At 67.1% G+C, this 42,493-nt stretch carries 38 protein-coding genes and 3 pseudogenes; 23 read left to right on the plus strand and 18 right to left on the minus strand.

The genetic code is table 11. The features are described from left to right. Positions 1-139: 139 nt before the first annotated feature. Positions 140-949 carry an alpha/beta hydrolase gene (locus tag A5764_RS11610; protein ID WP_067113333.1) on the minus strand — a complete coding sequence of 270 codons (810 nt, stop codon included), beginning with the start codon at positions 947-949 and terminating at the stop codon, positions 140-142. Positions 950-1,229: 280 nt separating this feature from the next. Then, positions 1,230-2,189 carry a helix-turn-helix domain-containing protein gene (locus A5764_RS11615; RefSeq protein WP_067113436.1) on the minus strand — a complete coding sequence of 320 codons (960 nt, stop codon included), beginning with the start codon at positions 2,187-2,189 and terminating at the stop codon, positions 1,230-1,232. 410 nt (positions 2,190-2,599) lie between these two features. Between A5764_RS11615 and A5764_RS28860 the strand changes: the two are divergent. Both A5764_RS28860 and A5764_RS11620 read left to right on the plus strand, forming a co-directional pair. Continuing rightward, a pseudogene (locus A5764_RS28860) lies at positions 2,600-2,719 on the plus strand (glutamine ABC transporter ATP-binding protein); the annotation flags it as partial. 106 nt (positions 2,720-2,825) lie between these two features. Further along, on the plus strand, positions 2,826-3,719 hold the full coding sequence (locus A5764_RS11620; RefSeq protein WP_067113336.1) for a fructose bisphosphate aldolase: 894 nt from the start codon (positions 2,826-2,828) through the stop codon (positions 3,717-3,719). A 15-nt stretch (positions 3,720-3,734) separates the two neighbouring features. On the opposite strand, the gene A5764_RS11625 is transcribed toward A5764_RS11620, so the two are convergent. Both A5764_RS11625 and A5764_RS11630 read right to left on the minus strand, forming a co-directional pair. Continuing rightward, positions 3,735-5,087: an acetamidase/formamidase family protein gene (locus A5764_RS11625; RefSeq protein ID WP_067113339.1), complete on the minus strand. Its 1,353-nt coding sequence runs from the start codon at positions 5,085-5,087 to the stop codon at positions 3,735-3,737. A gap of 251 nt (positions 5,088-5,338) precedes the next feature. Then, complete coding sequence (locus tag A5764_RS11630; protein WP_067113342.1) at positions 5,339-5,926, minus strand: TetR/AcrR family transcriptional regulator; 588 nt, start codon at positions 5,924-5,926, stop codon at positions 5,339-5,341. A 117-nt stretch (positions 5,927-6,043) separates the two neighbouring features. Here A5764_RS11630 and A5764_RS11635 point away from each other — a divergent pair, with 117 nt between their 5' ends. The 3 genes from A5764_RS11635 to A5764_RS11645 are packed head-to-tail and all read left to right on the plus strand — an operon-like array spanning position 6,044 to position 9,917. Continuing rightward, entirely contained in the window at positions 6,044-8,269 is a 2,226-nt protein-coding gene (locus A5764_RS11635) for an acyl-CoA dehydrogenase (RefSeq protein ID WP_067113345.1), read from the plus strand. 8 nt (positions 8,270-8,277) lie between these two features. Then, positions 8,278-9,486, plus strand: a complete 1,209-nt coding sequence (locus tag A5764_RS11640) for a thiolase family protein (RefSeq protein ID WP_067113348.1) — start codon at positions 8,278-8,280, stop codon at positions 9,484-9,486. Positions 9,487-9,491: 5 nt separating this feature from the next. Beyond that, complete coding sequence (locus A5764_RS11645) at positions 9,492-9,917, plus strand: Zn-ribbon domain-containing OB-fold protein (protein ID WP_067113353.1); 426 nt, start codon at positions 9,492-9,494, stop codon at positions 9,915-9,917. Between the two features lie 11 nt (positions 9,918-9,928). On the opposite strand, the gene A5764_RS11650 is transcribed toward A5764_RS11645, so the two are convergent. Together A5764_RS11650 and A5764_RS11655 are read right to left on the minus strand one after the other, a co-directional pair. Then, on the minus strand, positions 9,929-11,113 hold the full coding sequence (locus tag A5764_RS11650; RefSeq protein WP_067113362.1) for a sulfotransferase: 1,185 nt from the start codon (positions 11,111-11,113) through the stop codon (positions 9,929-9,931). Continuing rightward, on the minus strand, positions 11,110-12,213 hold the full coding sequence (locus A5764_RS11655; protein ID WP_067113366.1) for a DUF1214 domain-containing protein: 1,104 nt from the start codon (positions 12,211-12,213) through the stop codon (positions 11,110-11,112). Before A5764_RS11655 ends, A5764_RS11650 begins: the two co-directional genes overlap by 4 nt. Before the next feature lie 269 nt (positions 12,214-12,482). On the opposite strand from A5764_RS11655, the pseudogene A5764_RS11660 reads away from it, so the two are divergent. The 6 genes and pseudogenes from A5764_RS11660 (at position 12,483) to A5764_RS11685 (ending at position 18,733) form a co-directional block, all read left to right on the plus strand. After that, positions 12,483-13,819: pseudogene (locus tag A5764_RS11660) on the plus strand (amidohydrolase family protein). 2 nt (positions 13,820-13,821) lie between these two features. Continuing rightward, entirely contained in the window at positions 13,822-16,170 is a 2,349-nt protein-coding gene (locus A5764_RS11665; protein WP_067113369.1) for a CoA transferase, read from the plus strand. A gap of 1 nt (position 16,171) precedes the next feature. After that, on the plus strand, positions 16,172-16,501 hold the full coding sequence (locus A5764_RS11670) for a hypothetical protein (protein WP_067113374.1): 330 nt from the start codon (positions 16,172-16,174) through the stop codon (positions 16,499-16,501). Then, complete coding sequence (locus A5764_RS11675; RefSeq protein ID WP_067113377.1) at positions 16,491-17,657, plus strand: thiolase family protein; 1,167 nt, start codon at positions 16,491-16,493, stop codon at positions 17,655-17,657. The genes A5764_RS11670 and A5764_RS11675 overlap by 11 nt, the downstream gene beginning before the upstream one ends. Next, the gene (locus A5764_RS11680) at positions 17,654-18,073 is read left to right on the plus strand and encodes a Zn-ribbon domain-containing OB-fold protein (RefSeq protein ID WP_067113380.1); all 420 of its coding nucleotides are present in this window, start codon (positions 17,654-17,656) and stop codon (positions 18,071-18,073) included. The genes A5764_RS11675 and A5764_RS11680 overlap by 4 nt, the downstream gene beginning before the upstream one ends. 6 nt (positions 18,074-18,079) lie before the next feature. Beyond that, positions 18,080-18,733, plus strand: coding sequence for a MarR family transcriptional regulator (locus tag A5764_RS11685; RefSeq protein ID WP_067113383.1), 654 nt, complete (start codon positions 18,080-18,082; stop codon positions 18,731-18,733). Here A5764_RS11685 and fadD1 read toward each other — a convergent pair. Further along, positions 18,672-20,315 (minus strand): fatty-acid--CoA ligase FadD1, encoded by a 1,644-nt coding sequence (gene fadD1 / locus A5764_RS11690; protein ID WP_067113386.1) that lies wholly within the window; start codon positions 20,313-20,315, stop codon positions 18,672-18,674. The two genes, A5764_RS11685 and fadD1, sit on opposite strands and share 62 nt — an antisense overlap. Next, positions 20,312-21,073 carry an SDR family NAD(P)-dependent oxidoreductase gene (locus A5764_RS11695; protein WP_156664632.1) on the minus strand — a complete coding sequence of 254 codons (762 nt, stop codon included), beginning with the start codon at positions 21,071-21,073 and terminating at the stop codon, positions 20,312-20,314. Before A5764_RS11695 ends, fadD1 begins: the two co-directional genes overlap by 4 nt. Before the next feature lie 147 nt (positions 21,074-21,220). Between A5764_RS11695 and A5764_RS11700 the strand changes: the two genes are divergently transcribed. Next, a complete protein-coding gene (locus tag A5764_RS11700) occupies positions 21,221-21,931 on the plus strand; it encodes an SDR family oxidoreductase (RefSeq protein ID WP_067113440.1) in 711 nt (236 codons plus the stop codon). Between the two features lie 130 nt (positions 21,932-22,061). Here the strand turns inward: A5764_RS11700 and A5764_RS11705 are convergent, their stop codons facing one another. Continuing rightward, the gene (locus tag A5764_RS11705; protein WP_067113391.1) at positions 22,062-22,892 is read right to left on the minus strand and encodes an alpha/beta fold hydrolase; all 831 of its coding nucleotides are present in this window, start codon (positions 22,890-22,892) and stop codon (positions 22,062-22,064) included. Positions 22,893-22,959: 67 nt separating this feature from the next. Here A5764_RS11705 and A5764_RS11710 point away from each other — a divergent pair, with 67 nt between their 5' ends. Continuing rightward, entirely contained in the window at positions 22,960-23,565 is a 606-nt protein-coding gene (locus tag A5764_RS11710) for a TetR/AcrR family transcriptional regulator (protein WP_067113392.1), read from the plus strand. 162 nt (positions 23,566-23,727) lie between these two features. Here the strand turns inward: A5764_RS11710 and A5764_RS11715 are convergent, their stop codons facing one another. Then, positions 23,728-24,669 carry a PHB depolymerase family esterase gene (locus A5764_RS11715; RefSeq protein ID WP_067113393.1) on the minus strand — a complete coding sequence of 314 codons (942 nt, stop codon included), beginning with the start codon at positions 24,667-24,669 and terminating at the stop codon, positions 23,728-23,730. Between the two features lie 75 nt (positions 24,670-24,744). Between A5764_RS11715 and A5764_RS11720 the strand changes: the two genes are divergently transcribed. Together A5764_RS11720 and A5764_RS11725 are read left to right on the plus strand one after the other, a co-directional pair. Then, positions 24,745-25,224, plus strand: a complete 480-nt coding sequence (locus A5764_RS11720; RefSeq protein ID WP_067113446.1) for a MarR family winged helix-turn-helix transcriptional regulator — start codon at positions 24,745-24,747, stop codon at positions 25,222-25,224. A 13-nt stretch (positions 25,225-25,237) separates the two neighbouring features. Further along, positions 25,238-25,507, plus strand: coding sequence for a DUF4242 domain-containing protein (locus A5764_RS11725; protein WP_067113394.1), 270 nt, complete (start codon positions 25,238-25,240; stop codon positions 25,505-25,507). 6 nt (positions 25,508-25,513) lie between these two features. Here the strand turns inward: A5764_RS11725 and A5764_RS11730 are convergent, their stop codons facing one another. Then, positions 25,514-28,423, minus strand: a complete 2,910-nt coding sequence (locus tag A5764_RS11730) for a helix-turn-helix transcriptional regulator (protein ID WP_067113396.1) — start codon at positions 28,421-28,423, stop codon at positions 25,514-25,516. Between the two features lie 158 nt (positions 28,424-28,581). Between A5764_RS11730 and A5764_RS11735 the strand changes: the two genes are divergently transcribed. Continuing rightward, positions 28,582-29,958, plus strand: a complete 1,377-nt coding sequence (locus A5764_RS11735) for an FAD-binding oxidoreductase (protein WP_067113399.1) — start codon at positions 28,582-28,584, stop codon at positions 29,956-29,958. Positions 29,959-29,994: 36 nt separating this feature from the next. After that, positions 29,995-30,255 (plus strand): ribosomal protein L7/L12, encoded by a 261-nt coding sequence (locus A5764_RS11740; protein WP_067113401.1) that lies wholly within the window; start codon positions 29,995-29,997, stop codon positions 30,253-30,255. A 6-nt stretch (positions 30,256-30,261) separates the two neighbouring features. On the opposite strand, the gene A5764_RS11745 is transcribed toward A5764_RS11740, so the two are convergent. The 5 genes from A5764_RS11745 to A5764_RS11765 all read right to left on the minus strand — a co-directional run bounded on the left by A5764_RS11745 (position 30,262) and on the right by A5764_RS11765 (position 36,220). Then, the gene (locus A5764_RS11745) at positions 30,262-31,074 is read right to left on the minus strand and encodes a polysaccharide deacetylase family protein (RefSeq protein WP_067113448.1); all 813 of its coding nucleotides are present in this window, start codon (positions 31,072-31,074) and stop codon (positions 30,262-30,264) included. A 245-nt stretch (positions 31,075-31,319) separates the two neighbouring features. Continuing rightward, positions 31,320-32,711 carry an alpha/beta hydrolase family protein gene (locus A5764_RS11750; protein ID WP_067113404.1) on the minus strand — a complete coding sequence of 464 codons (1,392 nt, stop codon included), beginning with the start codon at positions 32,709-32,711 and terminating at the stop codon, positions 31,320-31,322. Between the two features lie 81 nt (positions 32,712-32,792). Next, entirely contained in the window at positions 32,793-35,030 is a 2,238-nt protein-coding gene (locus tag A5764_RS11755) for a cation-translocating P-type ATPase (RefSeq protein WP_067113407.1), read from the minus strand. Between the two features lie 25 nt (positions 35,031-35,055). Then, positions 35,056-35,268, minus strand: a complete 213-nt coding sequence (locus A5764_RS11760) for a heavy-metal-associated domain-containing protein (protein ID WP_067113414.1) — start codon at positions 35,266-35,268, stop codon at positions 35,056-35,058. A 130-nt stretch (positions 35,269-35,398) separates the two neighbouring features. Continuing rightward, on the minus strand, positions 35,399-36,220 hold the full coding sequence (locus tag A5764_RS11765; RefSeq protein WP_067113417.1) for a mycofactocin-coupled SDR family oxidoreductase: 822 nt from the start codon (positions 36,218-36,220) through the stop codon (positions 35,399-35,401). Between the two features lie 119 nt (positions 36,221-36,339). Here A5764_RS11765 and A5764_RS11770 point away from each other — a divergent pair, with 119 nt between their 5' ends. The 3 genes from A5764_RS11770 to trpC all read left to right on the plus strand — a co-directional run bounded on the left by A5764_RS11770 (position 36,340) and on the right by trpC (position 39,692). Then, positions 36,340-36,813: an SRPBCC family protein gene (locus A5764_RS11770; RefSeq protein WP_067113450.1), complete on the plus strand. Its 474-nt coding sequence runs from the start codon at positions 36,340-36,342 to the stop codon at positions 36,811-36,813. Positions 36,814-36,956: 143 nt separating this feature from the next. Further along, positions 36,957-37,865, plus strand: a complete 909-nt coding sequence (locus tag A5764_RS11775) for a LysR family transcriptional regulator (RefSeq protein WP_067113420.1) — start codon at positions 36,957-36,959, stop codon at positions 37,863-37,865. 1,032 nt (positions 37,866-38,897) lie between these two features. Beyond that, complete coding sequence (trpC, locus tag A5764_RS11780; protein ID WP_067113424.1) at positions 38,898-39,692, plus strand: indole-3-glycerol phosphate synthase TrpC; 795 nt, start codon at positions 38,898-38,900, stop codon at positions 39,690-39,692. 77 nt (positions 39,693-39,769) lie between these two features. On the opposite strand, the gene A5764_RS11785 is transcribed toward trpC, so the two are convergent. Continuing rightward, complete coding sequence (locus A5764_RS11785; RefSeq protein ID WP_067113427.1) at positions 39,770-40,324, minus strand: pyridoxamine 5'-phosphate oxidase family protein; 555 nt, start codon at positions 40,322-40,324, stop codon at positions 39,770-39,772. 157 nt (positions 40,325-40,481) lie between these two features. Between A5764_RS11785 and A5764_RS11790 the strand changes: the two genes are divergently transcribed. Continuing rightward, a complete protein-coding gene (locus tag A5764_RS11790) occupies positions 40,482-41,090 on the plus strand; it encodes a TetR/AcrR family transcriptional regulator C-terminal domain-containing protein (RefSeq protein WP_082951654.1) in 609 nt (202 codons plus the stop codon). Positions 41,091-41,158: 68 nt separating this feature from the next. Further along, positions 41,159-41,650 carry a DUF417 family protein gene (locus A5764_RS11795; RefSeq protein ID WP_067113430.1) on the plus strand — a complete coding sequence of 164 codons (492 nt, stop codon included), beginning with the start codon at positions 41,159-41,161 and terminating at the stop codon, positions 41,648-41,650. Here A5764_RS11795 and A5764_RS11800 read toward each other — a convergent pair. Beyond that, the gene (locus tag A5764_RS11800) at positions 41,625-42,254 is read right to left on the minus strand and encodes a TetR/AcrR family transcriptional regulator (RefSeq protein ID WP_067113433.1); all 630 of its coding nucleotides are present in this window, start codon (positions 42,252-42,254) and stop codon (positions 41,625-41,627) included. The two genes, A5764_RS11795 and A5764_RS11800, sit on opposite strands and share 26 nt — an antisense overlap. 110 nt (positions 42,255-42,364) lie before the next feature. Here A5764_RS11800 and A5764_RS11805 point away from each other — a divergent pair. Next, a pseudogene (locus tag A5764_RS11805) lies at positions 42,365-42,493 on the plus strand (TetR/AcrR family transcriptional regulator); the annotation flags it as partial.

The raw sequence follows: 42,493 nt of genomic DNA on the forward strand, positions 1-42,493 counted from the left end.
AAACATCAGTATTTCCGGTCTGTTTGGGACGTGTTACAAAGCCGCGGCCGAGAAATGTTTGTCGCCGACTTCTTCGGTGGCATTCGCGGGTGCGGGCGGCATCCTCGTGGGTCCTGCCACCGTGCCGCGCCGCGTGCGATCAGAAGCCCTGGGCTGCCAACCATTCGAGTACGATTCCGGCGACCTCTTTCCAGCCATTATCGATGGTGAGCGAGTGACCGCGCCCCTCGAAAACGTGAAAGTCCGTCACTGCCGGGCTTTTTGAATACATGGCGACGACTTCCTTCGTGACTTTGAAGGGAACGACGTGGTCTTCGGTGCCTGACGTCAACAGCAGAGGGCCGCGGTCGGCCAGGTGGGTGTCGACCTTGGCCGCCGAGTGCCGTGAGAAGTTTGCTCCCGCATCCTCGAACAGGGGCTTACCGGGTCCGGGGATGGTCAACTCCTCGTGAAGGGCGTCGGACTCCTCTTCGGTGAGATTGTTACCGAAGGCATAGTGGAACTGCTTGGCTGTAAGAGACACCGCCCGGTGCCGGTTGGCGGGGTTGCCAAGGACGGGGAATGCCGATTTGATCTGCGCAAACGGCAGTGCCTTGACTCCCTTGATCGGCGCGGGGTCGATGGCAACGGCAGCTGCGATGAGGCCTTCGGCGAGCAACTCCTGGGCAAAGAGCCCGCCGAAGGAGTGCCCCACCACGATGGGCTTGATGCCGCCCCGCGCCTCGATCAGTCCCGCGTAGTGGTCGACGATCTGCTGGATACTGACGTCGTTCATTCCGTCCGGGTTCGCGCGTGTTTGTGCGACCGTCGCGAGGTCCCCTGGCCAGCCTGGTGCGGATACCGCGTAGCCATTGCTCTCGAAGAGCTCGAGCCACGGCTGCCAAGCAGTCGAGTGGATCCACAGACCGTGAATGAAGATGACTGGGTGCGGTTTTGCGGGTGATGTCATTAGTCGTGTCCTCGTGTGTGCTGGGAATGCTATTCAATCGGGCGCCAGCCACTGGCGAAGCGCTTGGAACAGACCCTAAGGCGGCCAGCGCACGCCAAAACCCTTCCCAGGCTGATCGTGCAGGTGGTGCACAAGTGTTGGCACTCGGTGAGGCACGTCGGCGCAACATGCCTGGTGACGCGAGATCAGAAAGTCTGCGACGCCAGCCGATTCACAGCGGACAGTACGCTATCTGGCAGGCTTCGTGGCCGACGCCGTCAACGAGGTGATGCCTGCTCAGTCAGCGGCCGGCCTGGCGGGCGAGTTCTCGCCATTCGCTCGGCGACACACCGAATTTGGTTCGGAACATTCGGGCAAAGCTGGAGGCATCGGTGAACCCCCACCGGCGGGAAATTGCCGAGATCGGATCCTTCAGGAATGGCAAGGCGAGGTCTCTGCGCACTCCCTCTAGTCGTCGCGTTCGGATCCAGTCCCCGAGCGAGATGCCTTCGGCGGCCAGTATTCGATACAGCTGCCGCTCCGATATGTGGTGTTCGGCGGCGATGCGCGCAGCATCGAGATCCGGTTCCCGCAAATGCATTTGGACGTACTCCATAATTCGGGCGACCAGCGTGGCCTGGAGCGACTCCTTTCCGAGATCGACGGCGTCGAGATGGGTAGTGATAACCGCCCGAAGCAAATCAATTCCCGGCTGACTGACCACTTCGCCGCCAGGCCGATCAAACGCTCCTGGCCGCGCGGCCAGTCGGCGGAAGTAAGCGACGGCGATGTCTGAGATCGGATGATCCGGACACAACGGAGTAGCGCTGATTTGCCGGATGACATCGACTGGCAACGCTATTCGATCCAAGGGTATTCGGAACTTGTGTTGGCAGATGCCGTTCGGATCGGCGAAGATGAATGGGGCCGTTGAGTCCCATACCGCGAGATCGCCTGGGCGCAGGCTTATTTCGCGGTTACGCTGGCTCAGGCCGCACGATCCCGTCAGCTGCAGGCCGAAGAAGAGACTCGGCTTCAGGTCGTCGCCCGGCAACGCCTTGTAATGAACCTTGACGGCGGTGGAGCTCACCGACCACACCGTGAGATCATTCAAGTCAGTGATCGCCACACTCCCTGCGGGCGGGCCGCGATCAGCCGGGTGCTCGATCTCGAGCGGTGCGAAAGTCCGCGAGGTGATGTCACGCAGCACCTCTTCACGATCGGCCGCCGGAAATCGCCTGGCGTCGAACTTGACCGTCACCGTGCTGCGCTCCAACCTGTCCTAACTGCGAACAATTCGCCCATTTTGCCATTAGCGGGAGCGGCAATCAGCAAAAGATCGCAACCAATTGACGCCCAACGCGCGGAATAACAGGCCTGCGGACGACCGGGCGGTTCACGGCACTCTTTTCCTGCTACCGGCGCCGTTGAGTACGCCGAAAGCGTGCCGGCGTCGTCCCGATGTCGGCGCGAAAGGCATGGGACGCGTGGGCACTTTACCGAGACGCGCGCGGTTCGGTAGGTGGGATCGAGTCGACCTCACCTACTACGTCCCGCAGGCCTCCCCAACAGGGACGTCCCGATGGTTCGCTTTATCGATCAGCACGGTGACATTCTCGAACACCACCGCGTCAGGTTCGGATACCCGGGTATACCGACAGAGGACCCCGGACGGTGCGTGCCCGGACCGACGCGACGGCGGTCGGGTATACGGCGCAGGGCTTCCGTGAGCGCCTGGGCGCGACGGGTATCAGCAACGTGATCGGACAGCGGGAGGTTGCCGTCGAGTGACCGCCCACCTGCCTGCTCGCGTCACGATCGGACGAATATGATCGGCACGATTCGAGCTTGATGGTGCGCCGTCACCGACAGTGCCACGAGGGAGTGGGGAAGTTCCATGCCGAACCAGCAGCAAGCCGACCGGATGACGTCGGGCAAGGGGTTCATCGCAGCGCTCGACCAGAGCGGCGGCTCGACGCCGAAGGCGCTGCGCCTGTATGGCATCGAGGATGACGCGTATTCCTCCGAGGAGGAGATGTTCGACCTCATCCACCAGATGCGCTCGCGGATCATCACCTCCCCGGCGTTCACCGGCGACCGGGTGCTGGCGGCGATCCTGTTCGAGCAGACGATGGACCGGGAGATCGCGGGCGCGCCGTCGACCACCTACCTGTGGGAGACCAAGGGTGTGGTGCCCATCCTCAAAATCGACAAGGGCCTGGCCGAGGCGTCCGATGACGTGCAGCTGATGAAGCCGATACCGGGCCTGGACGAGCTGCTGGAGCGGGCCGTGAGCAAAGGCGTGTTCGGCACGAAGGAGCGCTCGGTGATCGGTGGGGCCAACCCGAACGGCGTCGCCGCGGTGGTTGCCCAGCAGTTCGAGGTCGCCCATCAGGTGCTCTCGCACGGCCTGGTGCCGATCATCGAACCCGAGGTCACCATCTCGATCTCGGACAAGGCCGACGCCGAGGGCATCCTGCGCGACGAGATCACCAAACAGCTCGACAACGTGCCCGACGGTCAGCGCGTGATGCTCAAGCTGAGCCTGCCCACCGAGGTCAACTTCTACCGCCCCCTGATCGAGCACCCGAAGGTGATGCGGGTGGTCGCCCTGTCCGGCGGTTACTCCCGCGAGGAGGCCAACGAGCTGCTGGCGAAGAACACCGGGCTGATCGCCAGCTTCAGCCGCGCGCTGACCGAGGGGCTCACGGCCGACCAGTCCGACGAGCAGTTCAACGCCACGCTGGACAAGGCGATCCAGTCGATCTACGACGCGTCCGTCGCCGGCTGAGGCGGCGCGGGCAGATCAACTGAAGTGCGCCTTGGTGATTTGTCCGTGGACGCCGACGGTGCGGTCGACCACCTGGGAGACCGAGAAGTCGGCGGCGGCGGCCAGGTAGGCGTATGCGGTCGCGCGGTCCATGCCCTTGTCGAACTCTAGAAAATCGAGGGCGTTCACGACCGCCCGGCGCATGGCCACGTTGAGGTCATTGATCTGCCCGTTGACGCTGCCGTCGGGGTCGGACAGCCCGATCGGCACCCACAGGTCGGCATTCTCCGCGAACGGGTAGCGGTAGGCCACCGACGGGGCGTCACCGGATTTAGGTTTGCACACCGTCAGGCGAAACGTTCCGCGCAGCGAGCCTTCCAGCGCGGTCAAGGCGACCTCGCCGTTGCCCATCGCCAGGTGGGGGTCGCCGGCGTAGAACAGCGCCCCTTCGGCGAACACGGGCAGATACAAGGTGGACCCGACGCCGAGCAGCCTGATGTCGATGTTGCCCCCGCCCAAAGTCGGGGGGATCGAGTTGGAACTCGGTGCGGTCAGGGACGAGTCCTGGGAAAAGGCGACGCCCAGGATTCCCATGAACGGATTGAGCGGGAATCGCACTGCCGCACTGCGGTAACGCATGACCCCGAGGCCGTTCTCGACGGCGGCGAAGGTGGAGACGTTGCCGTATTTCGTCGGGTCCGGGCTGGGCCGCCCGTCTTGGCTTATCGGCGGCATGACCTCTTCGATGCTGATGCCCGCCGGCGCGCCGCCGTCGGCGGTCCTGGCCAGCGCGCCCTTGCCGTGCCGGTTCGACACGACGCCGTAAGGCACGCGCGGCATCGCCTCCAGCGTTTCGATCTTGAGTACGTCTCCTGGCTGTGCGCCCTCAACGAACACCGGTCCGGTGACGACATGGGGACCGTCTTTGTCGAAATCACGTGGCGTGCGGCGATATTCGGAGGCGATAGCCGCGGCGTCTTGGAGTACATCTGGTGGCGCCACGCCTTTTGATCCGAAGTATGCGACGGGATTGCGCCCCTGGTCCTCGAGGATGCCCTCATGCGAAACGGCGTCGACCGTGATCGTCTCGCCCGATTTCATTCGGAGCACCGGCGGGGCGTGGACGTTGGGGACGTATCCCCAGAGCACTTGGTCGGGAATCGACTGCAGGTAGTGGGTGCCGCGGATGGCGCCCTGGCCCGGCTGCAACACCTTGACATCGTTCCTGGTGCCATTTGCGGTGGAGGCCGACCCCACTTTGGCGCACCCGGCGGCGAAGCCGGCTACGCCGACACCGGCGCCGACCGCCGCGACCGCCCTGACGAAGTCGCGCCGGCCAACCCCGTCGACGATGGTGTCATATGCATTTCGTGCAAAGGCCTCATCCATTGGCGCTCTCCAGGATCGATGGGACGACGGCATGCAAGGGATCTTTGCAGGCCGTGCGAACCTGGATCTAATACCAATCTGTGATAAGGCCCATCGATATTGATGATGGCCTATGGCAACCCTTTTGGGCGCTCGAAGGCAGACAGAGGGCGACCCACGCCATTGTTTCAGACGAATTACGCCGGCGCTACGGGTGCCGAAATTACTTCAGCCGCAGCCTGTCTTTCACCTCGCTGAGAGGATGCGCGGCATCAGCGGCGTGGCGCGACGGCCTCGACGATGATGCGCGTTGTGTTTTCGGCCCGACGTCGCGAATACTGGTGCGCCCCAGAAAGTATCGGGTAGACGACGCCTCCGACGATGGCGTCCGCCGCCGACTCGGCGGCGGCGGAGTCGATGCCGTCGGCGAGCAGCCGGACCCGGACGGTCTCGTGCAGCGGCGCGCTGAACCCGGCGCGCAGCTTGATGGCGGTGTCCTCGTGCTCCATGCCGGCGACGGTCAAAATCCGCAGCATGGCCAGGCCGCGCCTGGTGGTCAGGCTCGCGACGAGTTTGTGGACCCACGCGACCAGGTCGGCCGACAAATCGTCGGTGTGCTCCACCGACGCGAGGATCTTGTCGGCGTCTTCGAGCATGACGTCGGCGACGAGCGCGGGACGGCTCGGCCACCACCGGTAGATGGTCTGTTTTCCGACACCGGCCCGGGCCGCGACCGCCTCGATCGTCAAGCCGTCAAATCCGCGCTCGAGCAGCAGTTCTCTCGTGGCGGTGACGATGGCCGTGCGCGACTTCTCGCTGCGGCGCCTGGGCGCGTTGTATTGAATGAGATCGGTTGGCACCTAGTGATCCTCGTCTCTCGGTCCCCGCGAAGCGCGACTTTACATCTCCTGACCTGCCCCGTAGTCTGCCACAAGACGAGACGGTTCGTCTTGTAAGGGAAAGGGTAGCTGTCTTCGATGTCGCTAGGACTGACCCCGGAGCAGCAGGACCTCAGTGACGCCGTCGGCAAGTTCGCCGAACGGCACGCGCCCATCGCAGCGACGCGCGACAGTTTCGATGCATTGGCGGACGGGCAGCTCCCACCGTGGTGGGATGCGCTGGTAGCCAATGGCTTTCACGCGGTGCATCTGCCCGAAGACCTCGGCGGTCAGGGTGGACGGCCGCTGGACGCGGCGTGCGTACTGGAATCGGCGGGCAAGACGCTGCTGCCCGGCCCGCTGCTGCCCACGGTGGCGACGGGAGCCATTGCGCTGCTGGCCGATCCGACGCCGGCGGCGGAATCGCTGCTGCGTCATCTCGCATCCGGCGCACCGGCGACCGTCGTCCTTCCCGATGGCGGTGACTTCCACGCCCGCGCCGACGGCCAGCGATGGGTGGTCACCGGCGCCTCGGACGTCACCGCGGGCGTGCGGGCGGCGCGGGTGATCCTGGTCGGGGCCCACACCGAGGGCGATGACGTCGTCTGGGTGTTGGTAGACACCGGGCGGCCCACGGCCACAGTGGAATCCGTATCCGGAACCGACCTCGTGGCCGACGTCGCGATTCTGCGACTCGACGAGTATTGCGCCGCCGAGTCCGACACGCTCATCGGCATCGACGCTGAGCGCGCGGCCTGTGTCGCCGTGGCGCTCGTCGCGAGCACGACGGCCGGCATTGTGCAGTGGTGTGTCGAGGCGGTCACGAGCCATCTGCGGATCCGCGAACAGTTCGGCAAGGTGATCGGCACATTCCAGGCGTTGCAGCACAGCGCGGCGATGCTGCTGGTCAACAGCGAGTTGGCCGCCGCGGCGGCCTGGGACGCCGTGCGCGCCGCCGATGAAACCCTCGACCAGCACCGACTCGCCGCGGCCGCGGCGGCGGTGATCGCGATCTCGCCGGCGCCCGACCTGGTGCTCGACGCGCTGACCATGTTCGGCGCCATCGGCTTCACCTGGGAACACGACGTGCACCTGTATTGGCGGCGGGCGACCAGCCTGGCCGCCTCCATCGGGCCGGCCAGCCGGTGGGCGCGGCGCGTGGGCCAACTGACCTGCACCCAACAACGCGACATGTCAGTCGATCTCGGCGACACCGAATCCGGCTTCCGCGCGTGGGTCGCGGAAACACTGGATTCGGCGCTGACCCTGCACAACGACCGACCGGGCCGGCAGGGCGACTACGAAAACTTCGCCACCGGACCGCAGCGCACCGCCATCGCCGACGCGGGACTGATCGCGCCGCACTGGCCGTCACCGTGGGGAATCGACGCAGGTCCACTGCGGCAGCTGATCATCGCCGAGGAATTCGACAAGCGGCCCGCGCTGGTTCGTCCGTCGCTGGGCATCGCGGAGTGGATCCTGCCCTCGGTGCTCCGCGCCGCGCCAAAGGACCTGCAGGAGCGCCTGATTCCGCCGACGCAGCGCGGCGAGCTGGCATGGTGCCAGCTGTTCAGCGAGCCGGGCGCCGGATCTGATCTCGCCGCGTTGGCCACCCGCGCCACCAAGGTCGACGGCGGCTGGGCGATCAACGGTCACAAGATCTGGACGTCGGCCGCGCACCGGGCCGACTATGGCGCGCTGTTGGCCCGCACCGACCCGAGTGCCGGCAAACACCGCGGCATCGGCTACTTCATCGTCGACATGCGTTCCCCCGGTATCGAGATCCAGCCGATCAAGACCGCGACCGGCGAGGCGCACTTCAACGAGGTCTTCCTCAACGACGTCGTCGTGCCCGATCACATGCTGCTGGGCGGGCCGACCGACGGCTGGAACCTCGCGATCGCCACCATGACCGAAGAGCGGTCGGCGATAAGCGGATACGTCAAGTTCGACCGGGCAGTCGCGCTGCGCCGGCTCGCGACCGAACCGGGGCCGGAACGCGACGACGCGCAGCGCGCCCTCGGCGAACTCGACGCGTACACCAACGCCATCAAGGCCCTCGGCGTGCGGGAGACCATCCGGCTGCTCGACGGCCAGGCATCCGGGCCGGCGTCCAGCATCGCCAAGGTGGCGATGAACGTGCTGTTGCGCCGCACATTCAAGACCACGCTGGAGCTGACCGGGCGGGCCGCGATGGTCGCCGACACCGATCCCCCGATCGTGGAGCCATACCTGCACCTGCCCGCCGAGCTACTCGGCGGCGGAACCAAAGAGATCCAGCTCAACATCATCGCCCAGATGATCCTCGGGCTGCCCCGAAAGTAGGACAACACATGGGTTTACGCGGAGAGGCCGCGATCGTCGGATACGTCGAGCTGGCACCCGAGCGGCTCAACAATGCCTCGCCCGCGCCGTTCATCCTGGAACAGTGGGCCGAACTCGCCGCGGCCGCGCTCGACGACGCGGGACTGACCGGCGAGGTCGTGAACGGCATCGTGGCCTCGCACCTCGCCGAGTCGGAGATCTTCGTACCCTCCACAATTGCCGAATACCTTGGGATGGGAGCCAGATTCGCCGAGTTGGTGGATCTCGGGGGCGCCAGCGCCGCGGCCATGGTCTGGCGAGCGGCCGCGGCGATCGAACTGGGCATCTGCGACGCCGTGCTGTGCGCGTTGCCCGCCCGGTACATCACACCGTCGTCGGCGAAGAAGCCCCGGCGCATGGTCGACGCGATGTTCTTCGGTTCGTCAAGCAACCAATACGGCTCTCCTCAAGCGGAATTCGAGATCCCCTATGGCAACCTGGGGCAGAACGGCCCCTACGGCCAGGTGGCCCAGCGCTATGCGGCGATCTACGGCTACGACGAGCGGGCCATGGCCAAGATCGTCGTCGACCAGCGGGTCAGCGCCAACCACACCGACGGCGCAATCTGGAAGGACAAGCCGCTCACCGTCGACGACGTGCTGGCCAGCCCGGTCATCGCCGACCCGCTGCACATGCTGGAGATCGTGATGCCGTGCGTGGGCGGGGCCGCCGTCGTCGTCGCCAACGCCGAGGTCGCCAAACGCGCGCGCCACCGTCCGGTGTGGATCACGGGATTCGGCGAACACGTGCCGTTCAAGACCCCGACCTACGCCGCGGATCTGCTGCACACCCCGATCGCGGAGGCCGCCGACACCGCCTTCGCCATGGCCCGTCTGAGCCGCGATCAGATGGATATGGTGTCGATCTACGACTGCTACACCATCACCGTGCTGCTCTCGCTGGAAGACGCCGGATTCTGCGAGAAGGGCAAGGGCATGGAATTCGTCGCCAACCACGACCTCACCTTCCGCGGCGACTTTCCGCTCAACACCGCTGGGGGCCAGCTGGGCTTCGGTCAAGCGGGGCTGGCGGGCGGCATGCACCACGTGTGCGACGCCACCCGCCAACTCATGGGCCGTGCCGGCGCGGCCCAGGTCGCCGACTGCAACCGCGCCTTCGTGTCCGGCAACGGCGGCATCCTGTCCGAGCAGACGACGCTGATCCTGCAGGGGGACTGACGCTCATGGCGACATTCGAACGGCCGATGCCGGTCAAAACCCCAACCACAGCGCCGTTTTGGGACGCGTTGGCCGAACACCGCATCGTCATCCAATACTCGCCGTCGTCGCAGAGCTACGTGTTCTATCCGCGGGTGCGCGCCCCGCGCACTTTGGCCGACGACCTGGAATGGCGCGAGATATCGGGCATGGGGACGCTGTACTCGTTCACCGTGGCCCGCCGGCCCGTCGGACCCCACTTCGCCGACGCGGTTCCGCAGCTGCTTGCCATCGTCGAATGGGACGAGGGCCCAAGGTTTTCCACCGAGATGGTCTTGCCCAACAACCCGGTCGATCCGGCCGATCTTCGCGTCGGCATGCGGGTTCGGCCGGTGTTCTGCGACTACCCCGAGCATGACGTCACGATGTTGCGTTACGAACCCGCCGACTAGCTCGACCGAGATCAGCGCAGCCGCTCGGTCGGCACCCCGTATCGGTCCTGGTAGGCGCTCACCCGCTCACGCACCTCGGCGGCGTCCAGGCCGGTGTCCGCCCAGGTGTAGCGGCCACCCCCGCCGTCACCGGGATGGGCTGCCAGGAAGTCGCGCATCCGCCGTTCGGTGTCGGGACGCAATTCGCGGCCCAACTCCTGATAGATGTCCTTGATCGTGGTCCACGGGTCCTTCATGAAGTCGGCGAACAGCACGTCGATCACCCGGCCGGCGGGGATCGCGCGGCTGTCGCGCAGCGCCATCTCGCGCTCGAGGCCGACGACGATCTCCTCGTAGGACTGGGCCGCGCACTCGGAGACGGTCGAGTCGTCGCTGCCCATCCGCCGAAGGTGGTGGGTCAGCGCGGCAATGGACGAGATGACATTGAGCGGATCGCGGTGCGTCTGCACGATCAACGCGTCGGGGTACTCGGCGAGCAAGTTGTCCAAGTGCCACAGGTGCGCGGGCGACTTCAGCAGCCACTGACCGGGCGCGCCAGACTGCAGGTGCTGCAGGAAGATTCGGTGGAACCGGTAGGCGCCGGCATGGTCCGCCTCGTACAGCAGCCAGCGGTAGTACGTCGGCAGGCGGTACTGCACCGAAAAGATCATGCTGGTGAACTCGCTGGCCGTGATCCGGACGCACTCCTGCCCGACGAGGGCTCCCATGGGGTGAAATGCGAGGAACCCGGGAATGATCTGCTCGGACATCTCGATGCCCGCCTGCGTGGCAGCGATGCGTGGATCGGTGTGGTAGGTCTCGGGCCGCGGCACCGGGCAGGGCGCGTCGACCTCCCACGTCAGCGGCGCGCGCAGCTCCGGATCCTGGGCGAGCAGGTCGAAGAGGATCGTGGTCCCGGTGCGGGGCTGACCGACGATGAAGATTGGCTGACGGACGGGTTCGGCGGCGATCTCCGGATGTTGCTTGCGCCAGGCGACCACGTCGAGCCGGTTCTTCAGGGCGCGCATGATGTCGAGGTAAGCGACCTCCACGCCGATGGCCGAGAGCCGGGCTTCGTTGATGAACCCGTCCGTGAGTTGCTGCAGGCCGAGGCGCCAGCCCTGGTAACCAGAAGCGTCGCCGAAGTCATCGCTTCCGGCTTCCTCGCAAGCCGCGGTGACCAGCCGTCCCGGGTCGAAGCGCTCCTGCAGCGTCATGCCGGGTCCTCCCGTTCGCGCAGCGCCACCACGACGTCGGGCGGGCTGGGATTGTCGAGCCAGCGCAGGACCACGAACCCGCGATGCCGGCCACCGGTATCGAGCCAATGGCCAAATCCGAAGTCCTCCTCGGAGATTGCGATGCGCACCCGCCCGTCGGCATCCGGCCGCACCGCACGATTGGTGACCGAGCTGTGGCGCCGGCGCGGCTCTAAGCACTCGTGCCAGATGCTTTCCAGTGTCACGTTCCAGTAGCGGGTGTCGGGTGGCTCGATGTCGAGCACCAGGGCCTGGCCGGCGGCCAGCGAAAAGGTGCCCAGCATGTACAGGTTGTCCGGGGTGGTGTCGGCCGCACCGAGATCGGCGGCCTCGGCGGTCAGCAGCGTGTTGGGCCTCGCCAACAGCTCGGGCTTGATAGTGCGGTGCAGCGTAACGAGTTTCATCAGTGTCCACGCCATCGCGCTGAACTGGTCGGCGAGTTCGGCATCGGTCAGCGGTGCCACCGGGTCGGGATCGAGGGCGTTGATGCGCATCGTGGCCGGCACTTCGGAGGCGGGATCGCCGATGTACTCCCGCACGACGACCGAGGAAGCGTCGTCGGGGATCTTGACCCACTGGGCACCGGCGAGATCGGACGGTTCGTCCGCGGAGAGCACGAGCGCGAATTCGCCGTCGCTCAGGGCCAGGTCGACGTCGCCGAGGTAGTTGGCCATCCGCCGCGGTGTCAGACCGGTGCCGGCGAGGATCTGAAAGCCGAGGTAAGCGGTGGAGCCGCGGGTGCCGGTGATCCGGTAGCGCCGGTCACCGCGGATCATCGCCAGGTAGTAGTTGCCGTCGGGGTTGGGTCCGCCGATCATCCTTGTGTCCGAACACATATCGAAGAACGACGGCCGATCCGGGTCGGCCTCGACGGACAGCTGCGAGCACAGCGACGACACGCGGGCGATGACCCGTAGCCCCTCGAGGAGCTCCCGCTCGGATTCGGCGTCCACGGTCACGATCTGGGTGACATCGGCCAACATCTGCTGGTAGAACTGCCACGCGGCACGCGCCTTCGGGGCGAGCTGGTCGGACTGCTCCGGCGCATTGGTTTCAGCCATGCCACATGCATAGACGATGCGCGGGCCTCCGGGCGCCGATTCGCCCCTTCTTCGCCGAACGCTAATACGACTAATAGTCCGTGTCATCCGACGGGGCGGTCCGAGCCGTTGACAGCTTGGCTTGCGGTCCTCTTGCGACCGATCGCTCACAAATATGCTTTGGCCATTGGATGTACGAGGTGCGGGGCGGCGCCGGGCCAAACCGCTCCCGGCGTTGACACTGTGACTCATACCATTGTCTACTAGTCAGTTGAGCGAGGGAGTGCGGCATGAACAAGGACGACCTGATCCTGATCAGCGTGGACGACCACATCGCCGAGCCCGCCGACATGTTCGACGCGCACGTGCCCGCCAAGTACAAGGACTTCGCGCCCAGGGTGGTGATCGAACCCGACGGCACACAGCAGTGGTACTACGGCGACGTCCGTGGGCGGAACATGGGACTCAATGCCGTCGCGGGCAAACCCCGCGAGATGTACAACATCGACGCCTCACGGTATGACGAGATGCGGCCGGGCTGCTTCAACGTCGACGAGCGGGTCCGCGACATGAACGCGGGCGGGCAGCTGGCGGGTTTGAACTTCCCGAACTTCACCGGCTTCTCGGGCCAGGTCCTCAATCAGGGCCCGACCGCGACGTCAACCTGGTGATGATCAAGGCCTACAACGACTGGCACGTCGACGAGTGGTGCGCGGCCTACCCGGGCCGGTTCATCCCGTGCGGCATCCTGCCGCTGTTCGACGTCGCCGAGGCGGCGAAGGAAGTCAAACGACTGGCCGACAAGGGCTGCCACGCGGTGACCTTCTCCGAAAATCCGGAAGCGTTGCAAATGCCCAGCATTCACACCAAGTACTGGTACCCGCTGTTCGAAGCCGTCTGCGAGAACAAGACGGTGCTGTGCACCCACGTCGGCTCGGCGTCGCGATCTCCGCAGGTGTCGACGGACGCCCCGCCCAGCGTGCAGATGACGGCATCGTCGATGATGAGCATGTTCACCTTCACCGAGCTGATCTGGGCCGAGTTCTGGGCCGACTTTCCGCAACTCAAGTTCTCGCTCACCGAAGGCGACGTCGGCTGGATTCCGTACTTCCTCTGGCGCGCCGAGCACGTCTACAACCGGCACTCGGGCTGGACGCTGGCGAAGTTCCCGCCCGGTTACAGCGGACCCAGCGACGTGTTCAAGCGCCACTTCTACACCTGCTTCATCAGCGACAAGGTCGGGGTGCGCAACATGGACTGGTTCAACGAGGACATGCTGTGTTGGGAGTCCGACTTCCCGCACTCCGACAGCAATTGGCCGTTCGCGCCCGAGGACGTCATGGAGACCATGGGCCACCTCGACGAATCGGTCATCAACAAGATCACCCACGAAAACGGGATGGCCGCATACTCGTTCGATCCGTTCCGGCACATCCCCAGGGAGCACGCCCGCGCGGGGTACCTGCGCTCGCAGGCCACCGACGTCGACGTCGTCACTCATGTCGGCCGCCGGGCCAGCCAGCGCGACCGCGACGCGTGGACCCGGATGACGCAGTTCGCTCTCCAGGCGCAGGTGACGGCCGAGGCCGTCGGTATCGCGGGACGCGCCACCACCCTGGGCAACTGAGCGTGACCGCCCGGACGCCATTCGCGGACTGGCGCGTGCTGGAGTTCTCGAACGGAATCGCGGCGGCCTACTGCGGCAAGATGTTCACCGACGCCGGCGCCGACGTCGTCAAAATCGAATCCCCGCAGGGAGATTCGATGCGGCGCTGGTCGGCCGGGGGACCGGCCGGGGCGCTGTTCGGCTACCTGGCGGCGGGCAAGAAGTCGGTGAACGACCCGGCGGAGACCACACCGCTGCTGGCCGGTGCGAACATCGTCCTCACCGACCTGACCGACGGCTGGAGCCTCGGCGACATCACGGCCCACACCGATCCCTCGGCGGTGGTCGCGGCGGTGACGCCGTTCGGTGCCACGGGTCCCTACGTAGATCAGCAGGTGGTCGCCAACGAGTTCATCCTGCAGGCGTTGTGCGGGTCGATCGCCGGCCGGGGATGGCCGGACGACGAGCCGGTCCAGGCGGGCGGGCGACTCGGCGAGTGGCTGGCCGGCAGCGTCGCCGCGGCGGTCGCCGCCGCGGCCGCGCGGCATGCCTTTCGGGCCGGTCGCGGCGAGGTCGTCGACGTCTCGACGTTCGAGGCGATGGTCATCGCGATGGGTGGGCTGTCGACGATGTCGGCCAGCGTGCTGGGCGCGGATTCCCTTCTGTACCAACGCAGCCTGGAATTGCCATCGATCGTTCCCACCGCCGACGGCATGGTCGGGTTCTGCACCATCACCGCGCAGCAGTTCCAGGACTTCCTGGTGATGATCGACCGGGCCGACCTGGTCGACGACGCCGAGCTGGCCTCGTTCGCCGGGCGCGTCGCCCGTCGCGACGAGTTCCTCGGCATGGTGACCGACTGGACCCGATCCCGCACCACGGAAGAGGTCGTTGACCTCGCGGTGGCATTCCGCATCCCGGTGGCCCCCATCGGCACCCCGGCCGCGCTGCCAAAGGTCGACCACTTCGTGCAGCGCGGCGTCTTCGTCGAATCGGAGCTGGGGGTGCTGCAGCCCCGGGTGCCCTACCGCAGCGGCGCCATCGCGACCCGGCCGCCTGGCCGTTCCCCGGCTCTCGGTGCCGACAACGGGCGCGTCCATTGGTCACTCCGCTCACCCCGCCCTCAATGGCCCGATGATCCTGGCGGCGACGCCGGCGCACTTCCGTTGTCCGACATACGGGTAGCCGACTTCACCGCGTTTTGGGCGGGGCCGGTGGCCACCCAATTCCTCGGCGCCCTGGGCGCCGATGTGATCAAGCTGGAGGGCGTTCGCCGGCCCGACGGCATGAGGTTTTCCGCGGGCCGCCCAGCCGACTGGGACCAGTGGTGGGAGTGGGGCCCGGTGTTCTTGTGCAGCAACAACAACAAGCGCGGTGTCAGCGTCGAGCTCAGCACCGCGACCGGACGCGACATCGCGTTAGAGCTCATCGCCGCAAGTGATCTCGTCATCGAGAACTTCTCACCGCGGGTGATGGGCAACTTCGGCCTCACGTGGGATGCCGTGACCGCGGCCAATCCGCGCGCCGTCATGGTGCGGATGCCCGCGTTTGGCCTCGACGGCCCGTGGCGCGACCGTGTCGGCTTCGCGCAGACGATGGAACAGGCGACGGGGATGGCGTGGATGACCGGGCACGCCGACGGCCCACCGGTGATCCCGCGGGGCGTGTGCGACCCGATCGCCGGGCTGCATGCCGCGTTCGCCGCGATTGCGGCGCTGGTGGTCCGCGACCGCGAGGGGACCGGCATGCATGTCGAATCCACCATGGTGGAGTCGGCGCTGAACGTCGCCGCCGAAATGGTGGTGGAGTACTCGCGCAATGGAATCGAGCTGCGTCGAAACGGAAACCGTGGCCCCGGCGCGTGTCCCCAGGGCGTGTACCCCTGTCGGGGCGAGGACGAATGGGTGGCGCTGGCCGCGATGGACGACCCCGCTCGCGGCGCGCTGGGCAGCATGCTCGGCCTCCCCGAGCTCGCCCTTGATGAGGCCGCGTGGCGGGAGCGGGCCGACGAAATCGACAAGCTCATCGCGGACTGGACGGCTCGGCGCTCGGTGGCCGACGCGGTCGACGCGCTGCGCTCCGTCGGGGTGGCCGCGGCGCGCGTCACGGCGCCCGCGGCCCTGCTGGCCGATCCGCAGTTGCTGGCGCGCGGATTCTGGGAGAGGGTCGACCATCCCGTGGCCGGTTCGTTTCTGTGCACCGGGATGCCCTTCGCCTTCGCCGGCAGGCCACGGCGCTGGATTCACCGGATGCCGCCGCTCTACGGCCAGCACACCGGCGAGGTGCTGACCGGGATCCTGGGCCGCAGTCAACAGGACCTGGCGGAGCTGCGCGACTCGGGCGTCACCGCCACACGGCCGGCGGGACTGTGACATGGCGGTCACGCTGTGCGTGCCGCCCCGCGCCGGCGAATTGTGCGCGCCCGTCCGCTTCCTGGTGCGGCAGGACTCCGTGGTGATGGAACTGACCGCCCGCCACCGCATCACCGGCGTGGAGTGGGACGAGGGCGAACGCGCGGTGGTGATGGTCGTCGAGATCACCGACCCGCAAACGGCGCGGCCGATCGACGTGCGAATCGACGTGCTGGAGGCCGGCGTGGCGCGCGCCGAGGCGCGAGCCACCACGATCGGGACCATCGAGCGCGACGGGCGTGAATACCACGTGGTGGGAACCTATTTGGGGGTTGTTGCCGATGAAAACTAGTCCGAGGAAGCGGACCGCGGCCATCGTCGGCGTGCACAACACCCGGCAGGCACGCCGACTGGATGGGGAAACCTCGCGGAGCCTGGCGCTCAAGGCGATTCGGGGCTCGCTCGACGACGCCGGCCTGAGCCTCGACGACGTGGACGGAATCAGCGCGGGCCCGCTGTCCACCGCGCTGATTTACGACCTGCGCCTCGGCCCCGCCTGGCAGGGTCTGGCCTTCGGGGTCGGCATGATCACAGAGGCGGCCACCGCGATCGAGCACGGCATGGCCGACGTCGTCGTACTGGTCGCCGCCCAAGCGGGCGAATACCGCGATCACGAGGCCACGGCGCCGTGGACCCGGCCCGAGAACGAATTCGTGGCGCCATGGGGAATGTTCACCACCGCGGAGTTCGCGCTCATCGCGCGGCGCCACATGCACGTCTACGGCACGACGCGCGAGCAGCTGTCCATCGTTGCGGCGACCATCCGCAACAACGGCTCGGATAACCCGGAAGCCGTTTATTACCAACGGGGACCGTTCACACCGGACGACATCACCGCGTCCCGGCCCGTCGCCGACCCGTTTCATCTGCTCGACTGCGCCACCACCTCCGAGGGAGGGTGCGCGCTGGTAGTGGCCAACCTCGACAAGGTGGACGTCGCTAGCCAACCGATCTATGTGTTGGGCAGCGGTGCGGACTTTCACGGCCCGTCCTACCAGCACCCACCCGCGTGGGACCTCACCGGTCGCCGCGGCGATCACGTGAACGGTGTGGTCGGCCGCCGCGCCGCCGAGCGGGCGTTCGCCCACGCCGGGCTGCGAAGAGACGACGTGGACGTGCTCGAGCTCTACGATCCGTTCTCCTTCGAAATCATCCGCCAGCTAGAGGCTTTCGGATTCTGCGGCGACGGCGAGGGTGGGCCCTTCGTCGCCGACGGTCACATCGCCATCCGCGGCAGCCATCCAATCACCACCGACGGAGGAACGATGTCGTTCAGCCACGCGGGCTCCAATCCGCAAATGATGCAACGGGCGGTTCGAGCCGTTCAGCAGTTACGTGGCGAGGCCGGTGATCTGCAGGTGCGCGACCCGCATGTCGCGTTGTGCAGCAACGGGGGAGCGGGCGCCCTGTTCACCACGCTGCTGCTCCTTGGAGACCAACCTCGATGAGTTCGCACTTGCGCCCCCAGGGGGGCCCCGTGCCCCACGCCGGCACGCCGCTCAGCCGTCCGTTCTGGCAGGGCTGCCGAACCGACGAATTGCGGTACCAACGCTGTGCGGCCTGCGGCGTCGCCAACTTTCCGCCGACCGAGCACTGCCGCCAATGTCTTTCGGCCGAATTGCGGTGGATGCGTAGCGGCGGTGTGGGCGAGATCTACAGCTGGACCGTGGTGCACCGACCGGTCACGGCCGAGTTCGAACCGCCCTATGCGCCGGCGATCGTCACGCTAGACGAGGGCTACCAGATGCTGAGCAACGTCGTCGGGGTGGTCCCGGAGGAGCTGGCGATCGGCATGCGCGTGAAAGTGCAATTCCACACCGTCGGCGCCGACCTGACCCTGCCCTATTTCACCGCGCAGAAATAGCCGACCGTGAGCACCACACGTACCAGTAACGGCCTGCCGATAACCGCCTACCTCGTCCTGGGCGTGCTGGCGGCCAACGACGAACAGCTGACGGCCGGCGAGATCAAAATGCGCGCCGAGCTGTCGGTCGGCCACTTCTATTGGTCGCCCTCGGTGAGTCACGTGCGGCGCGAACTGAACCGGCTGCTGGCGCGCGGAATGGTCAGCGAAACCGTGGCGCAATCCGGCAAGCGGGCCATCACCTTGTACGAGACAACGGATTCCGGACTCGACGGGCTGCGGCGCTGGGTCCGGCATTTTCCGGGTCAGGATCGCGTTGTCATCAAACATCCCGTCATCCTCAAAACCTGGCTTTCCCGCGGCGAGGATCCGGAGGGCGTGATCGATACGCTCGACCGGCATCTCGAGGCGACGCGGACTCGGCTGGACGAGGCGCTGTGGTCGAGGCAGCGTTCCCGCGACCTCGGCATCACCGACGATCCGGACCAGCGTTTCTCGTTCGCCGTCCTCGACTACGCGATCCGCGGTTTGTATGCGGAGATCTCCAACATCGCACAGCTGCGCGATGAAATCGCCAGCGGCACAAGCAAAGACCCCGTCACGCGGGTGCGACGGGCGAAGGGACAGATCCGGCGTCGGGAACCCAGGGACCCGACTTAGCCGCCACTACCCGGTACGCCGTGCCGCGTTCCTGGCGCTCCCACAGGATCTCGCCCTCGCCGGCGGCCGCACCCTCGGCGATCAGCTGGCGCTTGAGCACCTTATGGGTGGCGGTGCTGGGAAGGTCGGCGGCGATGCGGACGTATCGCGGACGGCCCTTGGGTGACAGGTCGGGCTGCACCTCCAGGAACGCTTCGAATTCATCGGGTTCGAGGGTGCCGCCCTCGTGGAGCACGATCGCGGCCATCACCTGGTCGCCGACGCGCTCGTCGGGGACGGCGTAGACGGCGACACGGTTGATCGCGCTGTGCCGCAAGAGGATCCGTTCGATCGGCGCCGCTGCCAGATTTTCGCCGTCCACCCGCATCCAGTCGGCGGTGCGGCCGGCCAGGTAAATCCAGCCTTCGGCGTCCCGGTAGGCAAGGTCGCCGGACCAGTACATGCCGTGGCGCATGCGTTCGGCGTTCGCCTCGGGATCGTTGTAGTAGCCGGTGAAGAACCCCGATCCGGCCGTGTTGACCAACTCCCCCACGGCCTCGTCGGCGTTGAGCAGCGCCCCGTTGGCGTCGAAGCGCGCGACCGCGCACTCGGTGACGGACTCGCTGTCGTACACCGCTACGCCTTCGACGCCCCGGCCGATCGAGCCTTTCGGCGTTCCAGGTTCGCGGATCACGATGACGGCGTTCTCCGTCGAGCCGAACCCGTCCTCGACATGAACGCCAAAACGGCGGGCGAACTCCTCAATGTCTTTGTCATTGGCCTCATTACCGAAGGCCACCCGCAGCGGGTTGTCGGCGTCATCGTCCCGTTCGGGGGTGGCGAGTACGTAGGCCAGGGGCTTGCCAACGTAGTTCATGTAGGTGGCGCCGTAGCGGCGGATGTCGGCGAGGAAATTGCTCGCCGAGAACTTCGCCGGCACGACGGCTGCGCCGGAGGCCACCCCCGGCGCCCATCCCGCGACGACCGCGTTGGAGTGAAAAAGCGGCATGGATACGTAGCAGACGTCCCGCTCGGTCAGGCTGAATCGCCCGACCAGGCTGACCCCCGCGATGGTGGCCATCAGGTGGGATACCTGCACCGCCTTGGGATTCCCGCTGGTCCCGGAGGTGAAGATCATCATGAACGCGTCCATCGCGGTGACGTCCCGATAGGGGACGAGTTCGCCGGCACCGGCGATGAACGTGGACCATTCCTCCGTGGATGTATCGAGGATCCGCGTTTCCCCGAGGTCCAAACGGTCCAGCAGCGGCCGATGTTCGGCGTCGGTCACGACGACCTGGCAGTCCGCCCGCCGGATGTCGGCGGCCAGCGCCGCGCCCCGCCGCGTGGTGTTCAGGCCGCACAGCACGTAGCCGCCGAGCCCGGCCGCCGCCATCTGGGCCAGCATCTCGGGGGCGTTGCCGAGCAGAGCGCCGATGTGCATCGGCCGGTGGGGGTCGGCGGCCGCGATCAGAGCGGCGGCCCGCGCCGTCGACTCCGTCAGGTACTGGCGCCAAGTCCATTGCAGGTTCTCGTGTTTCACGGCGACCGCCGGGTCGGACAAGCGCTTTCGCAGCAGCGCCTGGATCGTGTCGTCGGTCATCCACCGACCATCATCAGACCGCCGTCGACGGCCAGCAGCTGGCCGGTGATAAAGGCAGAACCGGGGCCGGCCAGGAAGACCAACATGGGCCCGACGTCCCGCGCGGGATCGCCCAGTGTCCCGCCGAGCGGAATCATCATCTTCATCTGCTGGTCGATGAGGGCGCCGGCCTCCGGACCGAGGAACTCCCGCAATCGCTCGGCGCCGGCCGTCTGCACCGCAGGCGCCAGGGCGTTGACGGTGACGTTGTCGGCGCCCCAGGCCTTGGCGGCGGATCGGGTCCAGGCCTGCACCGCGCCCTTGGTTGCGGCGTAGACGGCCGAGATCGGGCTGCCCATAACGGCTTCGGAGGATCCGAAGTTGATGATCCTGCCGCCCTTGGGATCTTGGTCTTTCATCACCGCGTACGCGGCCTGATTGGTCAGGATGGTCGCCTTGATGTTGGTGTCCAGCAGGAACGAGATCTCGTCGACGCCGATGTAGCCGGGAATCCCGGCCTGCCACAGCCCCGCGGCGTTGACCAGGACGTCGAGTCCGCCTAAGTGCTCAACCGCTTGCCGCACCATCGCCGAAACGGCGTCGGCGTCGCGCACATCGCACTGCATCCAAGCGGCCGACAGCTCGTCCGGCGGCGAAGTCTGGTGATAGGTGGCGGCGACGTCCGCGCCCGCGGCGGTGAGGGCCCCGACGGCGGCGGCGCCGATCCCGCTGGCCCCGCCGGTAACCAGGATCCGTCGGCCTCGCAGTGGTGGTGTCACGTCCGGCATGGCGGCAACCCTATCGGTTGTGTCGTTAAGTGTGGGAAATACGGCTGATCGGCCGGAACCACCCGGATGTCCGGGTTGTTGAATGTCGCGACGGAGGATCCGCCTACCAACGTCATCACCATTACGGAAGGAACGCTGATGGCATCACGACGAGTGTTGATCACCGGTGCATCGAAGGGGATTGGGCGAGCGGTCGCCGACCGGCTTGCCGGCGACGGCTACGAGCCGATAGGCATTGCCCGAACAGTACCGCCGGATTTCCCCGGCCCGTTCTACCAGCTCGACCTAGCTGATCGCGCCGCCACCGCAGCGACGCTGGCGAGCATCATCGAGGCCGGTCGAGTCGACGCGGTGGTAAACAACGCCGGTTTCGCCCGCTTCGGGTTCATCGGGTCCATCGACGAGAATGACCTGTTCAGCACCTATGACCTCAACGTGCGCACCGCGGTTCAGGTCGTGCAGGCCGCACTGCCGGGCATGCGCGCCGCGGGCTGGGGCCGCATCGTCAACGTCACGAGCCTGACCACGTTGGGCACGCCCGAGCGCACGCCGTACGCCGCGGCGAAGGCCGCACTGGAGGCGTGCACCCGGATCTGGGCCAAGGAACTGGCCTCGACCGGAATCACCGTCAACGCGGTGGCCCCGGGTCCCACCGAGACCGAAATGTACCGCGACCGCAGCCCGGCGGGCTCCGAACGGGAAGCCCGGCTTCTGGCCAGCATTCCGCTCCATCGGGTCGCCACGCCGGCCGAGATTGCCCACGCCGTCTGCTTTCTACTCGACGAGCGCGCCGGATACATCACCGGTCAGATAGTGCGTGTCGACGGCGGCGGCAGCGTTCCCGCCTGAGCACGGTAGCGGTCGTTTTGACCGTCACCGGCAGCCACGCCGTGAAAGAGGCTGTCCACCAAGGCATCGACGAATTCCTCCGTCAGCGGTTGACCTGGCCGGCGGGTCCCCCTCTTACGGCCTTTCTGCCCTAAGCTGGCACCGCGATCGTGGACAGCAGGTCGGCAAGGCGGTCCGGCTGGTCCAGCATGGAGAACGTCCGCGCACCCTCGATCACCTCGAGGCGTGCGTTCGGGATGGTGGCGGCCAGTCGTTCGCCGTCCGCGAGGTCGAAGAAGACGTCGTCGGCCGACCAGGCGATGAGGGTGGGCTTGCGGAACTCGGGCAGCCGGGCGGCGACGCCCGTGGTGACCTCGGTGCGCATCGAGAGGGTGAATTGGCGCAGGTCTTCGGCGACCGCCGGATCGGACAGACCCGCGCGCACCCAGGCCTCGGTGAGGTCATCGATGTTGCGGTGGGCCAGGCCGTCGAAGGCGCGCTTGCGTGCCGCCGGCACGCGCATCGCCTGGGCCACGGCCTTAAACGTCGTCTTGGACTTGGCCGCCAGAATCACCGGCTTGAGGATCGGCGGCGGAAAGTGTTCGAACGCATCGCAACTCGTGAGCACCAGCGCACCGAGCCGCTCAGGATGGTGCACCGCGACGAGTTGTGTGACGACACCGCCGGTGTCGTTACCGACCAGCACCACGTCCTCGAGATCGAGGGCGGCAAGCACCTCGGCGACGATGCCGGCCACGCCGTTGATGGTGCGGTCCGCTCGCGGGCGCAAGGCTTGCGTGTGCGCGCCCAGCGGCCAGGTCGGGGCGATGCAGCGGAGGCCGAGATCGGCGAGGCGTACGCCGACTTGGCGCCACAGTTGGCCGCCCATCATGTATCCGTGCACGAAGACGACGGGCCTGCCGTCCTCGGGTCCGGTTGCTTCGTAATGGATAGTTCCGGCACTAATGTCGATCGTCGACATAGCTAGCTCCCACCTTCGAGATATACTTACAAACAGGCTGTCTGTTCGTAAGTTACCAACAGGATGTATGGAAATCAAGAGACGGACTCAGGAGGAGCGCTCCGCGGCGACCCGCGACGCGCTGATCTCGGCTGCCCGCAAGCTGTGGGGCCTACGCGGTTATGCGGATGTCGGGACGCCGGAGATCGCGACGGCGGCCGGCGTCACGCGGGGCGCGATGTACCACCAATTCGCCGACAAGGCAGCGCTTTTCGGCGAGGTCGTTGAGGCCGTGGAGCAGGATGTGATGGCGCGGATGGCCACGCTGGTAGCCGAGTCGGGGGCGACGACGCCGGCGGACGCGATCAGGGCCGCGGTCGACGCGTGGCTCCAGGTGTCCGGCGATCCGGAGGTGCGTCAGCTGATCCTGCTGGATGCGCCCAGCGTGCTGGGGTGGGCCGCCTTTCGTGATGTCGCCCAGCGCTACAGCCTGGGCATGACCGAGCAGCTGCTCACCGAGGCGATCCGGGCGGGACAGTTGGTGCAGCAACCGGTGCGAGCGTTGGCCCACGTGCTGATCGGCGCGCTCGACGAGGCGGCCATGGCCATCGCCACCGCCGACGATCCCAAACGCGCTCGCCGGGAGACCCGGGAGGTGTTGCACCGGCTCATCGACGCGATGCTGGACGAATAGCCGTCGCTCCAGCAAGCGCTCCACCGGACGTCCACCTCGTTCTGACCAGTCCGACTGGTGTCGCACATGCGTGTCAAAAGTAAATCCGCCGAGGGTCGAGTGGTCGGGCAAAAAACACGAGAATCGCGCAACGATTCGACGCTCGAGGCGGGACGGGGCGTCTCAGCGGTGGCTCTGGGTGAAGAATTGCCAGATCGTGTCGGTGGCGTCGAGCGCCGTCGAGGGAGCCGGGATCCCCGCGAGCTCCGTCAGGGGACTCGGCTCCCCGCCCGGCCACTGATGGCCCGCGCCGGCCACAGAGATCAATTCCACGGTGCGCCCGTCGGCGCAGCCGGCCGTTTGGGTGGTCACGCTGCCGACGGTCCCCGACGTGGGCGGTCCGCACGCGTCGATCGATCGCCACGAGGCATTGACAGACTCCACCGAGGGACCGTCCACCCGGGGATTCCCGTTGATCGCGAAGGCTTTACCGGGTCCGCCCTGGTAGGGGACCCGGTCGTCGGCGGTGCCGTGGATTTGCAGCACGGAAGTCGGCCGGGCCTGGGAGCAGTCGGTCAGCAGCGTGCCGGCCACCGGCGCGATCGCGGCGAAGCTGTCGGTCTGGCAGCCCAGCCGAAGCGCCATCATGGCCCCGTTCGACATGCCGGTGGCGTAGACCCGTGCGCGATCGATGGGGATCTCCTGCTCGACGGCTCCGACCATGGCGGTGATGAACCCGACGTCGTCGACGTTGTCGCGCTGCGGTTGGCCGCAGCACGTGCCGGCGTTCCAGGCGCGGTTGAGGCCGTCGGGGTAGGCGACTAGGAAATGCCCGTTGTCCGCCTCGCTGTCCCAGTGGTAGGCACGCTCGGCCTGTGCACCGTTGCCGAAGCCGCCGTGCATCATGACCACGAGTGGCACCGCATCGGTAAGCCCCTGCGGCCGGTACAGGTGAAAGGTCCTGCCGACCCCACCCACCTGGATGGTCTGGGTGGATTGGCCGTCCGGAATCGATTGCGCGCCGGGCGTTCCCGATGCATGCCCGCCGCCGAGGCACCCGCCGAGCGCGACAACCAGAATCGGAACGAGGCAAACGCCCAGTGCGCGAGCGCATCGATTTCGCATCAACCCATCGTGGCAGCCCGCACCGACTTTGACAAGCAACTTGTCAATAGCGCGGTGGGTGGCACACTCATGACCATGCGACGCCTTGCAGATGCCGAGTGGGAACCGACCGTTCCGGCGCTGGTCAACCTGGTGGCCGCGTCGGGCGCGCCCCGTTTACGGGCGGCTTTCGCCGCAGCTGGACTCGACGGGATTCGCCCGGCCCAAGCGGTTGCCCTGGTGCCGCTGGTGGCCGGGGGGCTTCATGCATCGGATTTGGCCGACCGGCTGCGGGTGAGCCGGCAGGCGGTGGCCCAGGCGGTGGCCGCGCTGGAACGCCATGGCTACGTCACGCGAGTCCCCGATCCCGTCGATGCCCGCGCCCGGATCATCGAGCTGACGCCGCGCGGTCGGCAAGCGCTGCGCGTAATGCGCTCCAACGCCCTCGATTTGGAAAAACGATGGGAAAAGGTCCTGGGGCGCAAACGCTTGGGCGAACTGCGCGAGACCTTGCAGGTATTGCTCTCCAGCGAAACTTCGGAAGCGGACGGCGTAGGTTCAACCCCAAGCCAATGAAGAGGAGTCCGTCGTGCCCATATTCATGGTCGAGCGAACATTCGCCGAGGAACTGGAACCGAGCTTTGAGATCGCCGATGGCATCAATCGGATCAACGACCAAGAGGGGGTTCGCTGGATGTACTCGTTCCTGTCAGCGGACAAACGAAAGACGTATTGCCTTTATGAGGCGCCGTCGCCGGAGGCCATCCGGACCGCTGCCGCGCGTGCGGGCCTGCCCGCCGACGTCGTCATCGAGATGGGTGATCGCGTCATGCCCGACGGCGCGCTGTCCGACATCTGAGGCCTCTCAGCCCAGCAGCTCGTGATCGGCGGCATACATCGCCGCCTGGGTACGGTTCGCGGCGCCCGTCTTGATCAGGATGTTGCGCACGTGGTTGGCGGCCGTGTTGGTGCTGATGTAGAGGCGTTCGCCGATCGCCCGATTGCTCAGCCCCTCGGCGAGCAGCCGCAACACCTCGACCTCTCGGTCGGTCAGGCCGTCCGGACCCTCGGAACCCGCGGCTGGCAACGAATCAACCAGGGCGACAACGCGTTTCTGGCCGATCGGCGCGGCGATGGCGCGGGCCTCGTCGGCCAGTCGCCGGGCCTCCTCGGTGCGCCCGTGGGAGGCGGCAAACAACGCATAGCGGACCAGCGTCTCGCTGACATGAACCACCGACCCCATACGGCGATCCATCTCGAGCGCCGCGCCGAAACAACGCTCGGCCGCGCCGGCGTCCCCATCGAGCGCCGCCATCCTCGCCAGATATCGGTCGGCGCTGCCGAACAGCGCGACGAACTGCCCGGCCACCAGGTTCTTGCCGGCATATCGGGCGACGAACGGGCGCAGCGCGTGGAGCGCTTCTCGGTTGCCCAGCACCAATGCGGTCTCCACCATGAACACCAGCTCCATCGGCCACTGCGCCTCATTGGTGCGGTCACCGAGTTTGCGGTTGAGCAGATGGTTGAGCGCGCGGGTCATGCCCGCTTCACAGTCGAGCTCGGTATACAGTGCAAGCAGGCCGGGTACCCAGCGTCCGGCGAAAGTCTCACTGCCGTCGACGAATCCGGCGAATCTCTTCAGGTCTGACGTCTCGCGCCGGATCATGAACATCTGCACCCCGTTCGAACCCTCGGTGTCATCCGCGTCGAACGAATCCCCTGTGCGCAAAGCGATGTCGGCCCACCGTTCGGCTCCGGCGAAGTCGCCGCGCAGATACGCCAGCGCCTGCTCGACGCATGCGCCGACGAAGCCAAAGACCGGTTGCCCGCAGGCTTGGCCGGCTCGGCGCATGTCCGTGGTCGACGCGGCCAGGTCGTCGGGCCGGCCGGCCAGGTAGCTGACCATGGCGCGAAAGTGCGCGGCCGCCCCCAGCACCTCGTAGTCGCGGCGCGCCAACGCCATTCGTGACACCTCGGCCGAACGCTCCGCCTGGACTTCGCACATCTCCGGCGTGAGCCCGTGCCACAGGCTCGTCTTGAGGGTGTGCATCAGCACCGCTGGATCGTCGGCGGCCCGCGCGAGTTCGATCGCCTGGTTGCCGACCTCGCGCGCCCGCGTCGCCTCGCCGGCAAAGGCCAGCGCCCGTCCAAAACTGCCGAGCGCCTGCACGTAGTGCGGATCGTCGGTATCCAACCCGCAGGATTCCAGCGCTGACGCCAGCAGGTCGGCGGCCCTCGAATCAGACTGGCCGCGACGCCAATTCGCTTCCTCGTAGCCGACGGCCGCCGCCAGTCGGATCATCGGGTCGTCCATCGCGCTGAGGCGCTCATAGATGGCGCGCGATCGCGCGAAATCGCCGGCGCGCACGTGGTTTGCGGCCGCATCGAGGTCCAGCCGGGCCCGATCGGTGCGGCTTATCTCGGGCAGCGACGCCGCCCGCTCGAACCATCTCGCCGCGTCCTCATAGGCCAGGCTCTGTTCGGCCATCCGGGCCGCCTGGTGTGCGTACCGCAACGCCTGCGCGTGGTAGCCGAGCACGTGCGCCCGCAGACAGTGGTTCGCCAGGCGCGGAACGACCGATGGGTCGGTCCGGCCCTCGAGCGCGTCGGCGGCTCGCGCGTGCATGATCCGGAGCCGGGACGCCGCCATGCCGCCGAGGACGGCCTCGCGAGTGAGCGCGTGCACGAACGAAAACTCGCCATCGGAGTCCTGAACCGCCCGCACCAGCCCGACGGCTTCGGCCGAATCGATCGCCGCCAGCGTCGCAGCGAGGTCACCTTCGCAGGTCGCGATCAGCGCGGGCAGGTCGAACGTTTCGCCCAGCACCGCCGCCTGCTCGATCACCGCCCGGACGCCGGTGCCCAGCCCGGCCAGCCGCTGGGCGATGGCATCGCCGATCGACGCCGGGACCGTCCGCTGCACGCTCAACGTGGTTAGCCCGCCCCGGATCTCCAGGTCGTTGACCAGCTCGGTCAGGAAGAACGGGTTGCCGCCGGTCTTGTCGCGCAGCAAGGCGGCGGCCGTCCGCGCCGATGCGGGAGTCAGCTGCTGGGTTCGGCTCACGAATTCGGCGATCGCCTCGGTGTCCAGGCCCGCGAGGTCCAGGCGCCGCACCCCGTCGAACCGATGCAGCTCGGCGAGCCGGGCGGCGAGTTCGTCGGAGCGGTCCGGCTGGGTCGTTCGGAACGTGGACACCACCAGCATCCGCACGTCCGCGCACGCGGTCAGCACGTGTTCGAGCATGGCGAGCGTGGGGAGCTGCGCCCAATGCAAATCGTCGAGGATGAGCGCGATCGGGCGGTCGGCGGCCAGGCGCCGCAGGAAGCCGGTCAAGGCGTCGAAGAGCGCCTGCCGGGGCGAGCCGACCTCCCCCACGGGCTCGCCGCCAGGCAGATGCCGGTCCACCCGAGGGGACAGCCGCCGCAGCTGTGGTCCCACGTCCGCCAGCGCATCCGCCATCGAACCCGATGGGCCCGCCATCAGCAGGCGCTCCAGCGCCTCCGCGAACGGCGCGTAGGGGACGTCCTCGTCGGCCGTCGACCTGCCGACCAGCACCGCGACGTCGTGGTCGGCCAGCGTTCCGGCCACTTCGGCGGCCAGGCGTGTCTTTCCGGCCCCGGGCTCACCGCCGATGAAGACGGCCTGGCGGTCGCCGCCCTCGACCCGCTCCCAGGCCCGTTCGAACGCCGCCAGCTCCGCATCGCGCCCGACCAGCGGGCCGCGGCGACGGCCGAGCAGTTCCGCCGGAAGCGGTGGTGGCACCCACTGCGCCATGGGATCAACGTAATCGCGCAGGTCTGGCCGGTCGATAGTCAGAACTGACTATCGTTGGGTGTCTCGGTGATGCTCCGTTCTGGTCATGACGCAGCGGCCCCTTGCCTCATAGTGTCGCGGCATCAAGATCCGCCAAGCGGCTAGAGGAGGTGCGGGCCATGAGCCTGACAACCGCAACCGAGGAACTACGCGGCCGAATCGGGGCCGAGGTCATCCTGCCCGGCGACGCCGGATACGACGACGCTCGGGCGCTGCACAACGCCATGATCGACAAGCGGCCCGCGGTGATCGTGCGCTGCGGCTCGGCTGCTGACGTCGCGGGTGCTCTGGAGTTCGCGCGGACGTCCAACCTCGCGGTCGCGGTGCGCGGGGGCGGCCACAACGGGCCCGGTTTCGGCTCCGTCGACGGCGGGCTCGTCGTCGACCTTTCGCCGATGAACCGCATCGATGTCGACGCCGACCGGCGCACCGCTCGGGTTCAAGGCGGCGCGACGTGGGCACAGGTGGACCGCGCGACACACGCCCACGGTTTGGCGACGCCGGCGGGCATCATCTCGACCACCGGAGTCGGCGGTCTCACCTTGGGCGGCGGCCACGGCTACCTCACCCGCAAGCACGGCCTGACCATCGACAATCTGTTGGAGGCCGAGGTGGTGCTGGCCGACGGTCGCCTGGTGACGGCGTCCGACGCCGAGCACCCCGACCTGTTCTGGGCACTGCGCGGCGGCGGCGGAAACTTCGGCGTGGTCGTGTCTTTCACGTTCCGCCTGCACCCGGTGCACACCGTGGTTTGCGGCCCGACCGCGTGGCCTTCATCGGCCACGGCCGACATCCTGCGGTGGTACCGCGACTTCCTCCCCGCCCAAGACGACGACCTCTACGGGTTCTTCGCAAGCATGACCGTCCCACCGGCCGCGCCGTTCCCCGCAGCGTTCCACGGGCAGAAGGCTTGCGCCGTGATGTGGTGTTACACCGGTGATCCGGCCCGGGCCGACGAGGCGTTCGCGCCGGTTCGGCAGATGCAGCCGGCCTTCGAAGGCCTCGTCACCGCCCCGTATCCCGCGTTGCAGTCCACCTTCGATGCGCTGTATCCCAAAGGGCTGCAATGGTATTGGCGCGGGGACTTCTTCCGCACGGTGCCCGACGGCGCGGTCGACGCGCATGCCCACTTCACCGAGGAGTTGCCGACGATGCACTCCACGATGCACCTCTACCCGATCGACGGCACCGTCCATCGGGTGGGCCGAACCGACACGCCCTGGGCCTACCGCGACGTCAACTTCTCTCAGGTCATCGCCGGCGTCGACCCCGACCCGGCGAACGCCGAAGTGCTGAAGCGCTGGACGGCGGAATACTGGAACGCCACCCACCCGTACTCGGCCGGCGGCGCTTACGTCAACTTCATGATGGACGAGGGCCAAGACCGGGTCCGGGCGACCTATGGTCCGAATTATCAGCGGCTCAGCGAGGTCAAGGCGCAGTACGACCCGGGCAACGTGTTCCACATCAACCAGAACATCGTGCCGTCCGGATAGGGAGCGCTCCAGACCGCTGGACGACATAATCGTGACGTGATCGAAGATGCCTACCTGTACCGCCGTCTTGCGCTGCTCGAACAGCAGGTGCGTCTGCTGTCGGAAAGGGTCGGCGTCCCGTGCCCGACATTCGGCAGCGACGTGGGTGCCACCCCGTCGGGGCTACTCGAAGGCGGTGTGCCGGCCGAAGTCGTCGCGCTCGCCCGCGCCGGGAACGCGATCGCGGCGATCAAGCTGTTGCGCGAGATGACCGGCGCGGGACTGCGCGAGGCGAAAGAGGTCGTCGATTCCCTGTAGGCGCAGCTAGGGGGTCTTGAGGAACACGTCGTTGAGGGTGACGGTGCGCAGGTCTCGGTCGCGGATGATCTCGACGAGTTGCGGATAGACGTGTGTGACGGGCAGGTGATTCAGGTGCCCGATGACGATGGACTGCGGGGTGAAGTACTCGTCGGCCATCTTCACGATGTATTCCTCGGTGATCAGCGTGGAATCCGACAACGACCCCGACCATAGGGTCGGGACGGTGTAGCCGAGGTCGGCGGCGACGTCGTCAACGGCGGCGTTGCGCTTGGCGTACGGCGGGCGCCAATACGGCTTCGCGCCGATGCCGTAGGTCTTCTTCAGGAAGTCGTCGTTGCGGCTGAGCTGTTGGGCGATCTCACCTTTCGACAGGGTGGTCAGGTCCGGGTGCGACCAGGTGTGGTTGCCTAGCTGGATCTGGCCGGAGTCCACCAGCGGCCGAAGCGTCGCCAGGTTCTCGGTCCAGGAGTCGTAGACGCCGTTGACGAAAAAAGTCAGCCGCACCCCGGTGTCCTTGGCGAACTGCGTGTAGGCGCGCACCACTTCGCTGCTGACGCCGTCATCGACGGTCAGCGCCAGCAAATCACCTTGCCCGGGGATCTTGGTCAGCGCACCGCCGCCGGGCAGTGGGATGCGGGCACTCGACGGCGGTGGCCCCAACAAGGCGGACGGGGCGGTCGGGCCGGAGGTCGCCGCCACGTTGGCCGGGGGCGCCTGGGCGAACGTCCGCGGCTGCGGGTCGACTACCAGGCGGGCGGCGCCCACGCCGGCAACGGTGGCCGCGGCCAGCGCGCCGAGAAAACGACGCCGGTTCAGCTCCGGCGCGGGCCGGCTCCGGTCAGAAGCACCGGCTAAAGGGGAGATGAAGAATCCCCCGCGATTCCTGGTGGGTCGTTTGCGGTGCGATGTCGGCACACGCGACCCGGTACCCCGGATACCGCCGTAGCCAAACTCCGCCGTCACAGCAGCGAACGGTATCACTCGGACTGGACATACGCCGGATCTGTTACGGGAGGGTCAGCTGTGAACTCAGCCTCGAAAAGGTAACGGTCACGCATACCTCAGTGGGGCGCCCCGCCGCGGTGTTGCGGCAACCCGACGGGCTCGGCGTAAGGGGTTGCCAGCGTCGAGGCCAGCCACGGCAGTGATGCCGCGAACGCCTCGGCCGCGAACGGCCAGTCGTGCTTGCCGGGCTGGGTCACCACCGCGCAGGTGATCCCGTTGGCGGTGCCCACGGCGCACAGCGAGTTCGCGGCGGCGTCCTGGCCCTCCGGGTTGGCGAGGGGGTCCGTGCTGGGGCCGGCAAGGGTGGGATTGGCTTCCTCGGCTACGTTGCGCGGGCCGGACGACGCGGGAACGTCGAACCAACCCGACACCCCGGTGTAGCGGCCGTGGCGGGTCATGACGGTGATCGGGTCGAACGCGGCCCAGGCTGCGGTGTCACCGCCGAACAGGCGGGCGATGGTTTGCTCCTTGCCGCCGACGGTGGGGCGCACGTCGCCGGCGATGTCCACGAACGCGCTGAACATTTCCGGATGCATGACGGTCAAGCCGACGGCGCAGGTGCCGCCCATCGACCATCCGGCGACGCCCCAATTGGCTCGGTCGGCGCTCACCCCGAAGTTTGAAGCGACGAAGGGCACCACATCTTTCGTCAGGTGATCGGCCGCGTTGCCGCGCGCGCCGTTGACGCATTCGGTGTCGTTGTCGAAGGTGCCGGTGGCGTCGACGAAGACCAGGACCGGGGCGAAGCCGTGATGGCGGGCCGCAAAGTCGTCGATGGCGGAGAAGGCGCCGCCAGGGCGCAGCCAGTCGGCCGGGGTGTTGAACGCCGAAGGGATCATCATCACCGCGGGGAGCCGTGGCGGCGGATTGCTGCTGAACCATGCGGGGGGTAGATACACCAGTTCCTGGCGGTGGGGAAAGTGCGACGCGTCGGCGCTGATCGTCACGGGCACCACGACGCCCCTGGTGGGCTTGGTGCCCTCGAGCTGCATGGCGGTGACCCGCAGCCGATCAATCTGATCGGGTAACGGCGCCGACGTCAGCTGATTCCACGCGGCCAGCGCGGTGGGGAAATAGCCGACCCAGCCGTTCAAGGACAGGGCCGCACAGAGCACGCACAGCGGCACCGCAAGCACTGCCAGACCCCGCCGCCACCACCGGGCGCCCGGCCATCCGAGCAACAACACCGCGGCCGCCAGCCCGCTCGTCGCAATCCATAGCCACAGCGATACCGGCGCGGGGTCCCCGGCCACGCCGATCGAGGTGATGTACCAATAGGACAGCGCCGTCATCACCGCCGCCGCGCCCAGCGCCACCGCGAGGGGCCAGCCACGCCAACGCCGCCTGCGCCACCCGATCGCGATCACGACCACCAGCGCCGTGAGCGCCTGCACCGCCACCGGCAGCCAGCCATGCAGCAAGGACAGCTGTTCGACGAAGTGGGGCAACGGTCGTGACCTTCGCTAAATCCGATTCGTTCCGCGAGGCTGACTGGTGGCGGTGACTGTTGGCAAGGTAAGCCAGATCAACTATCCCACAGGATCGGCACGGGTCGTGGGAGCGAAGGAGCGCAGCCGCAGGCTGTTGCCGACCACGAACGCGCTCGAGCAGGCCATCGCGGCGCCCGCCAGCATCGGATTGAGCAGGCCGAGGGCGGCCAGTGGGATCGCCGCGACGTTGTAGCCGAAGGCCCAAAACAGGTTCGTCTTGATGGTGCGCAGCGTCCGGCGGGAGAGCCGGATCGCGTCCGCCGCCGCGCGCAGGTCGCCCCGCACCAGGGTGATGTCGGCGGTTTCGATCGCGACGTCGGTGCCGGTGCCAATGGCAAGCCCCAGGTCGGCGGCGGCGAGCGCCGCGGCGTCGTTGACGCCGTCGCCGACCATCGCGACCACCTTGCCCTCGGCTTGCAGGCCTTTGATGGCGGCGACCTTGCCGGCGGGCGTGACCTCCGCGACGACGCGCGTGATGCCGACCTGGTCGGCGATGCACCGTGCGACGGTGCCGTTGTCGCCGGTGAGCAGCACGGGCGTCAATCCCAGCAGCTTGAACTGCCGGACGGCTTCGCGGCTGGTCGGTTTGACGGTGTCGGCAATCACCAGGATCCCCCGAGCGTGGCCGTCCCAGCCGACGGCGACCGCGGTCTTCCCTTCGGCTTCGGCGCGGGCCATGGCCGCCGACAATTCGGCGTCGACGTCCCAATCGGCCAGGACGCACTCGCGCCCGACGGCGACGGCGCGGCCCTCGACGCAGCCGCGAACGCCCTTGCCTGCCACGTTCGCGAAGTCCAGGACCGCGGGCAGGGGCCCGGCCTCGGCCGTAGCGGCTATGGCGATCGCCCTGGCGACCGGATGCTCGGACGCGTCCTCGACGGCCCCTGCGTAACGCAGCAGCGTCGCACGGTCGGTCCCCGGCGCGGCGATGACGTCGACCAGGGTCATCCGGCCGGTGGTGACCGTGCCGGTCTTGTCGAGCACGATCGTGTCCACCGTGCGGGTCGACTCGACCACTTCGGGTCCCTTGATCAGCACACCGAGCTCAGCCGCGCGGCCCGCACCCACCAGCAGCGCCGTCGGCGTCGCCAGGCCCATGGCGCAGGGGCACGCGATGATGAGCACCGCCACGGCCGCCGCCAGCGCCGCAGTGAGAGGCGCGCCCGCCGCCAGCCACACCGCGAGGGTGGCCGAGGCGGCGGCGACGACGATCGGAACGAACACGGCGGAGATGCGGTCCGCGAGCCGCTGCACGTCGGCCTTGCCCGATTGGGCCGCCTCGACAAGCTTGGCCATCTGGGCGAGCTGGGTGTCTTCGCCGATCCGGGCGGCGCGCACGACCAGACGCCCGCCGGCGTTCACGGTGGCACCGGTGACGGGATCGCCCGCACCGACCTCGACGGGGATCGACTCACCGGTGAGCATCGAGGCGTCCACCGCCGAGGATCCCGCGACGACCGTCCCGTCGGTGGCGATCCTCTCGCCGGGGCGCACCACGAACTCGTCGCCGACGGCGAGCCGGCCGACGGGGATGCGGGTTTCCGCGCCGTCCCGCAGCACCGCCACGTCCTTGGCGCCGAGGTCCAGCAGTGCACGCAACGCCGCGCCCGCCCGCCGCTTGGAGCGCTTCTCGAAGTAGCGGCCCGCCAGGACGAACAGCGTCACACCGGCCGCCACTTCGAGGTAGAGGTTGCCGGTGCCGGTGCCGGTGCCGGTGGTCAGCTGGAAGCCGTGGTGCATGCCCGGCCGGCCGGCCGTGCCCCAGAACAACGCATACACCGACCACAGGAACGCCGACAGGGTCCCGACCGAGACCAACGTGTCCATGGTGGCAGCGCGGTGTTTGAGGTTCATCCAGGCGCCGGCGTGGAACGGCCACCCCGCCCACAGCACGACCGGGGCGGCCAGGGCCAGCGACGCCCATTGCCAGTAACGGAACTGCAGGCCGGGCAGCATCGCCATGAGGATCACCGGGCCGGCGAGCACGGTCGCGGCGACCAGCCGCATGCGCAGCGACACCAGCTCGGCGTCGTCGGGCGTCTCAAGGTGGCGTTGCGGCAGCGCCGCGGTGTAGCCGACCTTCTCGACCTCCGCGATGAGTGCCCGGGCGTCGTACCCGGACGGGACCACCACGGTGGCCTTTTCGGTGGCGTAGTTGACGGTCGCGTCGACGCCGTCGAGTCTGTTCAGCTTCTTCTCGAGGCGCATGGCGCATGAGGCGCAGGTCATCCCCGCGATTTCGAGCTCGATGCTGTTCAGTGGGCTCAGTGGGCTCATTGGGTGAGGGGTCCGGCTCCCGGTTTCAGGCGACCAAGACCGCGGCAAAGCCGGCCTCGTCGACCGCGCCCAGCACCGCGTCCTGGTCGACGGGCGCCGAACTTGTGACGACGAGCCTGCCCGTGCGCGCGCTGACGTCCACGTCGCGCACACCGGGGATCCGCGCCACCTCGCTTCGGATGGCGGCCTCGCAGTGTCCGCAGCTCATTCCGCTAACCTCGTACTCGCTCGTGGTCACGCCGCTCCTATCCGTACACCCCTTTGTATAGGAATTCGCGATGCGCGTTGCCCCGGGGGATTCCCGTCAGGTCGTAGCCGCACACGCGCGTCACGATTGTGCCTGAGCGCCGATCCGGTCTCAGACCCGGTCAGACGTAGCCCACACCGATATCGACGGACACCTGCGTGGCGGTGACCAACCTGGATTGGTCGGACGCCAGCCACGCGACGGCATCGGCGATGTCTTCGGGCTGGGCGATGCCCTCGGGCAGCAGCGGCTGGTGCATGCCCCGCAGGTGGGGGTAGGTGTCGGCGGCGGCATGCAGCGCGTCGCGCATCCGGCCGGTGCCCATCGGGGTGGCGACCGCTCCGGGGTTCAAACTGTTGACCCGGATGTTGTACCGGCCGAGCTCGGCGGCGAACGCGCGCGCCATCCCGACGACCGCATGTTTGCTGGCCGTGTAGTGCACCATGAACGCCTGCATCCTGATGCCCGCGGCGGACCCGATGAGGATGACCGAGCCGCCGCGCCCGCCGTCGATGATGTGCTGCGCACCGGCCATCACGGTGTTCCAGGTGCCGACCACGTTGGTGTCGATGGTGTCGCGGAACGCCTCCGGGGTGATCTCATCCCAGGCCGCCGGGCTGCAGATCCCGGCGTTGGCGACGATGATGTCCAGACGCCCCAGCTCGCCAACCGCGTTATCGACGGCGGCCTTGAGCGCGGCGATATCACGGATGTCGACCGCGCGTGTGACGACACTTCTGCCGTTGGCGGTGACGAGCCGCGCGGTCTCAGCGAGATCCTCAGGTGTCGGTGAATCGTAGGGAACGCTGGACGGCAACGGCCCGGCGATATCGATCGCGATGATGTCGGCGCCTTCGGCGCTCAGGCGCACCGCATGGGCCCGGCCCTGGCCCCGCGCGGCGCCGGTGACCAATGCCACCTTCCCCGGGATTGATTGGCTCATCGGTCGTTGCGTTCCTTTCTCAACCAGCACGCGACGCCGTCGTCGAACGGTCGTACCAGTGCGACTCGGCGAAGCGTAGCGTCGACCCCGTGCCGCCGGACAGCCGGAAGGAGACCGCCATGACCGTCAACGCCATCGACGCGGGACCCCGACAGGTGAGTCGGTCGGTCGAAGTGGACGCGCCGGCCGCCGAGCTTTACGCGCTGGCCGCCGATCCGCGCCGCCACAGCGAGCTGGACGGGTCGGGCACCGTCGTCAGCAACATCAAGGTTCCCGCGGAACTGGCTGTGGGGTCGAAGTTTTCGACGAATATGAAGATGTTCGGCGTCCCCTACCGCATCACCAGCAAGGTGACGGCGCTGAAGCCCAATGAATTGGTCGAATGGCGGCATCCGTTGGGCCACCGCTGGCGGTGGCACTTCGAATCGCTGTCACCCACCCGGACGCGGGTAACCGAGACGTTCGACTACAGCGACGCCGGCGCGATAAAGAACACGCTGAAGTACTACGAGCTGATGGGTTTTCGTAAAGCCAACGCCACGGGCATCGAGGCGACGCTGGCCAAGCTGCGCGACCGCTACGCCGCGCAGTAGGGGGTGCCGCATCTGAGCCGGGGACGGTAGGGGCGCCTGGCCAGTGTTCCGTCGACTGGTCGGGCTTGCCCGCGGCATGGATACGCGCGTTGTCAGTACGATTGGTTGCTGGAAGCTGACAACTGTCGCAATAGCATCTTCACGTGGAACTTCGTCAGCTGCGCTACTTCGTGGTGGTCGCCGAAGAGCTGAACTTCGGTCGCGCCGCAAAGCGGCTGCGCATTGCCGGGCCGTCACTTTCTCAGCAGATCAGGGTTCTCGAGCGGAATCTGCGGGTGCCCCTCTTCGATCGCGACCGCCGCTCCGTCACTCTCACGGCGACCGGAGCGGCACTGTTGCCGACAGCCCGTGCGCTTGTCGAACAAGCAGATTTCTTGCGCCGCCGCGCGATTGGATTATCGAATTCCGAACCCGTCCGGCTCGGCTATGTCGATTGGCTTCCCGCCGACTTGGCCGATCGGACGGCGGCCGTAGCGAATGTCGATATCGATACGTGGGTGCTGCCCTCGCACAGCCAGGTCGCCAGGGTCGCCGAAGGAGGCATCGACCTGGCGGTCTGTTGGGTCCAGGGCCCCGACCTCGACGAGTACGGCCTCGATGCACATCTCATCGGCGTCCAACAGCTGCAGGCGGCGAGTGTCGGCGGGGAGAGCTCCGCCGTGAATGCGGCGGATACCGTGGTCTTGCTCGACAGCGACTCCGGATGCTGGTCTTCGTGGAATCGGTACGGGGAGCTTTTCGCCGAGGTGACGGGAGCCAACACGCTGCGAATCAGCGACGGCGGAATCGCCGGCGCAATGTTTTTCGAGCACGTCCGCCGACTGGGCCGGCCGGTGCTCAACGCCCCCAAAGTCCAGAGCGCCGCCGTCGTACCCGCAGACATCGTGCAGCGCCCAATAGCTCCGCAGGCACCATATTGGACGTGGTCACTGGTATGGCGCCGCACTGAAGCCCGCGAGGCCGTGCGTGCCGTAATCGACGTGCTGACAACCGATGCCGTCCTGCCGGACCTTTCTTCGGCCTGGCTCCCCGCCACTGAAGCCTACCGATGACTGAGCACGCCGTCGCGCAATCGCTTGCAAAGATCGACGTTCACAACGTTGTCAGACATGCGTCATAACCGTCGCGTCCTCAGATCCACGTATCAGAGGCTCCCGGACGAAGAAGGACCACGGAACCGACGGGCGCAACCCGGCGCGGAAACTGCTCGATAGCAAGACTTCTACGTAACCTGCGTCACACTGCCGTGGAGCAATCAAACCTCCGTTGTGGCTTGGGGTTGGTGGCGCTACGCAGGCGCTCGAGGCGGCCGCCCCCTGCCACACATCGCTGCCCTAGCGAACGGCTGCCAAGTAACAAACCAGGCAACCAATCTCGGCGCCAGCCTTTCGGCGGCAACCGCCAATGTCTAAGCGGCCCACGCGCAATTCGTCGAGATTGCCAGCCAGTTCATGGCGACGCTGGCGGCGATCGGTCTCAACATCATCTTTCCGTGGGGATCGACACGAGCGAATTCTCGAGCCGTCAGCGCAATTGGTACGCGGGGTCCTTTTGCTGTGCCATCAGCCAGTCGCATGCGGGTCGCACGGCGGCGCAGCTTGATTGTTGGCGGTTTCAGTCCGGACGTCATCCGCGGCCTGAATCTCAGCTCCGAAGGAGAGCTGGCCCGGACGGAGCGGAAGCTACGCTCCAGACGGCCCTCCCGACAAATGGATGCGCCCAGTTTGACCAGCGGACTTGCGGATTCGTTGATGATTCGCATCGCCAAGCAGCGCGACTTGATACGGGCGACGGCTCAGCACTGCAAGTGGTGCGCTCACCCGCAACGATGGCACGACTTTCCAGCCGGGGTCGGCAACGAACAAGCAGTCACGCCTGGATAGGCAATTTCGGCAACTGAGAGGTGTTGCCTAATAACAACACTGCTCGCTTGCGGAAGATTCGCCGCTCTCTGTTAGAGAGATCCGATCAGGTTGGAGATGTTGCCCAACAAAGGATTTGTGCGGTCCGCACAGCTTGTCGCATCGCCCGCTAAACTCAATCGGCATAGAAGCCGCGGTGTTGTGGATAGGAGCGAAATCACAATGAGCGTTCTGGACGGGATCCTCGTCGGCGTTCGTGAGGATCTGGAGGCGCGTAAACGCCGAACGTCTCTCGCCGAGTTGAAGGCCAAGGTGGCGGACGCGCCGCCGGCACTCGACCCGATGCCCGGGTTTCGCTCCGCAGGCCTGACGATCATCGGCGAGGTCAAACGCAAGAGCCCCAGTAAAGGCGACCTCGCTGATATTCCAGACCCGGCCGCGCTCGCCGCTCAGTACGTGGCCGGCGGAGTTCAGGCGATCAGCGTTCTGACCGAGCACCGCCGATTCGGCGGATCACTGGCCGACCTGGATGCTGTCCGGCAGCATGTCGACGTGCCGGTACTGCGCAAGGACTTTATCGTTGACGATTACCAGCTGTGGGAGGCGCGTGCGCACGGCGCTGATTTAGCTTTGCTCATGGTCGTTTCACTCAGCGACGCCGAACTGGCTAACCTGCTGGGACTGTGTATGGAACTCGGCCTCACGCCGCTTGTCGAATCGCACACGGCCGACGAGGTCGGTCGTGCCGTGGCGGCAGGCGCCGAATTGTGCGGCATCAATGCCAGGGATCTGACCACGCTGAAGGTGGACCGCTCGGTGTTCGGCAAGCTGGCGCCGCTTATCCCGGAGGGCACGGTTCGGGTGGCGGAGTCGGGTGTGACGGGGCCGCAGGACGTGGCGGAGTATCGGGCATGGGGCGCCGACGTTGTCCTGGTTGGCGAGGCTCTCGTTCGCTCCGGTGATCCGGGCACCACCGTCCGCGATTTCATCGACACCGCGAACGCTCTGGTCAGCTAGGCCTGACCGGCATGCGCTGCGCCTGCGGTATGCGCATCGAGGCGAGGCTAGCCAAGCTGCGCGACCGCTACGCCGGCTCATGACGGATCGTCGGCATCCCAGGCCACCACGCCCGAAACCCAATGGGAGAGTTGGTCGACCTGGTCGTTGCGGTGCAGGTGACGCGGCGGTGTCGCGTAGCTGGCGTACGGCCGGCAGCGGATAACCACGCGGTTCTCCCGCTCCGACATCGCTGCGACGGAGGGACGCGCCTCCTCGCCGAGCGGCTGGCCCGACATCCGGCCGGCAACTGCCATCATCACGTCCACCGCAAGGTCACGGTCGTCATCGAGGGTCGCGTCGGCGTAGACCTGCAGGTAGCTAAACGGCCACCGCTCGTCGAGCACACACAGGCTGACCTTGCCGTCCCGCTGGATGACCCGGGCCTTGCCGCGGCCGGCCATGGTGGACACCAGCAGTTCGTCGGTGTCGGTGGGGATGTAGTAGACGATCGACATGGCCGGCCCGTCGTTGCGGCGGCGGTAGCCGAACACACAGGTGCGATGGGTGCGGACGAATTCGCGCCGCTCCGACGGAAACATGTCGCGGTCGGTCGGAGCGGTGAATGGCTCCGCGGCCAGGGGAAGCAGCATGTCGAAACGTCCTCGCTCGCAAGGGTGTTGACCCGACGCTTGATTAATAGATACAGTGTGGCCATAAATATGGTAGGTGTCAAGCTCGGGAGTGCTCAGATTGCGCAATGTGAGCGACGTCAATCAGGGCCGGCCCCGCGGCCGCCCGGCCCTGCCGATTGATCGGATCGTTGCGGCGGCCGTCGAACTGGTCGACGAGCACGGGGCCGACGGGCTGTCCATGCGTTCACTGGCACAGCGCCTGGGTTCGGGCACCGCGACGCTGTACCGTCACTTCGCCAACCGATCGGAATTGGTGGCGGTGATCGTCGACCGCATGCTTGGTGAAGCCGAGCTGGACACGGAAGCGCTGACCGCACTGCCATGGGACCGGGCGTGTATATCCTTCGCGCAGAGCATGTTTGACGCGCTGAGCCGCCATGGCAATGTCGCGTCGTTGTTGATCGGGCACGTGCCGATGGGGCCCAACGCGCTGGCGCACCGCGAGCTTATTCTGTCGATCCTTCTCGACAACGGATTCGCGCCGGTGGTTGCCGCCCACGCCTATGCCACAGTGTCGCGCTACGTACTGGGTTTCGCGATCCAACGCCCGAGATCCGCGGCCGCCGACGACGATCCCGAGTTGGCCGCGGCGTTCCACGAGCTTGATCCGTCGCGCTATCCGGCGACGGCCGCGGTTGCCGACGATCTGCCCGTTCCCCTGGAAGAGGAGTTCGCATACGGGTTGCGGCTCATCGTCGCCGGACTCGAGCGATTGGGTCGCTGAACCCATCGCGGTTGGAAACCGTGTCCCCTAGGAACAATTGCCCCAATGCCCATCCGAAGGGACTGCCGATGATCGACCATGCCCAGACCGCCGCCTCAAGACCGCATCGCCTGGCGCAGACGCTGACCTCATGCGGGCAGCTGATCAGCCGCTACGGCCTCGTGGTCGTGTTGGCCTGGATCGGGTTCGGCAAGTACGTGAAGATGGAATCGCGCGTGCTGATCGAACACAACCCCCTGATGAGCTGGGTCTACCACGTTTTCAGCGTCTCCACCGTCGCGCGCGGGCTCGGAACGATGGAAATCGTTGCCGCGCTTCTCATTGCGCTGCGGCCGCTGTGGCCCCGCGCATCGGCGGTCGGCAGCGCTCTGGCGGTGGTCCTGTTCATGGGCACGCTGAGCTTCCTGTTCACCACGCCAGGGGTGGTCGGGACCTATGCCGCCGGTCTGCCGGTGTTGTCGGCGCTGCCGGGCCAATTCCTGCTCAAGGATCTGGTGCTGATCGGCGTTGCGGTGTGGACTCTGGGCGATTCTCTTACGGCGCGAAAAGCGTTCCCCTGATCAATTCCTTGGCCGACCGCAGCGTGGCCGCGTAGGCCGCCGGCGCCAGGCTGGCGGCCTGCTCGGTCAGGCCGCGGGTCAGCGCGTAGATCGCGTTGACCGCGGCGTGCGGGTCAGTCCCTGCTGGCAACGTCTTACCCGCCAGCGCGTCCCCGATGATCTCGTTCACGATGTCGCGCAACGCTTTTAGCCCCGCGTACCGGGGTCGCCCGCCGCGCGTGCGCCCGGCGCTCTCGGCGCGCATCGCCCGGTCGAATGCGGCCAGGTAGGGATGCTCGCGCATCAACCGGTCCGACTCGTCGAGCACCGCCTCGAGCCGGTCGACGACGTCATCGGCCTGCGCCGCGGCGGCCCGCAGCCGCGACCGCGCGATGCCGTCGATTTCGGAGACGGTCGCGTTGAGCAACGCGGACTTGTTCGGAAAGTAGTGGTACAGGCTGCCGCTCGTCATGCCGGCGGCCCCGGCGATCTCGCGGATGGTGGCCCTGGAGTAGCCCACCTCGGCCACGCAGCGCATCGCGGAGGCGATGATCCGTGCGCGGGTCTGCGCACCATCGGCACCCACCGGGCGGCCCAACTGTGCCGGCGCTACTGGTTCACCCACCGCGCACCTCCGCGCCGAACCTCGAGTAATCGATCGTGCGATTATATTCTCTCCTAGCGGCAGCTTGGCTGCAGGGTCGACGGACAGGACGCACGAGTGAGGACATCACCATGACGCGGGCGCAGCTGGGTCGCCCGGTCGGCGCGAGCGGTGAGGAGACCCGCCGACGGATCGTCGCCGCGACCATGCGCTGCGTGGCCGAGGTGGGCTACTCCAGGGCCACCATCCGCGAGATCCGG

This window comes from Mycobacterium sp. 852002-51057_SCH5723018 (assembly GCF_001667035.1).
In the GTDB taxonomy this organism is placed as follows: domain Bacteria; phylum Actinomycetota; class Actinomycetes; order Mycobacteriales; family Mycobacteriaceae; genus Mycobacterium.

Coding starts and splice junctions, on each gene's coding strand:
- A5764_RS11610 (WP_067113333.1), bottom strand. CDS start 949: ATGACATCACCCGCAAAACCGCACCCAGTCATCTTCATTCACGGTCTG.
- A5764_RS11620 (WP_067113336.1), top strand. CDS start 2,826: ATGCCGAACCAGCAGCAAGCCGACCGGATGACGTCGGGCAAGGGGTTC.
- A5764_RS11625 (WP_067113339.1), bottom strand. CDS start 5,087: ATGGATGAGGCCTTTGCACGAAATGCATATGACACCATCGTCGACGGG.
- A5764_RS11635 (WP_067113345.1), top strand. CDS start 6,044: ATGTCGCTAGGACTGACCCCGGAGCAGCAGGACCTCAGTGACGCCGTC.
- A5764_RS11640 (WP_067113348.1), top strand. CDS start 8,278: ATGGGTTTACGCGGAGAGGCCGCGATCGTCGGATACGTCGAGCTGGCA.
- A5764_RS11645 (WP_067113353.1), top strand. CDS start 9,492: ATGGCGACATTCGAACGGCCGATGCCGGTCAAAACCCCAACCACAGCG.
- A5764_RS11650 (WP_067113362.1), bottom strand. CDS start 11,113: ATGACGCTGCAGGAGCGCTTCGACCCGGGACGGCTGGTCACCGCGGCT.
- A5764_RS11655 (WP_067113366.1), bottom strand. CDS start 12,213: ATGGCTGAAACCAATGCGCCGGAGCAGTCCGACCAGCTCGCCCCGAAG.
- A5764_RS11670 (WP_067113374.1), top strand. CDS start 16,172: ATGGCGGTCACGCTGTGCGTGCCGCCCCGCGCCGGCGAATTGTGCGCG.
- A5764_RS11675 (WP_067113377.1), top strand. CDS start 16,491: ATGAAAACTAGTCCGAGGAAGCGGACCGCGGCCATCGTCGGCGTGCAC.
- A5764_RS11680 (WP_067113380.1), top strand. CDS start 17,654: ATGAGTTCGCACTTGCGCCCCCAGGGGGGCCCCGTGCCCCACGCCGGC.
- fadD1 (WP_067113386.1), bottom strand. CDS start 20,315: ATGACCGACGACACGATCCAGGCGCTGCTGCGAAAGCGCTTGTCCGAC.
- A5764_RS11700 (WP_067113440.1), top strand. CDS start 21,221: ATGGCATCACGACGAGTGTTGATCACCGGTGCATCGAAGGGGATTGGG.
- A5764_RS11705 (WP_067113391.1), bottom strand. CDS start 22,892: ATGTCGACGATCGACATTAGTGCCGGAACTATCCATTACGAAGCAACC.
- A5764_RS11710 (WP_067113392.1), top strand. CDS start 22,960: ATGGAAATCAAGAGACGGACTCAGGAGGAGCGCTCCGCGGCGACCCGC.
- A5764_RS11715 (WP_067113393.1), bottom strand. CDS start 24,669: ATGCGAAATCGATGCGCTCGCGCACTGGGCGTTTGCCTCGTTCCGATT.
- A5764_RS11720 (WP_067113446.1), top strand. CDS start 24,745: ATGCGACGCCTTGCAGATGCCGAGTGGGAACCGACCGTTCCGGCGCTG.
- A5764_RS11730 (WP_067113396.1), bottom strand. CDS start 28,423: ATGGCGCAGTGGGTGCCACCACCGCTTCCGGCGGAACTGCTCGGCCGT.
- A5764_RS11735 (WP_067113399.1), top strand. CDS start 28,582: ATGAGCCTGACAACCGCAACCGAGGAACTACGCGGCCGAATCGGGGCC.
- A5764_RS11755 (WP_067113407.1), bottom strand. CDS start 35,030: ATGAGCCCACTGAGCCCACTGAACAGCATCGAGCTCGAAATCGCGGGG.
- A5764_RS11765 (WP_067113417.1), bottom strand. CDS start 36,220: ATGAGCCAATCAATCCCGGGGAAGGTGGCATTGGTCACCGGCGCCGCG.
- A5764_RS11770 (WP_067113450.1), top strand. CDS start 36,340: ATGACCGTCAACGCCATCGACGCGGGACCCCGACAGGTGAGTCGGTCG.
- trpC (WP_067113424.1), top strand. CDS start 38,898: ATGAGCGTTCTGGACGGGATCCTCGTCGGCGTTCGTGAGGATCTGGAG.
- A5764_RS11785 (WP_067113427.1), bottom strand. CDS start 40,324: ATGCTGCTTCCCCTGGCCGCGGAGCCATTCACCGCTCCGACCGACCGC.
- A5764_RS11795 (WP_067113430.1), top strand. CDS start 41,159: ATGATCGACCATGCCCAGACCGCCGCCTCAAGACCGCATCGCCTGGCG.